The sequence below is a fragment of the Eubacterium sp. genome (genome assembly GCF_057858645.1).
The window spans coordinates 1-44,742 of the sequence record NZ_DBLZZO010000025.1 but is presented as its reverse complement, the minus strand read 5'-3'; the positions used below and the strand labels follow the sequence as shown (position 1 = coordinate 44,742).

Below are 44,742 nucleotides of genomic sequence, written 5' to 3'. Positions count from 1 at the left end.
CTCTTGCCATAATTAAGGCCTCCTATAATAATAAATTTTATCATAGAAGGCCTATTAATTATATTTAAATATTTAATTTACAGAAAAACTTTCACACTCTCAAGAAAAGGAACTTAAGAAAATCTCCTAAGTCCCTTTATTTATAGGCTATTCGCCATTATATCGTATTATTCGATAATTGTAGCAACCTTACCTGAACCTACTATTCTACCACCTTCACGGCTCCATGGTTCGGTTAATTTTATTGCTTTTCGTTATAAACACTAAGGAATTTTTGCTTAAAATAATCATATTCTCTCTAGTATTTATATTTCTAGAAATTTTTGTAGCCAATTTTGTAGCCATTTAAACCATTAATCGACATTTACTATTTTAGGAGGAACTTCTAAATCCTTATATGAAAACACTGCTTGATCATCTATAAAATAATACTTTTCCGCATTAACATAACACTTCCCATTTTTAATGTAATATTTCATAACAACTTTCTTATCGTTATAATCTGACACTACTATATAGCATTGATTATCCTTTTCAGCAAATTCATATTTAGTAATATCTTTAGCTTCTGTTCCTAACTTATACATTGTTCCATATGCCATTAGCATTGCACTAATAAATCCAGATATTGAAAATATAACTATAATTATCACCTTTACAATTTTATATTTCATATCTTTTATTTCCTTCATTAAAACTATACATAATAATGATATAATAAATATGATCATAATACATAGAATTATTGGCATTGCATGTGCATTTATAAAACTGTTAATCACATTATTATTAGTTCGTCTCATTATCAATTCCAAATTATATGCATTAACAACTCCTACTACATATCCTAAATAAATCGTCAAACAAATATTGTAAACTAATGTAGCCTTTGTTTCAATTCCCTTTTTTATTCCATACTTTCTCATTATTGCCGGTGCAATTGCGAAAAACATTAATACAACTAGCAATACTATAAACACTATATTCTTTCCAATACTATCATTGAAATATTTACCAGGTACATTATAAAACTGTTCACAATCGCTTTGGTAAGATAAATTATGAACATAATTTATAATTGAATATGCTGCTACCACAATTGCTATTATTGAACCTATAATTGCAATTGTTTTTTCATGTTGAATTATTCTTTTGATAAAACTTGATATTTTACTTTCCCCTTCTTGAATTGTCGTATTATTCATATGTATTTCCTTTCATTGTCATTTGTCTTTTTTTACAATATTGCTTAAAAAAGAACTCACCGTAAGGTGAGCCCTGATACTAATTCACTTCTAATGTTTAGCTTTTTTATGCTGATTCAATACTTTTGCAGCATTGCTCTTTGCACTTTTTGAAGAATTCGGATTTTGCAAAGTCCTTCCAGCTTTTCCACCATGATGTACTGGCATAAGTTTCACCTCCAATCATTTAATTATAATTAGAGGCAAAAATGAACCGTTCACACATTTTCGCCCATACTTACCAATATTTACTCTATTGGTATTTTAAACGCCTTTTTTCCATACTGCTTGGCATAAATTCTTACACCTTTTACAGTAATATAAGGCCTAAAAATGTATCTTTGTTCTTTCTTTTTTTCAGCCATACGAATCAGCTCCTTTCTATTAAATTTCGTAAAATATACGATTTGGGTTGAAAACAGCGACTCGTATGTGTTATACTCGTTATGCGTGTAAACGAGCCGAACGGTTTACGTTCGCTGTTTATCTAAAACAATCAAGACGGCAATCTTGATTGTTTTTTTATTTGAAAATAGCATTTCTGCTACGTCCATGCGCAATTATATCATTATTCGAACATATGTACAACTTTTTTTACAATATATAGTGTTATATCTTTTTGTATGATGCCATATGATGTATCTAATTAGTTTTTTCAGTAACTTCACTATGTATTGCATCTACAATTTTTATGATATCTGCAATAAATGCTTCAATCTCCCCTCTAGTTATATTATTTTTCTCTGCTGTCGCATGTGCTCTGTCTGACTGATGTGCTATTACATTTCTCCTATGATATAAACCATTAACAACTCTTTTCAATTTATCAACAGTTTTCTCATCTGAATTCAAATCATAAAATGCACAATCTGCAACTTTTTGGATTTCCACGCCTATCAACTTCATTTGGTCTTTTACACTTTCAAATGAAACCATTGTTATTTTTGCATACATATCATTCACAAAAATTGCAAACCATTCATCTTCTACATTTCCATGTAGTACCTGTTCAATCAGTTCCATGTTAATTTTAATATTTTGGTACTTTGGAGTTTTATCCCACTGTCCTTCAAAAATGTTTGCCAAACCATATTTCGTAATTTCATGTAAATAAAAATCAAATGCACTTTCTAAAAATACGATTTGATACCTCCAAATATTTTCTGCATCTTCTTTTCGATTTTCAATTATCAATGATTCTGCCACATCAAATTGAGCCTTTATTCCCAAAATATTGCTATCAAAATGTTGTTTTATTTGATCCAACTGAAATTTTACAATGGCCGGTTGTTGAGAATCTCTAATATTTTCCTCACTAGGATTTAATTCTAAGTTTCTTTCCATTCTTATCACCTCATTTATCCTAGCTGTTACTATTGAAGATATCATATATATTATGACTTAACATAGGTATCGCTCCGTATTTGCCTAACATATATCCCTTCTCCAAATTTTCAGTTTTTCTAACATTCTTTACTTCTACCAAAGAATACAAATCTGTTGCTCTTTCTTCATCTAATTGTGTAAACCAAACTTGGTCACGCCTAAACAAATTAGTATTCAATAAACTAGTGTCATGTGTTGAAAAAATTAACTGTGCAAATTGATCTTTTCTTGCATACTTAAACAATTTAATTATTTCATATACAACAGCTTCATGTAAACCATTTTCAATTTCATCAAATACAAGAATTTTACCTGTATTGATTATTTCTATTATAGGACATATGATTTCAAATAATTTCTTTATTCCTGTTGATTCTTCTGTTAATAAATCTGTTTCAAATTTATCGTAAACTAACTTCGCCACAATTTCATTAGCTTCTTTAGATGATTTAATCATCGTCTTTAGCACTTCTGGCATATCTAGAGGTAACTTCATATTTTCTGTAGGAATTTTTTTTAATCTAACATTTATGTCCTTTATTCCAGTTTTAAACGCAGCAAGAATTCTAAGAAATATATCCTTAATTTCTTCATTTTTTTGCATTAATTCAATTGAATATTCTGTCCAATTGTTCACATCTGGATCATAAAAAACTATATCTTTTTCAAAAAACAAAAAAGCATCTTCAATTTCTTCTTTGTCAGTATAATTTGCGGTACAAGATAAAAATAACCTATTATTTTTTAATGCTTGTAAGCTTAATTCAAAAGCATTTTTATACTTATCACCCGGAGAAATGTCCATTCCTTTTCTTTCAAAAATCTTCACCTGTCTTCCATTTGGAAAATAATATAAATACTCTTCATCTATTAAATTTTCCTGAACAGAAAAACCATACGCATATCTTATGTCATTTTTTACAAATTGTATATCATAAGTACTAGGATTCTTTTCACTATTTAATTTATGCGGAGCTTGATAAACTCCTTGTCCCGGTTGGTGTCTGATACTATTTGTAACTAATGCTTTCATAAAAGCCAACCCACTAAGAAAATTACTTTTACCCGATCCATTAGCACCATAAATTACCGCACTTCTCAGCACTCTGTATTTTCCATATTCTTTCAACTCTTCTTCAAAAGTGTTATCTTTTCCAGCAATAGCTGTATAAGTAACCTCTTTATTAATTGATTTATGATTGGAGCAAGAAAACTTTAATATCATTTGTGCCACCACCTTCCTACTATTTATGCACATAATACCTCCATATAAATGTTTTGTCAAGCTGATTTGCATTTTTTTTGTAAATTTAGCTCTCTAATCATTCATTTATTCGTATATATTATATGCTATTATAATAGCATTTATTCTTTTTAATAATTTATTATACTTTCTATCTTTCTTTGATTCTATTTTTCTCCCATTCTTCCACCATCCCCTTCACCTGTACTTCCACAGCCTCGATATTCTGCTCTATCTGACCTAACGTTCCAACTCGATTCTCCGCCTTTATCTCGTCCTGTAAATCTTCCACCCGGTAAACAGCCTTACTTTCCACATTCGCATACCCTTTTATTTCATAATAATCCCCATTATTCAACACATCCCGATACACCGGGGCAACATCCCCTTTACTTGTTTTCCATCTCATCAATCTTGGAAACCAATAGAAGTGTTCCTGAAACTTTTCTTTAAATGACTCCATTAACTCCCCAAGCAGAGACTTATACCCTGTAATAGTACATCCTTCCTGCACTTCCTTCTCTCCACTCTCAACTTTATTTGCAAACTCTTCCAACAATGGTGCAAATGGTAAATATGACTTGATGAAATTTTTTACCTTTTCCAATCCTTCCAGCACCTTATCTAATTTGCCCAATTTCTCCTTTGATTCTTTGCATTTTTCTTCCAAATATTTTTGCTCCAACTGATTGCGAAAAATGTCAATTTCCAAATCAGATTTTTTCTCTTCCAAATTTTTCTATTCTCGGTACAACTCTTCATTCCACTGCTCAATTGCAATCTGCTTTTCACATAACTCTTCATTTTGTTTGCATTGTACTTTCAAAACTTCATCCAATTCCTCTACTTTTTCTGTTTCCTTCTTTACTTTGTATCCCATCACAGATAAATCATGATTTCTACCCTTTTGCTTTTCCTTAAATTCCATATTCAGGTACTTCATTGCACATGATTCTGCGATTTCCCGCAATTCTCCTTGTAATACTTTAGATAAGCTTTCCTGTGTAAACACCGACCGTTTTGATACTTTTGTAGTTAGTCCTCGCTTGAATCCTCTTCCAACCGGGACACCTACCACTTGCATATGCGGAACTTGCCTCATCATAATGTACCACTGCATTTGCCACAACAAAGTCCGGCATATATTGTGTTAAATACCATAAAATCAAATCATAAACACTATCTATGTTCTCTCTTTCAAATTGGTGTGTTTCCCAAAATTCTTTATCTCCAACTTGAAATATAATCTCCACTGCCATGTCCTGCTGTTTTCCTGCGACATGACTGAAATAATCTTCAATCTTTCTATCCTCTCTCGTCTGCTTTGCATTATATTCTTTCAATGCCTCGTTAAACTCTTCCCGGTAAACTCTCTTTACATCTTTCATCAGATTATCTGTCCCATACAATAAAACAACTTCTTTCTGACTGTAATCTGACGAATGATATTTCCTTAAATTATGTTTTGCCACACCAGCAAGTTTCACTTTGCTGTTAATGGCACTTTTCTTGTTACTAATATGTGCACTATATGAAATTTTCTCCATAAATCTTCATCCTCCTTCATTTTTTTCTGTATAATCCCTTTCTTAACAACTTCATTTTCAAAAATCTCCTTTCGCAATTTTCTTCCAATCTTTCACACTCAAAAAAGCTCCCCCTTGGATAATTCTTCTTTATCCACCTCCCTACTGTTTACATTTCCACGCTCATTTTTTCTTATCCGTCACATCCCCCTTCCTGCACCACGCTCTCCCTCATCGCACCCAATTCTGTTGCCCACACATTTCTTATCATTAAAGCTCTGCTATTAATGATAACCCCCTAACACTTTTGTAATCCGGTCTTCAACTCAGTTGAAGACGGTCGCGGCATTCGTCAAATGAGAATACAAGTATCCTCACTTTCCTCGTTGCTAGCGCCAAAAGTGTGGGGGCTCTGCCGAGGGCTAATACGGCGCATTAAAGCACCGAAAGTATTACCATACGCATATTCTCATTTCTTTTACTGATAGCCTTTATTTCCACCCCAACATTCCACCTAAAAATAGATTTTCCACTACTGCATTTCTGTACAATTACCATATGGTTTTACAGTTTCCACTACTACCTATACCTCTGTAACCATACAGTCATTCCATGTAAATGATACTATTTAAATGTACATTTTGTGGAAAATAAAAATGTACATTTCCATTGCTTATGCTAATGTATTCATGGGAGGTAACAACCATGAATCAAGCATTAATTACTCAGCTTAAAATCTTACGATTGAGCAATATAAAACCAAATTTTTCCGAGCTTGCCAGGCTATATGACATGGATTGCAGAACTGTTAAAAAGTATTATGACGGATACAAAGGCAAACCTACACACCATAATAAGCCAAGCAGGCTTGACAAGCATAAAGACATAATAGTTCAAAAACTAGCCATAAAAGGAGCTAATGTCAGAGCTGTTTATGAATATATTATTTCAGAAGTTGATTCTGAAATTGGAACTTATTCCAACTTTAATAAATACATCAAAACCAGAAACCTAAAGCCAATAAAAACTACCAAAGGGCATCCAAGATATGAAACTGCTCCCGGAATTCAGGCTCAGGTTGATTGGAAGGAAGATGTATCAATAGCCAATAAACATGGCGAAATCTTCACCTTTCTGGTGTTTGATTATAAATTGGGGCATTCTAGATACTGCCACTTTACTTACCAACTTTACAAAACAAGACAGGATGTCTTTGACTGTCTGATAGCTTCATTTAAGGCAACAGGCGGAGTGCCAAGGGAACTCCTTTTTGACAACATGGCATCTGTTGTGGATTTAAAGGACAATCGCCGACATGTAAATGAAAAAATGAAGGCATTTGCAAATGATTTTGGTTTCAAAATGAAACGCTACAAACCAAGACATGCTTTTACAAAAGGCAAAGTTGAGGTTATAAACAAGTTCATCTCATGGATGAAACCCTATGAGGGAGAGTTTGAAACTGAGGAAGATTTAATGGATATTCTTAAAAAGGTAAATGACAAAGTCAATACTTACATTTGTCAGGAAACCGGTGTACCGCCACTTCTCTTATTTCAGAAAGAAAAAGAATACCTGCAGCCACTTCCGAATTTAAAAATCATAGAGTCTTATATGAGCCACAATCGCCAAACCACAGTTCGTAAGGATTCCATGATATCGTACATGAACAACAGATATTCCGTTCCTTTTGAGTATATAGGAAAACCTGTAAATTTGCGAGTGAAATCTGATATTTTGGAAATTTATTATAAAACTGAACTTGTTGCCAGACATGAATTAAGTACAAAAAAACTTAATTATAATAAAGAGCACTATTCACAGTTGTTGTCGCATTACATTAAGGACAATGACATTGTTGCACAAATGGCAGAAGCTAATCTGGCACAAATGGATGACTTCCTGTGAAAGGAGATAAAATGGCAACCTATGCAAAGATTATAAATGGGCTGACTGACTTAGGCATACATAAGATGCAGGAATATTTAGATACATACATTGAGTTAGTCAATAAAGGCGAAAAATCATTTAGTGTAGTCCTGGAAGAACTGATTGAAATTGAACAAAAGAACAACCAAATCAGGGCTGAAAATGCCTGTGTGAAAACTGCAGCTTTTCCTTTCCTTAAAACAATGGATGATTTTGATTTTGACTTTCAACCGGGAATTAACAAAAAAGAACTGCTTGAACTTAACAGGATGGGATTTCTGGATAAAAAAGAAAACATCCTGTTTGTAGGCTCCAGTGGAGTTGGTAAAACACATCTTGCCACAGCCATAGGCATTACCTGCGCAAGGTAACGAATTTCAACTTATTTTGTGTCTTTTGAGTCATTAATAACACGGCTCAAAAAAGCACTGATGGAAAACAGACTGGAGTCACGTTTAAAGTTCTTTGCCAAATATAAACTGTTAATCATTGACGAAATAGGATATATGCCAATTGATCAGGATTCAGCAAATCTGTTCTTTCAGCTTATAGCCAAGCGTTATGAGAGAAACAGTACAATAATAACGACCAACACCCCTTTCTCTAAATGGGGAGAAATATTTGGTTCGCCTACTTTGGCAAATGCAATTTTAGACAGGCTACTCCATCACTCGCAGATTGTTTCAATAAAGGGACCGTCATACCGACTTCGAGAAAAGCGGGCTTTTTTTGAATCACAGGCTGAGGAATAGCATAGGAATTTGTACATTTTTATTTTCCACTTTTTGTACAATTATATATTGACATTTACAATTTCCTTATAATTATAATTTTAATGAACTTTCACCTTTCTTTCCAATGATGTAACATTTCCACTACTGTCTTTCGCCTCATACACTATTTTATAAGTACCTGCTTTCGATGTATTAACATTACTTTCAACTACCCTCGGTTGAATATCCTCACCTGAGTTATCACTACACTTTACATTAGAATACTCATCAAATTCCTCACCAATTCGAATTGATACATTATCAGCACTAAGTTTTGGCACTTCATCATCATATACTTCAATCACTACTTTTTTTTCTGCTATCAACTCATCTTTTTTAGCCTCTACTATCAAAGTGTACTTTCCTGCTTTATCCGTTTTCAGAACCGAGTAATTTTTTACATCATAATAACATACGCCATTTTTACCTTCAAAAAGATCTTTAAAACTTACTATTTGTGTTCCAATCTTTATTCTATTATTTTTTAAAACAAGACTCTCTGCTATTTCATCTAATTTTCTATTGAGCGCTATTTTTTGATATGCTCTTACAGATATTGTAGTACTTAAAGCGATACCTATAACTATTCCTATCGATATACACCAGCGTTTTTTTCGCTTCTTCGCCTTTATCTCATACTCTTCCCTCTCAGCTTTGAACTCAGCCATTTTTTGTAAACATAATTCTAGTCGTTTTCCTGAATCTTTCCACTCTTTAATCTGTTTATATGCATCAATTGCCTCCTGGAGTTTTTTTTCGGTTTGGCATTCTTCAGCTGACTTTGCCATAATATAAATCTTATCTTTTCGTGCAATTTCTGCTTCCTCAACCTTCTTTTTGAGATATCCTTCCGAAAAGCATTTACTCAACACATGAATATCAGCACCACAATAATAACAAGTTTTTGATGTCAGATTATTAATATGTCCACAACTGCATCTCCAATACTTATCATACTTTTTATACATGCATTTTGTTTGGAATTTGTATATACCAGCACATTTTTCTAATTCCCTGTCCAATTGCTCTTGAAAATAAATATTTTGTTCTTCTGTTTCTGCTTTTACACCAAATATTTTCTCTGTGCCATACCACTCTTCCCCGTTTTTGAATGCTATACGGTTGATATATAATTGAGCATAAGACACTCTTGGGTCGTCCAGCTCTATCGGATTTTGCCCTCCAAATACCTCTCTAGGTTTTACATCTAAGGCTCCTAGCAAAACATCATCAATTGTAATCAGCTTTGTGTTTGTCACATCATAACCTTCAACTTTCAATGCGACATTATCAATAATTCCATCAGAAATATTGGTGAGTTTAAACTGCACTAAATTCTTTTTTATTTTACTGTCTGCTAAAATTCTAATTGTTTCAATTCTTATAGGACAATTTTCAAATATATAATTTGTATAATCTTTCTCACTAATTATTTTATATCTGGAAGTCATATAGCCATTTCTCCTTGTGTTTGATTAAATAGATGGTAATTCCTCATGTGATTCTTCATTTACAATATTTTGTGTATGATGTGAGTCTTCTTGGGTAATATTAAATAGTTCTTTTATATTTTTTATTACAGTTATTGCTCCTATTGATATAATGATTATTCCACCTATTGTTTTTATTAATTGATAAATTTCACATAAGCCGTCAGTAATATCATGCATATCCGCTGACAATTCTGTATAAAAATCACCTCCATATCTTTTTTCTATGCTACGACTCGGACTTCTCAATGAACTTATTTCACCTGTAAATATCGAGATTCCTACAATTACAATTATTATACCCACTATAATACCTATCGTCGACACTATTTTCTGCTTTTCTATTTGTGCATTCACCATATATTTTTCTCCTTTACATTTTTGTATTTTCGAACTCTATACATCTTTATTCATTCAATTTATAGAATTCTCCTTTAATTCTCTTTTAGGGATATTATATATCTCTAAAAGCTAATTTTCAAGTCTAAATTATTTCTGTATGCTAACTATAAAGGAGCTAAAAGATATGACTATGCAAAATATAGAATTAGGAAATGCAATTAAAGAAGCCAGAGTCAATAAGAATCTTTCTCAAGAAATGTTTTCTGAAATGATTGGTATTAGTCCAACTCATTTAAAACATATTGAAAGCGAGCATAGAAAACCTTCAATAGAAGTGTTATTTCGCATTGCTCAAACACTTAATATGTCATTAGATAACATACTATTTTTACAAAATGATAAAAATAAACAACTAGTAAAAGAGATTGACAATATATTGCCTACTTGCACAGAAAACGAATTACAAATTATTTTAGATTTAATTTATTCCATCAAGAAACACTCTGTCTAAAACCTTTATATTAATGCATATACATTATAAAAAGTGTGAAAAGTTACTAATAACTTTTTCTACACTTTTTTATATTATAATTTGAAAATAGGATGACAAATATAGCCATTTTATAGCCACTCGACCATTTTCCCTCATTTCATAACGTACAAAAGGCATTCCCGAAATCTTTGGGAATGCCCATCATTCACACAAGCATATCTTATTGATTACTCCGTAATCAATAAGCTCGCGTCATTCATAGAATGCCTGCGAGCCCTATAAACAAAGGAAAACCACGGTTTCGTGTAAACACGACCGTGGTTTTCTTTATTTATAGTGAGCTTGCGCTCTATTCATTGATAACGTTAATTATTCAATAATTGTAGCAACCTTACCTGAACCTACTGTTCTACCACCTTCACGGATAGCGAATCCAAGACCCTGTTCCATAGCGATTGGGTGAATAAGTTCAACTGTGATTTCTACGTTGTCACCAGGCATGCACATTTCTGTACCTTCTGGTAAGTTACAAACACCAGTTACGTCAGTTGTTCTGAAGTAGAACTGTGGTCTGTAGTTGTTGAAGAAAGGAGTATGACGTCCACCTTCATCCTTTGTTAAAACGTAAACCTGAGCAGTAAACTTCTTATGGCATGTTACTGTACCTGGCTTAGCAAGAACCTGACCTCTTTCGATCTGGTCTCTGTTGATACCTCTTAAAAGAGCACCAATGTTATCACCAGCCTGAGCTTCATCAAGAAGCTTTCTGAACATTTCGATACCTGTGATAACTGTCTTCTGTGTTTCTTCCTTAACACCGATGATTTCAACTTCATCGTTTAAGTGAAGTGTTCCTCTTTCTACTCTACCTGTAGCAACTGTACCACGACCTGTGATTGTGAATACGTCTTCTACTGGCATTAAGAAAGGCTTATCTGTATCTCTTTCTGGATCTGGGAAGTATTCATCTACTGCATCCATTAATTCCATGATCTTGTCTCCCCATTCTGATGATGGATCTTCAAGAGCCTTAAGAGCTGAACCCTTAATGATTGGTGAACCTTCAAAACCATATTCTTCAAGAATTTCTGTAACGTCCATTTCAACTAATTCAAGAAGTTCTTCATCGTCTACCATATCACACTTGTTTAAGAATACAACGATTTTTGGAACACCTACCTGACGTGAAAGTAAGATGTGCTCTTTTGTCTGAGCCATAACACCGTCAGTAGCAGCAACAACAAGGATAGCACCGTCCATCTGAGCAGCACCTGTGATCATGTTCTTTACATAGTCAGCATGGCCTGGACAGTCAACGTGAGCGTAATGTCTCTTCTTTGTTTCGTATTCAACGTGAGCTGTAGAGATTGTGATACCTCTTTCTCTTTCTTCTGGAGCCTTATCGATGTTAGCAAAATCAACAGCGTCATTTCCTTCAACTCTTTCTGAGAGTACTTTTGTGATAGCTGCTGTTAATGTTGTTTTACCATGATCGACATGTCCGATTGTACCAATATTACAATGTGGTTTTGTTCTTTCAAACTTAGCTTTTGCCATTTTTGTAATCCTCCTAATTTGATTAAATATTATAATTTTACTATACGACCGCAATGGTCTTATTCAAAAGGCTATCCCCATTATATTTTATAATGGGAATATTTTCAAGCCTTATTTTGTTTTTACTAGTTAGCCTTTGAAGCGACAATCTTGTCCTGAACTGACTTTGGAGCCTGTTCATATTTTTCAAAGAACATTGAGTAGTTACCACGACCCTGAGTCTTTGAACGAAGGTCTGTTGAGTAACCAAACATTTCTGAAAGTGGAACGAATGCTCTTACGATCTTTCCTCCACCAAGGTCATCCATGCTTTCGATTCTACCACGACGTGAGTTAATGTCACCAATAACGTCACCCATGTATTCTTCAGGCATTGTTACTTCAACCTTCATGATAGGTTCAAGCAATACTGCATCACCCTTGTTCATAGCATCCTTGAATGCCATTGATCCGGCAATGTGGAATGCCATTTCTGATGAATCGACTTCATGATATGATCCATCGTATACAGTAGCATGTACACCAAGAACTGGGAATCCAGCGATAATACCTGTCTGTGCAGCTTCTTCGATACCTGCTCCTACAGCTGGGATGTATTCCTTAGGAATGTTACCACCAACTACAGTAGATTCAAACTTGAATGTTTCTTCACTGTTTGGATCCATTGGCTCGAATTTAACCTTACAATGACCGTACTGTCCACGACCACCAGACTGCTTAGCATATTTGCTATCTACGTCTACAGCCTTAGTAAATGTTTCTTTGTATGCAACCTGAGGTGCACCAACATTTGCTTCAACTTTGTATTCACGAAGAAGTCTGTCAACGATAACTTCCAAATGAAGTTCACCCATACCAGCGATGATTGTCTGACCAGTTTCCTGATCTGTATGAGCTCTAAATGTAGGATCTTCTTCAGCAAGTTTTGCTAAAGCTTCACCCATCTTACCCTGATCGTTCTTTGTCTTAGGTTCGATAGCAAGCTCGATAACTGGTTCTGGGAATTCCATTGATTCTAAGATAACCGGATGCTGTTCATCACAGATTGTATCACCAGTAGTTGTAATCTTGAAACCTACAGCTGCTGCGATATCACCTGAGTAAACTTTATCAAGTTCTGTTCTTGTGTTAGCGTGCATCTGTAAGATACGACCAACACGTTCCTTTTTATTCTTTGTAGCATTTAATACATATGAACCTGAGTTTAATGTACCAGAGTAAACTCTGAAGAATGCTAATTTTCCTACGAATGGGTCTGACATAATCTTGAATGCTAATGCAGCAAATGGTTCGTCATCTGATGACTTACGTGTTACTTCATTACCATCTTCGTCAGTACCTGTGATGTCAGGGATGTCTGTTGGAGCTGGCATAAATTCGATTACACCATCTAACATCTTCTGAACACCTTTGTTCTTGTAAGCTGAACCACAGTATACAGGAACTGCTTCACAAGCGATTGTAGCTCTTCTTAAAACTTTCTTAAGATCGTCTACTGAAGGTTCTTCACCTTCTAAATACTGCATCATAAGGTCGTCATCTAATTCACAAATCTTTTCGATTAAGTTATCATGCCATTCATTAGCAAGATCCTTTAAATCATCAGGGATTGTTGTGATTTCGATATCTTCACCCTTATCATCTTTATAGTAATATGCATCCATTTCAAATAAGTCGATTAATCCAATGAAATCGTCTTCTTTTCCAATAGGAATCTGAACTGGGATAGCATTTTTGCCCAAACGATCAATGATTGTCTGAACTGAATAAAAGAAATCTGCACCCATCTTGTCCATCTTATTGATGAAAGCCATACGAGGTACATTGTATGTGTCAGCCTGACGCCATACGTTTTCTGACTGAGGTTCTACACCAGCCTTAGCATCGAATACACCTACAGCACCGTCTAATACACGAAGTGAACGTTCTACTTCAACAGTGAAGTCAACGTGTCCCGGTGTATCAATGATGTTGATACGATGTTCTTTTGCTCCAGCCTTTGGTTTATGATGATCTTCTAATGTCCAATGGCATGTTGTAGCAGCAGAAGTAATTGTGATACCTCTTTCTTTTTCCTGTTCCATCCAGTCCATTGTAGCATTACCATCATGAGTATCACCAATTTTATAGTTAACACCAGTATAGTATAAAATACGCTCTGTTAATGTTGTTTTACCAGCATCGATATGAGCCATAATACCAATGTTTCTTGTTCTCTCTAATGGATATTCTCTTCCAGCCAAGATTTTTTCCTCCTCTTTTTAGTCTAAAGCTTACGCTTTTAGTATGTCATACATTTCTGTATACTAATCAATTTTGTTATTGTCGCCCGAATCGCTAGCTCGATTTTGCTTCGTTTCGTCTCTCGCTGCTCTTCTAAAAAAGAATAGCTAGCTCGATTCCGATTCGCTACATCGCTAGCTTCTTCCTAAAAAGGAATCGCTAGCTCGACTTCACTGCGTTTCGTCTCGCTAGAGTCTGGCGACTCATAACCTCTGCAAAACAATTATGTATTTGTGCAAGCACAATACATACTGTTTTTTGAGGTTGCGATTCTTGTAGATAACTAGAATCTATAATGTGCGAAAGCCTTGTTAGCTTCTGCCATCTTATGCATGTCTTCACGCTTCTTAACTGATGAACCAGTGTTGTTAGCGGCGTCCATGATTTCATTTGCTAATCTTTCTATCATTGTCTTCTCGCTTCTCTGGCGTGAGTACAATGTAATCCAACGAAGTCCTAAAGCCTGTCTTCTTTCAGGTCTAACCTCAATAGGTACCTGATAAGTAGCACCACCAATACGTCTAGCCTTAACTTCTAAAGCTGGCATAACATTATTCATAGCTTCTTCGAATACTTCGATAGCATCTTTTCCTGTTTCTTCAGCAATCTTATCGAATGCTCCGTAAACGATCTTCTGAGCTACACCTTTCTTACCATCTAACATGATGTTATTGACAAGCTTTGTAACTACGATGCTACCATACATAGGATCTGCTAAAATTTCTCTCTTCTGAGTATGTCCTTTACGTGGCATGTTACTTCCCTCCTTAATCAATTTTAAATTAAATCTTCGGTACTCACAAAAGTTGTGTCTTGCTCACGGCTTTAGACTGTATATCTACATAATTCTAATAACCGTTACAAATCATTCAACCTGTGACTGACTATTAAAAGTCATCCTACTTATTGAGCCTATTTTTTAGGTCTCTTAGCGCCGTACTTAGAACGTGCCTGGCGTCTGTTAGCAACACCTGCAGTATCTAATGTACCTCTAATGATATGATATCTTGTACCTGGTAAATCCTTTACTCTACCACCACGGATAAGAACAACACTATGTTCCTGAAGGTTGTGACCTTCACCTGGGATATAACTTGTTACTTCGATACCATTAGATAAACGAACTCTGGCGATTTTTCTAAGAGCTGAGTTAGGCTTCTTAGGTGTAGCAGTCTTAACAGCTGTACATACACCACGCTTCTGTGGAGAAGCTGTGTCGTTCATCTTCTTATTTAAAGAGTTGTATGTCTTTAATAAAGCTGGTGCTGTTGACTTCTTAACCGCTGACTTACGTCCTTTTCTTACTAACTGGTTAAATGTTGGCATTCCTTTTTCACCTCCTGTTATTAGAATTACGTGTTTCTTCTTTACACTAACATGTCGCAAAGGGGCATAATTACACCTCCACGCATGCTTTTCCATTATAGAAAAAGGGGCTGAACTTGTCAACCCCTTAATTTTTATTTAATTTTGCATTTAATTGTATGCCCATATTTTTATTTAATTTATCATTTGATTTTTATTTAATTCAACATTTAATTATATGCCCGGATTTCTATTTAATTGCTATTACAACTTTAAATAAATCTCCATCAAGAATTATTTCCATTGTTCCATCGTGTCTTTCTATAATAGTCTTTGCAATTGATAGTCCAAGACCACTTCCCTCTGTACTTCTTGACTGATCGCCTCTTACGAATCTATCCATTAATTCGTCCGGGCTTATGTTTAATGCTTTCTCGGAAATATTCTTTATTCCAATAACAATTTCTCCATTATGTTCTTCAACGTCCACGTAAACTCTTGTGCCTTCCATTGCGTATTTAAAAATATTTCCATAAAGATTTTCAAACACTCGCCACATTCTTCTGCCGTCGGCATTTATATAAATAGCTTTATCCGGGATAGTTTTTACTACTGTTAAATTTCTTTGGTTAAACTTCTCGTTATACTCTCCCAGACTTTGGTTAATTAATTCCACAATGTTTATTTTTTCTTTGTGAAGTTCAATTGCACCTGATGTTAGCTTTGAAGCTTCCACCAAATCTTCTGTCAGATTCTTCAGTCTTTGAGATTTTTTATCTAAAATATCAAGATACTTATTAGCATTTTTGCTGTCAACGCCTTCTGTTTTTAACAAATCTACATAATTTATTATAGATGTTAATGGTGTTTTCAAATCATGAGAAACATTCGTTATTAAATCTGTTTTCATTCGCTCACTTTTCATATTTTCTGTAACGGCATTCTCAATTCCATCACCGATATTGTTAATTGTATCTTTTAATTTTCTATTTGAAGGATATTTAAAAGTCCCAGTTATTTTGTGATCAACTTCTCCTTCTGTAATTTTTTCTGCCTCGTTTATTATTTGTTCTTTTTCTTCGAAATATTTAATTAAATATTTGCAAACCAATAGAATTGGTATTATCCAGAAAAATAACATTCCCCAATATCCATAGGATTGAACAAACAGGAAAGCAATTATGTTCCAAACCAAACATACAATTCCCGCTGCTGTTACCTTCGCCCACATTTTTCCATTATTTATAAAGCCTAAAATTATTATTTTGATTTTGCTGTAAATCCAGTATAGTAAAGTGCTTTTAATTAACATTCTGGATTTTATTCTTCTGGCAAAGCTTTCAGCACACTGTATAAATACTTCAATATAAATCAGACAGAAGAAGCCGCATAGCACTACATAGCCGATAACGCCTTTTAAACCTGATATTGGATTTTGGAATGCACCTTCACAAATAGACATTGCCATGCTTATACCAACCATTATCATTATAACTGTCAAAACATCTGCCCAGATTTTATCAAATTTGTTTGTATAAGGTATGTCTCCTTTTCTCTTATGACCTGCAATAATTAATAGCATAATAAACGGAATTAATGATAAAAGCATACATGCCACACATATAACAAGCCCTGTTATGCACAATCTTTTTTGCGCTGAAATTTCTTTAGCACTCAATGCTTTCTCAGCCTTTATAAGTTCATGCTCCAACGAAAAGCCATCTTTGTCATTTCTCTTAAAGCCTATTTTCACTGTGAACTTGCTGTCATTTAAGCTGTTTGTATGTAAGTCATCATCATACGTAGGAAAATATTCTTTAAAAAGAGATTTATAGCTTTCTTCCTGCAAATAATTATTTGCAACAATTGTTGCTCCTTTTGAATTTGCAGTTACAATATCCATATACTTATTTTCTTCTGATATTGTCTGGTCTTTTTCCTGATTTGTAAACTTATAAGTTTTTCCATTTAACACATATGTAGCCTGAAATTCAACATTCTCACTTAATATGTATTCATCATCAATTCGTGTTAAAGCTTTATCCTGTTCTTTTTTTGACTTATTACCTAATTCATTTAAAGCATCACATCCATCTACAATACTAAAATATAGATTTGCGGTATCTGCAATTTTCTTATAATATTCATACTCTTCTTTCTTTCTGGCGCTGGAATTATATTTTAATTCTTCCTTTGTATTTTCTGCCATTATAGCATAGAAAGAAAGTTTTTCCTCTGACTTTGCAATTTTTACAATATCTGAAACTTTAATTGTTTTAAGCTTGTAAGCTTTGGCAACCACTTTGTTAGGATCCATGAAATTTTCTCTATAAATCCTATTGTCCACAATTTCTTCAATTACCCCTGAAGTAACGCTTGCGTAGCTTTCTGTATACCTATGTAAACAATTCTCTTTGCTGTCATAGTACCTTAAATGATAAATCCCATAGCTACCACTTGCTATACTGACAATCGCTAATGCAAGTATAGCTAAATGTAATAAAATTCTTTTTGTTTTCATAATTTCCACATATCCTTTACATTTTCTCGATTTTATATCCAACGCCCCAAACTACTTTCAGATATCTTGGTTCCTTTGGATTAATTTCGATTTTTTCGCGGATATGCCTAATATGTACTGCTACTGTATTATCTGCTGCAATGGCTTCTTCTTCCCAAACATTTTCATAAATTTGTTCGATTGTAAAAACACGTCCCTGATTTTTCACAAGAAGCAATAAAATCTTATACTCATAAGGTGTTAGTTTCACACTTTCCCCGTCAACGGTAACTTCCTTGCTGTCATCGTTTACCTCAAGTCCACCTACTGTATACACATTACTTTTTTGCCCTGCCATTGTGCCAAGTTTTGTGTAACGTCTAAGTTGTGATTTTACTCTTGCTATTAACTCTAAAGGGTTAAAAGGTTTTGTAATGTAATCGTCAGCTCCAACATCAAGTCCTATAACTTTATCTGAGTCTTCTGACTTTGCAGATAAAATAATGATTGGTATACCACTTTTCTCTCTTATTTTTAATGTTGCCCTTAAGCCGTCAAGCCTTGGCATCATTACGTCAATTAACAATAATTGAATATCTTCTTTTTTGAGAATTTCAATTGCTTCCAAACCATCATAGGCTTTGATTACATTGTAGCCTTCTTTGGAAAGATAAATTTCAATAGCCTCAACTATTTCTCTGTCATCATCGCAAACTAGTATGTTGTACATTTTCAAGCCCTCCGCCTTTACACTATTTCTTTGTGTGTATAAAGGATATAATTTATTTTTTAATATATTTTGTGGAAATTTCTTAAGATTCTCTTAAGATTATAATTCGCAGTTATTAACTGTACGTGGGAATGGAATTACGTCCCTGATATTTGACATACCTGTTAGGTACATAATCATTCTCTCAAATCCAAGTCCAAATCCTGCATGTCTTGCTGTGCCGTACTTTCTTAAATCTAAATAGAATCCATAGTCTTCTTCCTTAAGACCTAATTCTTTCATTCTGTTTTTAAGAACTTCCAAATCTTCTTCTCTCTGGCTACCACCAATAATCTCGCCAATGTCTGGAACTAAACAATCCATTGCTGCCACTGTTTTTCCATCTTCATTTAACTTCATATAGAAAGCCTTAATTTCCTTTGGATAATCAGTTACAAAAACAGGTCGTTTAAATACTTCCTCTGTTAAATATCTTTCATGTTCTGTCTGTAAATCTGTTCCCCAGCTTACTTTATATTCAAACTTATCATTATGTTCTTCTAAAATTTTAATTGCTTCTGTGTAAGTTACGCGACCAAAATCAGAATTCATTACATGATTTAATCTGTCAAGCAGTCCCTTATCCACAAATGAATTAAAGAAATTCATTTCCTCAGGTGCATTTTCAAGTACATATTTAATAATGTATTTTATCATTGCCTCTGCAAGCTCCATATCGTCTGCTAAATCTGCAAAGGCTATCTCCGGCTCTATCATCCAGAATTCTGCTGCATGTCTTGTTGTATTTGAATTTTCTGCTCTAAAAGTTGGTCCAAATGTATATATCTTCTTAAATGCCATAGCATATGTTTCGCCATTTAACTGACCTGAAACTGTAAGGTTTGTTGGCTTGCCAAAAAAGTCTTCTGAGAAGTCCACATCACCCTGTTCTGTTTTTGGAACATTATTTAAGTCCATTGTTGTAACCTGAAACATTTCTCCTGCCCCTTCACAGTCACTACCTGTAATTAACGGTGTGTGCACGTAAACAAAGCCCTGCTCCTGAAAAAACTTGTGAATTGCATAAGCGCATAAAGAGCGCACTCTAAACACTGCCTGAAAAGTATTTGTTCTAGGTCTTAAATGTGAAATTATTCTAAGGTACTCGAAAGTATGTCTCTTTTTTTGTAATGGATAATCAGATGTGCTTTCTCCTTCAATAAAAACTTCATCTGCCTGAATTTCAAAAGGCTGTTTTGCATTTGGTGTTTCAACTAATATACCTTTAACAATTAAAGCTGCACCAATATTTACTTTTGAAACTTCCTGAAAGTTATCCATTTTGTCATTGTAAACCACCTGTACAGGCTGGAAAAATGTACCATCGTTTAAAACTATAAAGCCAAAAGTTTTTGAATCTCTGATACTTCTAACCCAACCACCAACTGTAACTTCCTTATTAATGTACTCTTCTGTGTTCTTAAATAACTCTTTTACTTCTACCATTTTATTTGCCCTTTCTCTTCTATATAAATTGTATATTACTCTTTTTTTGCTAATGTATTCTCTGTTTACATTAAACATATGGTTATATATATTATTTTGCAAATAACCTATGACTTTTTCCACGCATTTTATAGGTTCTTATTTGCAATAATTTTCACACATATACCAGCACACATTTTACATTATTTTTAATGTATAGTAAACATATATTATTTATTGTTGTGTCATTTCTTCTTTTGTTGTATAATTCTAACATTGTTTTTAAGTTTTTGTAAATTAAAGTGGAGGGTTTATATTATGGAAAAAAGAGGAAACTTTTCAAACAAAATAGGATTCGTACTGGCTGCTGCCGGTTCCGCTGTAGGTCTTGGAAATATTTGGAGATTTCCATACCTTGCAGCTAAATACGGTGGTGGAACATTTTTGCTAGTATATCTTATTTTAGCAGTAACTTTTGGTTTTTCTTTGATGATTGCTGAAATTGCAATCGGTCGAAAAACCGGTTTAAGTGCAATTGGTGCTTTTAAGGCATTGGACAAGCGTTTTGGGGCAGTGGGATATCTGGCAGCTATTATCCCAATTATTATTTTCCCATACTACTCAGTAATCGGTGGTTGGGTAATTAAGTATCTTGTAACATTTTGTAGCGGTGGTGGAATGGCTGCTGCAAATGATAATTACTTTGGTACGTTTGCTGCAGGAACCGCCGAACCACTTATATACTTTTTCATATTCATTGCTTTTACAGCTTTAGTTGTTTGGTTTGGTGTTGAAAAAGGTATTGAAAAAGTAAGCAAAGTTATGATGCCAATTTTGGTTGTTCTCACAATATTTATTGCAATTTATGGTCTAACAATCGACGGAGCAAAAGATGGTCTTATTTATTACATAAAACCACGTTTAAGTGATTTTACTTTTAAAACTGTTATTGCCGCCATGGGGCAGTTGTTCTACTCCATGTCACTTGCAATGGGTATTATGATTACTTATGGTTCTTATATGAAAAAAGAAAACAATCTTGAAAGTTCAGTAAGACAAATTGAGATTTTTGATACAGCAATTGCATTTCTTGCCGGATTAACGATTATCCCTGCTGTATTTGCTTTTTCAGGTGGCGACAAGGCTGCTCTTGGAAAAGGTCCATCACTTATGTTTGTCACATTACCTAAAGTTTTTGACAGCATGCCTTTTGGTAGCGTTATTGGAACAGTATTTTTCGTATTAGTTTTATTTGCAGCATTAACATCTGCTATTTCGCTTATGGAAACTATCGTTTCTATTTTCAGTGATAAACTTGGCTGGTCAAGACATAAAGCTACATTGATTGTTTTCATTTGTGCAGTTGCAATTGGCGTTTTACCTTGTCTTGGTTTTGGAGTTTTAGATTTCATTCACATTGGTGCAATGACAATACTTGATATTATGGACTTTGTAAGTAATAGTATTTTAATGCCTATCTGTGCATTGTTTACATGTATACTTATTGGCTTCGTTGTTAAACCTAAAGCAGTTATTGACGAGGCTACAAGAAACGGCGAGAAATTCAAATCAAGAAACCTTTTTGTAGTTGTGATTAAATGGGTATCACCTATATGCCTTGTTTTAATTTTAATCAGCTCAATTCTTGATGCACTTGGAATTTTTACAATCTAATGATTGCCAGAGTTTAATATATGAAACATTTTAGGTAATCATTTTGTCAAAAAGTTAACCCGCTGTTGTGCCTGCACAATAGCGGGTTAATAGCTTTGGAATATAAAAAGCAGTTAAATCAAATAAGTTATGTTTAACAAACATTTCTTAAATTGATTCAACTGCTTTTTATTTTTTACTTTATTTTTTGTTGCCTGTTTTTTCTTTTCTACTTTATTTTTTGTAACCTGCTTTTTTGCTAACTGCTTTTTTCTTACTTTTTATTTTCATTCCTTGATTTAGGATTTTATTTTTTCTTTTTTGCCGCCTTCTTTTCTTTGTCTAAAATAGGTTGGAATCGTTCAACTTCTTTTGCAATAACGTTGCTCATTACAAGAAGACAAATCAGGTTAGGTATTGCCATTAAGGCATTTGCTATATCCGAGAAATTCCATACAACCTGTAATGTTGTAGTTGCCCCCACAAATACAACTAACGAGAAAATAATTCTGTACGCCATATTATATTTGTGTGTTCCAAATATGTACTCAAAAGCCTTTTCTCCATGATACTCCCAACCTAAAATTGTTGAAAATGCAAAAAGGGCGATTCCTATGGTTACAAGTATGGCTCCAACTTCACCTAAAGCCGATTTGAAAGCCAAAATTGTAAGAGCTGCACCCTGTACTAATTTCCCGTCATCTCCAACAGTTCCAAGAACTCCTGATGACGCAATACAAAGACCTGTAATTGTACAAACTACAATTGTGTCCCAAAATGTACCTGTCATGTTAATGTAACCCTGACGAACAGGATCATCTGTTGTTGCTGCGGAAGCTGTTATGGCTGCTGAACCCATTCCTGCTTCATTTGAAAATACACCTCTTGCAACACCATATCTCATTGCATTCATTACGCCCGCAGTAATCACGCCGGCTCCACCACCTGCTACAGCCTGTGAGCTAAATGCCATTTTAAATATCATTACAATACCTGATGGCAGGTTCTGTATATTCATAACAACAACAATTAAACCTGCAATTATGTAAAAAATAGCCATCAAAGGCACTACAACTGAAGATACCTTTGAGATAGTCTTAATACCACCTACAATAATTACTAATGCTAAAACTGTTAAAACCACACCTACTATTTTCTCATCAAAATTAAATGTACTCTTTAATGATTCTGAAATTGAATTTGCCTGTGTCATGTTTCCAATACCGAAAGATGCTACAACCGCAAACACTGCAAATAACATTCCTAGAAAAGCCCCTATTTTTTTGTTTTTGAAGCCTTTCTTCATGGTGTACATTGGACCACCTGACATTTCTCCCTTTTCATTAACCTCTCGATACTTTATGGCTAACATACATTCACTGAATTTTGATGTTAAGCCAAAGCATGCTGAAATCCACATCCACACTAAAGCTCCCGGACCACCTGATACCATGGCTGTGGCAACACCTACAATGTTACCTGTTCCTATTGTTGCCGCAAGAGCCGTTGTTAGCGCTGAAAAAGGGGATACATCGCCTTCACCTCTCTTGGTTGTTCTTGCCTCTTTACTTAATGTGCTTTTGATGGCAAAGCCAAGATTTTTCCATGGTCTGAATTTTAATCTTATTGTAAGAAAAATTCCTGTTCCAACAAGTAGCACCAACATCACCGGCCCCCAAACAAAATCATCCACTTTCACAAGTGTGTCTGAAATCCAGTTACCAACACTTTTCCAATCCATAATTTTTTCCTCCTACTTTTTATTTTTACAAATTCCAACTCCATATTTTATTAATACAAATTTGAAATTTACAGTTACCATTTTAATCACTATAAAAAAAGAAAAGAGTTACTTAAAAAAGTAACTCTAAAGATTCGTAATCATAATCAATTTGAAACTCTCCCCATATCTAATGTATGCCTTGCCTCCATTAGATATAACCTTGGGTTCTCTAGAGATTCCTCCACCTTTAGTTTCGCCATTGATTAAAAGATTTCATAGGATATTTATTTTTTATTTAAGTTATTTAAAAACTCTGTAATATGTTCCCTGTCGGGTTTTGATTTTACCAATACTACAGCTATTAAAATAATAAGTAATACTGTAACGATACCGCATAGAACCATATTATCTTTTTGCATATTATATAACGAAAATCCAAATCTTACAACTATAAGTATTGCCGCCACTATTACTAAAGTATACAAATAAAAGCCATAAGTAAACTTTCCTGTTAGCGTGCTACCTTTATCGTTATCGGAAATTTTTCCCTTGAAGATAACAGGAACAAGCCCTTCGCCCTGCTTTTTCCCGTCATCTCCTAAAGATATTTCTAACTTTATAGCCGAATGTTTTTTATCCTGCTGCACTACTTTTATATTGTTCTTTTTTCCTTTGGACTTCATTACTTTAACAGTGCTTTCACTGTTTCGGTTATAGTTAAAATCCACAATCTGTCTCCTATTATTGCCTGTTAGTTTTAAATTTTAAAGAATATTATTAAAAATATTTCCATTTAAAGCTTTAAAAATACATCTCTAAGTAAATTCATTATCTGCTACATTTAAATAATAAGTCTTCCCATCTTCTATCAACTTCCTTCTGGAATTTCTCAATAAGATGTTCATTTTCAGGCTTAAATAAATGTTTGAATCTGCCCTGTGGTCTCAAGAAGTCTTCAATTGGAAGTCTGTTCTTTGGTTCATAGTTAAGAATCCACTTGCCGTCTACAACTTCATATAAAGGCCAATAATTTGTTTCTACAGCTAATCTGCAGATTTCCATAATATCATCTTTCTGATATTTCCAACCTGTTGGACATGGTGCACATACATTTAAGAATGCAGGACCCTCTGTATAAATAGCTCTTTCAGCTTTTGTATGAAGATCCTTAAAGCCTTTGAAATATGTAGTCTGTGCAGCATATGGAACATCATGTGCTGCGATAATTGCTGCTAAATCTTTTCTGTACTGTTCCTTACCATTACACTGACTACCAACAGGTGTAGTTGTTGTATCAGCGTACATTGGTGTAGCTGATGAACGCTGTGTACCTGTATTCATATAAGCACCGTTGTCATAACAAACGTATGTATAATTTGTACCACGTTCCATTGCTCCTGATAATGACTGAATACCTATATCATAAGTACCACCATCGCCACCAAAGCAGATAAACTTATAATCATCTTTTAACTTGCCTTTTCTTTTCATCGCCTTGTATGCACCTTCAACACCACTCATTGTTGAACTTGCATTTTCAAAAGCACTATGAATGTAACTGTCTTCCCATGCTACATATGGATACTGGAATGATGATACATTTAAGCATCCTGTTGCACATCCTATAACTGCCTTGTCGCCTTCATGAAGCCCACGAAGTACATTTCTTGCACAAATTGTTGCTCCACAACCGGCACACATTCTGTGACCTGGAGCAAAACGTTCAGGCTTATTCATTGTTTCTTTAAAATTGTAACCCATTATTTTGCCTCCTTATCTCTAAGTCCCATATATCTGTATGTAGGACCGGTCTCACCTGTTTTTGCAATTTCTTCAAGAGTATCATAAACACCTCTCATATCGCCTACAGTAACATCTCTACCACCAATACCATACATAATATTGATAGCTTTTGCAGTACAGCCATTTGTGTACATAGCCTGCATTGTTTCAGCACCTACAGGACCACCGTTTGTTGAAAATGATTCACATCTGTCCATAACTGCAACTGCTTTACACTTCTTAAGTGATGTTGCAATTTCTTCTCCTGGGAATGGTCTAAATGATCTTATTTTTATAATTCCAACCTTTTTGCCAGCCTCTCTCATTTCATCTACAGCTTCCTTTGCTGTACCTGCTGCTGAACCAATAATAACCATTGCATATTCAGCATCATCCATTTTATATTCTTCAATCAAGCCATACTTACGACCTGAAATTTTTTCAAAATCTTTTGCTACATCTAAAATAACCTGTTTTGCATTTTCCATTGCGTGAGCCTGTGCTTTTCTTGATTCCATATAGTAATCAGACACAGCATAAGGTCCAACTGCAAATTTTTCTTCAGGATTTAAAAGATAATCAACAGGTTCTCTTTCGCCAACAAATTCTTTTACAGTCATGTCGTCTAAAATTTCCATGTTCATAACTGCGTGGCTTGTAATAAATCCATCCTGACAAATCATAATTGGAAGCATAACATCTTTATTTTCAGCGATGTTAAATGCCATAACCATGTTGTCGTAAGCTTCCTGATTATCTTCTGCATATAACTGAATCCAGCCTGAATCTCTTGCACCCATTGTATCCGAATGGTCGCAGTTAATGTTCAACGGTCCTGTTAAGGCTCTACAAACTGCTGCTAAAGCAACAGGTAATCTACTTGATGCTGCAACTCCTAAAACTTCCCACATAAATGCAAGACCAGCTGATGATGTAGCAGTTAAAGCTCTTGCTCCTGCTGCTGAGGCTCCCATTGCCGCACTCATTGAACTATGTTCAGATTCTACAGTAATAAACTCTGTGTCAACTAAACCATTTGATACATAGTTTGAAAAATACTGAGGAATTTCAGTTGATGGTGTAATAGGGAATGCCGGAAAAACATCAGGATTAATCTGTCTAAGTGCTGTTGCTACAGCTTCATTTCCTGATAAAAATACTTTCTTATGCATACTATTTCACCTCCATCTTAATTGCATTAAATGGACATGCCTTCACGCATATTCCACAACCCTTGCAATGATCTAAATCTATTGCCTGTCTCTTATAATCCTTTACAGGAATACAGCTGTCCGGACAAACCGGTACACATAAAAGACATTGTTTACATTTTTCTTCGTCAATTACAGGTGCTACACTTGTCCAATCTCCTGTAATAAACTCTCTTGTTGTGCCTGAACCGACAATTGTGTTACCTCTTGTAACATCCTGCCAGGCAACGTCCTGACCTAATTTTGTTATATCTGTCTTTGCCATTATTTAACCTCCCTTAAAGCTGTTCTAAGTGCTTCCATGTTTCCTTTGATTACTTCAGGCTTCTTGGCAAATTTGTGCTTAAATGAGCCTTCCATTTCGTTAAGGAATGTTTCATCTTCAATAACTCCTGTAACTTTTACAATTGCAGCAAGCATTGGTGTGTTAGGGAAGTTCTTTCCTAAAGTATCCATAGCGATTTTCTTTGCATCTACTGTGTATACTTTTCCTTTGTAACCTTTTAAGTGTGGAATAATCTCGTCTTTACTTCTTGATGTATTAATAAGTATTGCTCCATCTTCTCTTAATCCGGCAGTAACATCAACGATTTCTAATAAAGTTTCGTCAACAACTACTACATACTGTGGATCATAAATGTTTGAATGTACGCGAATTGGGTGGTCACTGATTCTGTCGTAAGCAGTGATTGGAGCTCCCATTCTTTCAGGTCCATATTCTGGAAATCCCTGTGCATTTTTTCCTGTTTTGAAAGCCACTTCTGCTAAAAGAAGGGCTGCTGTTTTGGCACCCTGACCGCCTCGGCCATGCCATCTGATTTCAAGAGTATCTTTCATATTTGTTATTCCTTCTTTACTATTTTTTCGTGTTAATGCATTAAAGTGCATTAATATTAATTATAAGTCAAAGATTTTGTAGTTTCAATAAGAGATTTAGGGAAATATAGAATATTTTGTTTATTTTCTCTGATGATTGTTGGTTAATTAAATGTGAAAATAAAAATACCTTAAAAACAGAGCTATATCTGCTTTAAAGGTATTTTTGTTTTATGTAGTCATGTTATTAAATTTCCTGCATGTCATCGCGAAACAATGCCATTATGTTAGACATTCTGGCATCCATAAATTCTTCATCATCTAAATCTACAGGTCTTACAACCAATTTTTCATAAAGATATTCAATTCCGCCTCTTGCATACGAATTAAACAAATCCATATTTTTTGTATACTGATATTCAGTTTTCGGACTTGTGTCAAAAGCTTCTCTTACTTTTTCTTCTGCCAATGAATCTGCCTTAATTATTGCATAGTCAGCCTTTAACCACTCGTTATGTATGTTAGTCAGGCTTACATTATCTCTAAACAAATTTTCAAAATAGTCATATACCATATCAACTGCAATTAAATCTTCACGTCCTTCTTCAATGGCAGTGATAACTGTTCCTTTTTCCTCGTTTGCAATAAACGTAAAAATACTTCTCTCGTTCTGTGCAACTTTTTCGCTTATGTTAAGGAGACTGTAGGCTGTTAAAGGAAGCATCGGAAAACAACCCTCTGCTACAATTTCCTTATAGTCTTTTTCGGTAAACATACCTTCAAAACATGGTATTTTGTATGACTTTTCTATAATTTCATTATTTACATCATTGTTGTAAATAAAATCTTTAAAACTTTCATCAGTCTTGTTAATTGCGTGCTTTATTATTTCAAATTATTCTGTGCCGATACAAGGAATCTGAGTTCCTTTAAACGCCCCTCAACACCTGTAAAGGCGTTAATCATTTCACTTGGCAAGGCACTTCCGTATTCTTTTATGCTTTTGTTAGCAGAAACAAATTTGTCCATGTATTGATTAAAACTGTCATAAGAAATTGCATCAGCAAACTTTTCATATTGTTCTCTGACCTTATCTGCATTTTTTTCTTTTAAATCTTTTACGGAAAATTTAATTCGTTCCCCATCTATTAAATATTTATTACCTGCACAATTCCACACTGATGAATTGTCGTATGTTCCTATTTCTTTATCCAATAATATTTCCAGTAAAAGTCTTTCTTCAGGAAATACTGGTCTTATATCTGTTGTAATTCTTCTTCCTTTGTCACCACAACACTCGCATATTTTGTCATACAATGGAACTTTGCAGTTTTCACACCAGTATATATCTGATTTTTCAAGTTCTGTTCTATCCCCACAAACCGGACAAACACTACTCTTTGTTCTAATGTTGTCTTTCGTGCATATATATTTAAGCAATATTTCTTCCCCTGTTTTTATAATGTTATTTAAACGATTCCGGTGACACATTCAAATAAGAACATAATTCCAAAAATTCCGATGCTGTAAAAACCACATCGGTCTTAGATAATTTAAAGCCACTAACTCCCGTGTCTTTTGAAATCTGTTCTATTGAAATATTATTCTGTTTTATGTATTCAACTAATTTTTCCGAAACATTATCTTTCTTTTTCATTTATGCCACCATCTGTGTTCTATTAAAAAATAAATGCTCCTATCGTCGCGCTTATTTTTCTGCTCTTTTTATAGATTTTATTTTTCTTTTTGCTTCGCAAAAAAAGCACTTCATTCTTCCAAAAATAAAATTAAGGTATGAGGTAAAAATAAATGCTCCTATCGTCGCGCTTATTTTTCTGCTCATACCTTATTATATTCTCTGTAGTCGAGAATTTCAATCTTTTGTTTCTCGTTTCAAAAAAATAGTTTGACGTAGTTATACGCATCATTTATTATAAGGAAAGAGGTGTTTTTTATAATGAAAAATGAAAATATTGCAAAGGTGCTTAAAGCGTACCGAAGAAGAAACAACTTAACAGTTCACCAGGTTTCTATTTTACTTGAAAACCAAAATATTAAGGCTGCCGACAAAACTATATATGGCTGGGAAAGTGGTCAGACGCAGCCTAATGCTGATACTTTGCTTACGTTGTGCGACATATATAATATTCACAACATTTTAGGAACTTTTGGTTATAATCGTGATTTAAATTTTAATATAACAAAGCATGAGGAAGAACTGGTTAAGCAATACAGACGCAATCCTAAATTGCAAAAAGCTGTAGACAAATTGTTAGATATTGAGTAATTGTTTTTCTTTTAATCCGAGAATTTCAATGGGAAGATTTTAATCTGAATATACATCTTAATGCAAGATTTTCAATATTAAGATTTTAATGTGAATATAAAAATCTCAATATAGGTATTTTAGCAACAGAATATAAACATTTAAAAGAATTAAAACAACGTTTTAGTTCTTTTTTTTCGGCATATTGTGTAAATGGTGTTATAATATTTCTACAACGATTTTTCATATACACTATTCTTATAGTATTTATTTTCAAAATTTTTTATTATACTTGGAAAGGAAATTTTTATCATGAAACGAATAGATTTTGAGAATGGTTCTGTTACAGGAAATATTTTAGGTGCTGCATTACCTATGCTTGTGGCTCAGGTTTTAAGCCTCCTTTACAACATTGTTGACAGAATATATATTGCAAGAATTCCACATGTGGGAACTACAGCTCTTGGTGCTGTTGGACTTTGTTTTCCAATTGTTGTAATTATAACTGCATTTAGCAATCTTTTTGGAAGTGGCGGTGCACCTCTTTTTTCTATTAAACGTGGCATGGGTGACGCAGAGAGAGCTAGAACTATTATGAATACCTCTTTTTCAATGCTATGTGTTAGTGCCTTTTTTATTATGACTCTTGGCATGGTTTTCGCAAAACCTCTATTAGTTATTTTTGGTGCTTCAGAAATCGCCCTAAAATATGCTTATCCATATATGATGATTTATCTTATTGGTACTTTACCATCAATGATTTCAACAGGTATGAATCCTTTTATTAATGCCCAAGGTTATGCCACTACCGGTATGTTGTCAGTTGCCGTTGGTGCTATATCCAACTTAATATTAGATCCTATTTTTATATTCGTTTTTGACATGGGTATTAAAGGTGCTGCCATTGCAACTGTGATTTCACAGATTTTCTCTGCTTTATTTGTATTTTATTTTCTTGAGAAAAAAGCTGAACTTAAAGTTAGATTTTTAAAAAGAAATGAATTTAGAAACTCCATTGACTACGCAAAAAACATCATCAGTCTTGGTACAGCAGGTTTTATTATGCAATTAACCAACAGTCTTGTTTCTATTTGTTGCAATCATGTGTTGTCAATTGTTGGTGGAGACGTTTACATTTCCGTTATGACAATTGTGTCAAGTCTCCGTCAGATGATTGAAACACCTATTTATGCAATTAATGAGGGAACTTCTCCTATTATTAGTTATAATTATGGTGCAAAAAGACCAAAGCGTGTCAAAAAAGCCGGTGCTGTTTTAATGACTCTTGTAATTGCATACACAATTGTTTTATGGAGTGTTATTATCATTGCACCCAAATATCTGATACTTTTATTTACATCAGACACTAATTTAATGGCAGATGCAATACCTGCTTTAAAAATGTATTTTGCTGCATTTATTTTTATGGATTTACAATATATAGGTCAGACAATATTTAAGTCTCTTAACAAAAAGAAACAGGCGATCTTCTTTTCTTTATTAAGGAAAGTCATTATCGTAGTTCCTTTAACTTACATACTTCCTTTTATGATGAAGCTTGGTCCACAGGGTGTTTTCATTGCGGAGCCAATCTCCAACGTAATCGGCGGTAGCATCTGTTTCACAACAATGCTACTTACAGTATTACCTGAACTGAAAAAAATGGAAGCCAATTAATTTTGACTTCCATTTTTAAATTTATATTTAATGCTATATTATTTATATATATCTCTCTAATTCTATATGCATATCTATTTTATTTGTTTTTATAAATTCTTATACTATTTTTACTCTTGTTTAGCCTTTACCTTTTTCATTTCTGACTTATGCATTCTTCTTGCCAAATAAACAAAAGGTGTATCAAGTAAACTTGTCGCAATAAAAATAACATAACTTGATATTACAATATTAATAATAGTTTTAACGCTATGTATTCCCCAGAAGGCAGCCAAATTAAATAATAAGTTATTTAAAAACTGAGAAATTAATGTTGAACCATTGTTTCTTAACCAAAGAAATTTGTACCTTGAGCCAAATTTCTTTTCAGTCCAATCCCACCATTTGTGATATGCCCACACATCAAATTCCTGTACAATTGCGTATACAAGCATGCTGGCAATCATTAATCTTGGTGTATTTGAGAATATTGTTTTCATTGCAGGCATTGCAAAATCTGATTTTGCAGGTGTGTAAAGTAACCACCACTGTGACAAAACTACAAAAAGTATTGATGTAGCTATACCTATATGTACTGCTGTTTTTGCTTCTTTCTTTCCATATATTTCACTGATAATATCAGTTACAAGGAAAGTTGATGCAAATAGTACATTTCCCAAAGTCATTTCCATTCCAAATGCAATAATTACAATTAAAACTTAAAGATTTGCTGCAATTGTTGCTATTGATGTAAAACAATATAAGCCCTGTTTCCCAAACACCTTTAAAAAAATTAGTGTGCTTCCATAAATAATTAAAACTGAAAGTAATAATAAAACTTCATTAGACATAATACTTATCCTCCTCTTTTTTGTAATTTACAGCTATAGCATTAATTTCTCTGCTAGCCGGTATAATGTCTTTATTTTTTCTGCGATTTCATCTTTTACGTATTTGCAATTGATTTTTCACAGTAAAAAACTAATTTGTTTTTTTCTTTCTCAACTATATCTACTCTTTGTTCTCTCCCACTCCGAAATCAGTGTTATTTAACAAAATATCCACTCTTTTATTATCCTTATACTTAGGACCTTTCTCCTCAATTCCTTTAACCAATACATTTTCCCTTAAATTATAGTCAAAGGTTTCAAGACCTAATTTAATAATGCTTTCTACACCAAGGTCCTCGAAACTTTTCTTAAAATCCTTAACATCATCTTTATGCATGTAATGACATTCAAAATGAATTGTTTTAATATTTTTCTCTAAACAAATCTTCTTTATTAAAGAAATTGTCTTTTCATCTAAATCAACAAAACTACCTGAATTAATAACTTCTAATTCATTATAAAGTCCTGTAACCTGCTCTAAAGCTTCTTTGTTAATCTTGTAGTTTGCTTCAATATCCAAACTGCTGTCTAAATGATAATCGCAAAATCTGCACTTACGCCATTTGCAGCCATCACCTACCAACATAACAATCTCTCTTGGGATATTCTACGCACCGAGCGCGTGTCCGTTCGCAACATTTTTCCTATTGCGCGAGTGTACATCTATAGTGGAACTTTTTCCTTTCCCACGAGTGCGCATCTATAGTGGAACTTTTTTTGTTTAATAATAAATTCTGAGAGAATTTCTTATTACAGAAAAAAAGAGCGCCACTAGGGCACTCTTTTTAAACCACATATGTGATTGTTTCCCTAGTTTTTTTTATAGACAGGATGGTTTCGAACTGTCTTATTTAATTAGTGTGAGATTATAATTTTCTACTATTCTTCTGTAACTTCAATTGTTTCAGAAACTTCTAATGTTTCATTTCCTTCTGCATCTTCAGAAACAGCTAAAACTTCTTCATCTTCTGAAACTGATAACACTTCTTCATCTTCAGGAACCTGATTCTTATCAGTGCTTAATTTTACTGAACGATATCTTTCAATACCTGTACCGGCTGGAATTAACTTACCAATAAGTACGTTTTCCTTAATACCAACAAGTGGATCAACCTTACCACTAATAGCAGCTTCTGTAAGAACTCTTGTTGTTTCCTGGAATGAAGCAGCTGACAAGAATGAATTTGTAGCAAGTGAAGCCTTTGTGATACCAAGCATAATCTGTGTACCTGTTGCTGGTTCCTTGCCCTGTGCTTCAAGTTCTTCGTTTACTTCATTGAAGTTAAGAACTTCAACAGTTGTTCCAGGTAAGAATTCTGAATCTCCTGCTGTATCAACCTTAATCTTCTTAAGCATCTGACGTACAATAACTTCAACGTGCTTATCGTTGATTTCTACACCTTGTAAACGGTAAACTCTCTGTACTTCACGAATCATGTAATCCTGTACTGCACGAAGTCCCTTAATCTTTAAGAGATCGTGTGGGTTGATACTACCTTCTGTAAGTTCATCACCTGCTTCAAGCATTGTACCATCAAGGATCTTAATTCTTGAACCATAAGGAATAAGATATGCCTTTGATTCTCCTGTTTCTTCGTTTGTTACAACAACTTCACGTTTCTTTCTTGTTTCTTTAATTTCAGCTCTACCACCGAACTCAGCAATAATTGCAAGTCCCTTTGGTTTTCTAGCTTCAAATAATTCTTCTACTCTAGGAAGACCCTGTGTAATATCATCACCGGCAACACCACCAGAGTGGAATGTTCTCATAGTAAGCTGTGTACCAGGTTCACCGATTGACTGAGCAGCAATAATACCAACTGCTTCACCAACCTGTACTCTCTGGCCTGTAGCCATGTTTGCACCATAACATTTAGCACAAACACCTACATGTGACTTACATGTAAGAATTGTTCTAATCTTAACTTTATCAACACCTGTAGCAATAATAGCTGCTGCTCTCTTAGGTGTAATCATATGATTTGCTTTAACAATTACATTTCCATCTGCATCATACATTGTTTCTGCTGCAGTTCTGCCTGTAATTCTTTCTTCAAGGCTTTCGATAACTTCGCTACCGTCCATTAATGACTCAATTTCCATATATGGAATTGCCTTGCCTTCACAACAATCAACATCACGAATAATTAAATCCTGTGATACGTCTACAAGTCTTCTTGTAAGGTATCCTGAATCGGCTGTTCTTAAGGCTGTATCTGACATACCCTTTCTAGCACCATGGGCTGAAATAAAGTATTCCAATACGTCAAGTCCTTCACGGAAGTTTGACTTAATAGGAAGTTCGATAGTCTTACCTGTTGTATCAGCCATCAAACCACGCATACCGGCAAGCTGTTTAATCTGCTTGTCAGAACCACGGGCTCCTGAGTCGGCCATCATAAAGATGTTGTTGTATTTATCAAGCCCACCAAGAAGGGCTGTTGTAATCTGGTTATCGGCTTCCTGCCATGTTTCGATTACTTCTTTGTATCTTTCCTCATCTGTTAAGAAACCTCTGCGGAAATGCTTTGTAATCTTATCTACTGTCTTTTCAGCTTCTGCTAAGATAGTCTTCTTAGCTTCAGGTACTGTCATATCTGAAATAGATACTGTCATGGCTGCTCTTGTTGAGAACTTGTAACCCATAGCCTTGATGTTATCAAGAACTTCTGCAGTCTTTGTAGCACCATGATTGTTGATTACTTTTTCAAGAATCTGCTTTAAGCCTTTCTTTCCTACGTGGAAATCAACTTCGAACTTAAGGTAATCTTCATCAGTTTCTCTCTTAACAAAGCCTAAATCCTGTGGAAGAATTTCATTGAATAAGCAACGTCCAAGTGTTGTTGAAATAACGCCTTCAACTTCTTCTCCCTTACCGTTAAATACTTTTCTCTTAACTCTAATCTTCTGGTGAAGAGAAATATCACCATTTTCATAAGCCAAAATAGCCTGGTTTTCATCACTAAAGTAATGTCCTAAAACGTCAATAGGTTCACATACTACAATTCTGTCTCCAGCGTCATATCTGATATAATCATGTGTACCTAACTTACCTGCATCTAATGCTTCCTTAATTTCTTCTTCTGAACCGTAAAGCTTATCACCTGCCTGGGCAACGATTTCTTCATCCCTAGAATGATCAACCATCTTATCCATTGTTAAATAGTAAATTCCAAGTACCATATCCTGTGAAGGAACTGCTACAGGAGCACCATCTGATGGTTTCAACAAGTTGTTAGGTGAAAGAAGTAAGAATCTACATTCTGCCTGTGCTTCTACTGAAAGTGGAAGATGGACAGCCATCTGGTCACCATCAAAGTCGGCATTGAAGGCTGTACATACTAATGGATGTAACTTAATAGCTCTACCTTCTACTAATACAGGTTCGAACGCCTGAATACCTAATCTATGAAGTGTAGGAGCTCTGTTTAACATAACAGGATGTTCTTTAATTACTTCTTCAAGTACATCCCAAACTTCTGTCTGAAGTCTTTCTACCATCTTCTTAGCAGCCTTAATGTTATGTGCTGTACCCTGTTCTACTAATTCTTTCATAACGAATGGCTTGAATAATTCGATAGCCATTTCTTTTGGAAGACCACACTGGTAAATCTTAAGTTCAGGTCCTACTACGATAACCGAACGTCCTGAATAGTCAACACGCTTACCAAGTAAGTTCTGACGGAAACGTCCCTGCTTACCTTTAAGCATATCTGAAAGTGACTTAAGAGGTCTGTTACCAGGTCCTGTAACCGCTCTACCACGTCTACCATTATCAATTAAAGCATCAACAGCTTCCTGAAGCATTCTCTTTTCATTTCTGATAATAATTTCAGGTGCGCCTAACTCAAGAATTCTCTTAAGACGGTTGTTTCTGTTGATAATTCTTCTGTATAAGTCATTTAAGTCAGATGTAGCAAATCTACCACCCTCTAACTGAACCATAGGTCTGATATCTGGAGGAATTACAGGAATTACATCCATAATCATCCATTCAGGCTTGTTTCCTGAGCTTCTAAATGCCTCAAACACTTCAAGTCTCTTAACAATCTTAGCCTTCTTCTGACCTGTAGCTTCAAATAATTCAGCTTTTAATTCTTCAGCTTCTTTTTCAACATCGATGCTCTGAAGCAATTCTTTAACTGCTTCAGCACCCATGCCTACTCTAAACTTTCCACCAAATTCTTCATAAGCTTCTCTATATTCTTTTTCTGATAAAACCTGCTTATATTCTAATGTTGTATCCATTGGATCAAGCACTATATATGAAGCAAAGTATAATACCTTCTCTAAAATTCTTGGTGAAATGTCAAGGATAAGTCCCATTCTTGAAGGGATTCCTTTAAAGTACCAAATATGTGATACAGGAGTTGCCAAAACAACACAACCCATACGTTCACGACGAACGCTTGATTTTGTCACTTCAACACCACATCTATCGCAGACTACACCTTTATATCTGATTTTCTTATATTTACCACAATGACATTCCCAGTCCTTATTAGGTCCGAAAATCTTTTCACAGAATAAACCGTCCTTTTCAGGCTTTAATGTTCTGTAGTTAATTGTTTCCGGTTTTGTTACTTCGCCTAAAACTTCTTTGTCGCCTACTTTTCTAGTAGCCCACTTTCTGATTGTTTCCGGTGAAGCAAGACCGATTTTAATTTTATCGAATGCAAGCTGTTCACTTACGTTTACATCTGCCATGATCAAATCTCCCTTCTATTAATTTTCCTGACCATCTTCAAATACTGTTCCATCAGCATTAACTGTCTGAAGTTCTTCTCCAACAAATTCCTGTGTATGATATCCAGCCTTAGCAAAATCCTGGCTGTCTTCTTTATTCTGACTATAATTCTTGCTGTCGTTATTTAAGATAGCATTAAAGCTTGTTTCACCATAATCAATGCTTTCTTTTAATTCAACAACATTATTATCTTTGTCTAATACGTTAATATCAAGTGCTAATGCCTGAAGTTCTTTTACAAGTACCTTGAATGATTCAGGAACACCCGGCTGAGGGATGTTTTCACCCTTAATAATTGCTTCGTAAGTCTTAACACGTCCTACAACGTCATCTGACTTAAATGTTAAGATTTCCTGTAATGTATATGATGCACCGTAAGCTTCAAGTGCCCAAACTTCCATTTCACCGAATCTCTGTCCACCGAACTGAGCTTTACCACCAAGTGGCTGCTGAGTTACTAATGAGTAAGGACCAGTTGAACGAGCATGAATCTTATCATCTACTAAGTGGTGAAGTTTCAAGTAATGCATGAAACCGATTGTTACAGGGTTATCGAAATATTCACCTGTTCTACCGTCTCTAAGTCTAACTTTACCATCTCTAGCAATTGGAACGCCCTTCCATTCTTCTCTATGATCAAGGTGTTCTTCTAAATACTGCATAACTTCCGGTTTTAATACGTCTTTGTACTTAGCAACAAAGTCTTCCCATTCTGTATTTGCATAATCGTTTGCAAGTTCAAGAGTATCCATAATGTCATACTCGTCTGCACCGTCAAATACAGGAGTTGCAATGTTAAATCCTAATACTTTAGCTGCAAGGCTTAAGTGGATTTCCAATACCTGTCCAATGTTCATACGTGAAGGTACACCTAATGGGTTAAGTACAATATCAAGTGGTCTACCATTTGGTAAGAATGGCATATCTTCAACTGGTAATACTCTTGAAACTACACCCTTGTTACCATGACGACCAGCCATCTTATCACCTACAGAGATTTTTCTCTTCTGTGCAATATAAATACGAACTGATTCGTTTACGCCTGGAGCTAATTCGTCTCCGTTTTCTCTCTTGAATACCTTAGCATCAACAACGATACCTGTTTCACCATGAGGAACCTTAAGTGATGTATCTCTTACTTCTCTTGCTTTTTCTCCGAAAATAGCTCTAAGTAATCTTTCTTCTGGTGTAAGTTCTGTTTCACCCTTTGGTGTAACCTTACCAACAAGAATATCACCTGCTCTTACTTCAGCACCAATTCTAATGATACCTCTTTCATCAAGGTCTTTTCTTGCTTCATCACCAACACCTGGTACATCATTTGTGATTTCTTCAGGTCCAAGTTTTGTATCTCTTGCTTCTGTTTCGTATTCTTCTATATGAATTGATGTATAAACATCATCCTGAACTAATCTTTCACTAAGAAGTACAGCATCTTCGTAGTTATAACCTTCCCATGTCATGAAACCAATAAGTGGGTTCTTACCAAGAGCGATTTCACCGTTTGATGTTGAAGCACCGTCAGCGATAACTTCGCCTGCTTCTACATGGTCACCCTTGAAAACAATGTTTCTGTGGTTATAGCAGTTACTCTGGTTACTTCTTGCAAATTTTGTTAAGTGGTATGATTCTTTTTCTCCATTATCATCATACTTAATAACAATTTCTCTTGCTGTTGACTTTTCAATTACACCTGCACGTTTTGCAACAATACAAACACCTGAGTCAACGGCTGCCTTTCCTTCCATACCTGTACCAACTACAGGAGCTTCTGTAGTGATAAGTGGAACTGCCTGACGCTGCATGTTTGATCCCATGAGGGCACGGTTAGCATCATCGTTCTGTAAGAAAGGAATCATTGATGTAGCTACAGAGAATACCATTCTAGGAGAAACGTCCATAAGGTCAATTCTCTTCTTGTCAAACTGTGATGTTTCTTCTCTGAAACGACCTGATACGTTCTTATTAATGAAGTAGCCGTTTTCATCTAATGGTTCGTTAGCCTGTGCTACTGTATATGCATCCTCTTCATCTGCTGTAATATATACAACTTCATCTGTAACTCTTGGGTTTTCAGGATCTGACTTATCAACAACTCTGTAAGGAGCTTCAATAAATCCATACTCATTTAATCTTGCGAAAGATGCAAATGAGTTAATAAGACCGATGTTAGGTCCTTCAGGTGTCTCGATAGGACACATTCTTCCGTAGTGAGTATAGTGAACGTCTCGAACCTCGAATCCGGCACGATCTCTTGAAAGACCACCAGGTCCTAACGCTGATAAACGTCTCTTATGTGTCAACTCACCAAGTGGGTTATTCTGATCCATGAACTGTGACAACTGTGAACTTCCGAAGAATTCCTTAACAGCTGCAGTTACAGGTTTAATGTTAATTAATGTCTGTGGAGAAACTCCTTCAAGATCCTGTGTTGTCATTCTTTCACGAACAACTCTTTCCATTCTTGAAAGACCAATTCTGTACTGGTTCTGAAGTAATTCACCTACAGCACGAATACGTCTGTTTCCTAAGTGGTCAATGTCATCAACACTTCCGATACCGTATTCAATGTTTAATAAGTAGTTAATTGATGCAAGGATATCTTCCTTTGTTATATGCTTTGGAACTAATTCGTGAGCATTTCTCTTAATAGCATCCTTTAACTCTTCTTCTGTTTCATTTTCTGCTAAAATTTCAGCAAGTACAGGATAGTAAACATTTTCTAAAATTCCTAATTCCTTGCAATCAAAATCAACATAAGCGTTAATGTCAACAGCCATGTTTGATAATACTTTTTCATTCTTAACGTCTGTCTGAATCATTACTGATGGAACAGCTGCATTCTGAATGTCTGTAGCAAGTTCTTTTGTTACTTTAGTTCCAGCTTCTGCTAAAACTTCACCTGTTGTTGTATTAATAACATCTTCTGCTAAAAACTGACCAACAATTCTGCTCTGGAAAGCAAGTTTCTTGTTGTATTTATATCTACCTACTCTGGCAAGATCATATCTTCTTGCATCAAAGAACATACCTGAAATAATAGCTTCAGCACTATCAACACTAAGTGGTTCACCTGGACGAATCTTCTTATATAATTCTAAAAGACCACTTTCGTAATCATCACTTGAATCCTTTTCAAAAGTAGCAAGAAGTTTTTCTTCTTCACCAAATAAATCAATAATTTCTGCATTTGTTCCAATACCTAATGCTCTAATAAGAACTGTTACAGGAACTTTTCTTGTTCTATCTACACGTACATAGAAAACATCATTAGAATCTGTTTCGTATTCTAACCATGCACCACGGTTAGGAATTACCTGTGATGTATATAATTCCTTACCTACCTTATCGTGTCCAATAACATAGTATATACCCGGTGAACGAACTAACTGGCTGACAATTACACGTTCTGCACCATTGATTACAAATGTACCTGTTGCAGTCATAAGTGGTAAATCACCCATGAAAATATCATGTTCTGTAAATTCACCTGTTTCCTTGTTGTGGAGTCTTACTTTTACCTTTAAAGGTGCGGCATAAGTTGCGTCTCTTTCTTTACACTCTTCAATAGTGTACTTTTTATCTTCTTCACATAATTTGAAGTCAATAAATTCAAGACTTAAGTTTTGGGCATAATCCTCAATAGGGGATATATCATCCAATACTTCTTTTAGACCTGTAGTAAGAAACCATTCATATGAATCTCTTTGAACTTCAATAAGATTTGGCATTTCAAGAACTTCTTTTGATCTTGAATAGCTCATACGAATACCTTTTCCTGCCTTAACAGGAGTGATTCTGTTCTTCTCCATCGACGTTACTCTCCTTGTCTTAATATAATTAAAAATTTTGTTGCTATCACTTAATTTTATTAGTTCTTTGGTTTTTATGTAAACCAAAATGCTCTCATTTGGGCGCAATACGCCCTTTAATGCATAGCATATTTGAATTTACCATTTTTTTCTTAAAAAGTCAAGACTTTATTTTTTTGACTTCCCTAAAAATCGCAAATTAAAATTTGCAAAAATTATCATTTTACTCAAAGGTATCTATTTTATGTGAGGGATTACTCCCAAGCTTGACAAAGAGCCTCTTTTATACGTAAAAAGGGAACCGGATATTCTCCGATTCCCTTAAATTCTCTTTTTTATCAGATTAGTTTATAACTACTTAAGAGTTACAACTGCTCCAACTTCTTCTAACTGGCTCTTAAGTGCTTCAGCTTCTTCCTTAGAAACACCTTCCTTAACTACCTTAGGAGCTCCGTCAACTACTTCCTTAGCTTCCTTAAGTCCTAAACCAGTTGCATCCTTAACTGCCTTGATAACCTTAACCTTCTGATCACCAACTTCTGTTAATTCAACGTCGAATTCTGTCTTTTCTTCAGCTGCTCCGCCTTCTGCACCTGCTGCTGCAACTACAACACCTGCTGCTGCTGATACACCAAATTCTTCTTCACATGCCTTTACAAGGTCATTTAATTCTAATACTGTTAAACCTTTAATTACTTCAATGATTTCTTCTGTTGTCATTGTAAATTCCTCCTAATTATTCTAATTTTATTGAATGTTCATAAACTTATGTCCATTTTTTAATTGTTTCTTAATTTCTATGCTGCTTCTTCGTCTTTTTCAGCAATCTGCTTAATAACACGAGCGAAGTTTGTAATTGGTGACTGCATAGAACCAAGTAATTTTGAGAGAAGTACTTCTCTTGATGGGATAGATGCAATCTGAGCAATTCCTGCCTGATCATAGTAAACACCGTCTACTACACCACCCTTGATTTCTAAAGCTTCAGCTGTCTTAGCGAATTTTGCTAATACTCTAGCTACTGCTGTAGCATCATCTTTACATACTGCAATAGCAGTAGGTCCTTCAAGATGCTGAGCTAAATCTGCAAATTCAGTATCCTTAATTGCAAAATTAATCATTGTGTTCTTGTATACTTTGTATACAACACCAGCTTCTCTTAACTGCTTACGAAGTTCTGTATCTTCAGCAACAGTTAATCCACGATAATCAACTACAACTGCTGTAGCTGCGCCATTAAGTAATTCTGAGATTTCTTCAACGATAGGTTGCTTTAACTCTACTTTTGCCATGAATGTTTTCCTCCTTATTTATTTTAGGTCGTCAACTTCATTGCACGAATTTATATTTCTTATAATATAAGAAACCTCTCTGCCTAAAGACAGAGAGGTATAAAGTCTTGTTTGTTAACTTAATCCCTCGGTAGGCGACAATCATTCTCGCACTTACATTCGTAGCTGATAAATCAGCGACAAATACCTACTGTCTTCGGCAATTGGTTTTCAACCACTTGTGCATATTAGCACAATATTATTTTATTGTCAACTAAGTTTACAATATTTTGTCAGTGCGCATTAGAAACACTTTCTAATGCAATTAGGCAAAATCTAATTAAGCATTAGCACTTGTAAGCTTTGTTGGGTTAACCTTTACTCCAGGTCCCATTGTTGATGTAAGTGTAACAGTCTTAAGGTAAGCACCCTTAACTGCTGCAGGCTTAACTTTAATGATAGCATCCATTAATGCGTTGAAGTTTTCTGTAAGCTGTTCTTCTGTAAATGAAGCCTTACCAACTGGAACGTGAATAATGTTAGCCTTATCAAGTCTGTATTCAATCTTACCAGCTTTGATTTCTTCAATAGCCTTTGTTACATCCATTGTTACTGTACCTGCTTTTGGGTTAGGCATTAAGCCCTTAGGTCCAAGTACACGACCAAGTCTACCAACAACACCCATCATGTCAGGTGTAGCTACAACTACGTCAAAGTCGAACCAACCTTCGTTCTGGATCTTTGGAATTAATTCTTCGCCACCTACGAAATCAGCTCCTGCTGCTTCTGCTTCATCAGCCTTAGCACCTTTAGCGAAAACTAAAACCTTAACAGTTTTACCTGTTCCGTTAGGTAATACTACAGCACCACGAATCTGCTGATCTGCATGACGTCCGTCACAACCTGTTCTGATGTGGCATTCTATTGTTTCATCAAATTTTGCAACTGCACTTTTCTTTACTAAAGAAATTGCTTCTTCTGTATCATACTGAGCAGCTCTATCAATAGTCTTTGCTGCATCAATATACTTCTTACCTCTCTTCATTTAAACCTCCTCGTGGTAATAACGGATATACCTCCCACGTTTTTTCAATTCTTTTTTCGATTAAATTATTGCCTTTAGTCGATTAGTCTTCAACCTTAATTCCCATGCTTCTAGCAGTTCCTGCGATCATGCTCATAGCTGATTCAATGTTTGCAGCGTTAAGATCCTGCATCTTTGTTTCAGCAATCTGCTGTAAGTCTGCTTTAGAAATTGTAGCAACCTGTTCTTTTAATGAATTGCCTGCACCTTTTTGGATTTTGCAAGCCTTCTTTAATAAAACTGCTGCAGGTGGAGTCTTTGTTACAAAACTAAAACTCTTGTCCTGATATACAGTGATAACTACAGGAATAATCATTCCAGGCTGATCAGCTGTTCTTGCGTTGAAGTCCTTTGTGAACTGAACGATGTTTAATCCCCACTGTCCAAGTGCTGGACCAACTGGTGGAGCTGGTGTTGCTTTGCCAGCTTCGATTTGCAATTTAATGTATCCTTCTACTTTCTTTGCCATCTTTCGGCACCTCCTAAAAATTGTGGTATTATCGGGAACCCCTCCCACTGCTTCACGATGCACCGTGAAACATTCTTCTATAAGTGTAATTATACACTTTCATAAAACCTAAAAGGCTTTATTTCAACTTTTTAACTTCGTTAAAGTTTAACTCTACCGGAGTTTCTCTACCAAACATGTCCACATTAATTGTAACTGTCTGTCTTGTTTCATCAATACGTTTGATTTCTCCGGCTGTTCCGGCCCAAACGCCTGCGATAACATTAACCATTTCTCCCTCTTCAAAATCAACGTTGATTCTTTCGTTAGTTTTGACACCAAGAGTCATCATTTCATCTTCTGTAAGAGGAACTGGCTTTGACCCCGGACCTACGAATCCTGTAACACCTCTGGTATTTCTTACAACATACCATGTGTCATCATTCATAACCATGTTTATAAGCACGTATCCAGGGAAAAGTTTCTTTTCCGAAACTTTCTTTACTCCATTTTTCAATTCTACCACTTCCTGTGTTGGAACTGATACTTCTAATATCTGATCCTGCAATTTTCTATTTTCAATAGATTGCTCGATATTAGTCTTTGCTTTATTTTCATAACCTGAATAAGTATGAACAACATACCAATTTGCCTCTGCCATTTACTCACCTCTTATTTATTCTTATTAACCAATAATTCCATTAAGACCGAACTGTATTAACTGATCGATCAAACCAATAAGAACTCCCATAATAAGAGTGACTATTACAACAACAACAGTCTGTCTTACGATTGATGCTTTTGTTGGCCAGATAATTTTTGAAAATTCAGCTTTTAAACCAGTAAACCAATTTTTTAAGCCTGATTTTTTCTTTGCTTCTGCCATAATTCCACCTCCAATAGACTATTTTGTTTCTTTGTGTAATGTGTGCTTCTGACAGAATTTACAATACTTCTTTGTTTCAACTCTATCTGGATGTGTTTTCTTATCCTTAGTTGTATTATAATTTCTCTGCTTGCATTCTGTACATTCTAATGTAATCTTTGTTCTCATGAGTTTCACCTCCGCTTTATTCTATCCTAAGGGTACTTCTTTGTAATATTTAGCAATAAATTAT

41 protein-coding genes, 1 pseudogene and 1 other annotated feature are annotated in these 44,742 nt (G+C 34.8%); of the genes and pseudogenes, 6 read left to right on the top strand and 36 right to left on the bottom strand.

All coding sequences use genetic code 11. The features are described 5' to 3' along the window. Positions 1–353: 353 nt before the first annotated feature. From ACZM4J_RS09500 to ACZM4J_RS09475, 6 genes are all read right to left on the bottom strand, one after another. Complete coding sequence (locus ACZM4J_RS09500) at positions 354–1,205, bottom strand: hypothetical protein (protein WP_022164615.1); 852 nt, start codon at positions 1,203–1,205, stop codon at positions 354–356. Positions 1,206–1,886: 681 nt separating this feature from the next. Next, positions 1,887–2,588, bottom strand: a complete 702-nt coding sequence (locus ACZM4J_RS09495; RefSeq protein WP_412334184.1) for a hypothetical protein — start codon at positions 2,586–2,588, stop codon at positions 1,887–1,889. A 19-nt stretch (positions 2,589–2,607) separates the two neighbouring features. Then, positions 2,608–3,855 carry an AAA family ATPase gene (locus ACZM4J_RS09490; protein WP_412334182.1) on the bottom strand — a complete coding sequence of 416 codons (1,248 nt, stop codon included), beginning with the start codon at positions 3,853–3,855 and terminating at the stop codon, positions 2,608–2,610. Positions 3,856–4,024: 169 nt separating this feature from the next. Beyond that, entirely contained in the window at positions 4,025–4,606 is a 582-nt protein-coding gene (locus tag ACZM4J_RS09485; RefSeq protein WP_022164701.1) for a hypothetical protein, read from the bottom strand. Between the two features lie 6 nt (positions 4,607–4,612). After that, on the bottom strand, positions 4,613–4,843 hold the full coding sequence (locus ACZM4J_RS09480) for a hypothetical protein (RefSeq protein WP_489486028.1): 231 nt from the start codon (positions 4,841–4,843) through the stop codon (positions 4,613–4,615). A gap of 16 nt (positions 4,844–4,859) precedes the next feature. Then, positions 4,860–5,420, bottom strand: a complete 561-nt coding sequence (locus ACZM4J_RS09475) for a plasmid recombination protein (RefSeq protein ID WP_022164703.1) — start codon at positions 5,418–5,420, stop codon at positions 4,860–4,862. A 684-nt stretch (positions 5,421–6,104) separates the two neighbouring features. On the opposite strand from ACZM4J_RS09475, the gene istA reads away from it, so the two are divergent. Both istA and istB read left to right on the top strand, forming a co-directional pair. Next, positions 6,105–7,307 carry an IS21 family transposase gene (gene istA / locus ACZM4J_RS09470; protein ID WP_489486026.1) on the top strand — a complete coding sequence of 401 codons (1,203 nt, stop codon included), beginning with the start codon at positions 6,105–6,107 and terminating at the stop codon, positions 7,305–7,307. 11 nt (positions 7,308–7,318) lie between these two features. After that, positions 7,319–8,080 (top strand): annotated as a pseudogene (gene istB, locus ACZM4J_RS09465) (IS21-like element helper ATPase IstB). Positions 8,081–8,160: 80 nt separating this feature from the next. On the opposite strand, the gene ACZM4J_RS09460 reads toward istB, so the two are convergent. After that, on the bottom strand, positions 8,161–9,552 hold the full coding sequence (locus ACZM4J_RS09460) for an immunoglobulin-like domain-containing protein (protein WP_022164705.1): 1,392 nt from the start codon (positions 9,550–9,552) through the stop codon (positions 8,161–8,163). A 24-nt stretch (positions 9,553–9,576) separates the two neighbouring features. Then, the gene (locus ACZM4J_RS09455) at positions 9,577–9,951 is read right to left on the bottom strand and encodes a hypothetical protein (protein ID WP_022164706.1); all 375 of its coding nucleotides are present in this window, start codon (positions 9,949–9,951) and stop codon (positions 9,577–9,579) included. A gap of 166 nt (positions 9,952–10,117) precedes the next feature. Between ACZM4J_RS09455 and ACZM4J_RS09450 the strand changes: the two genes are divergently transcribed. Continuing rightward, complete coding sequence (locus tag ACZM4J_RS09450; RefSeq protein WP_022164707.1) at positions 10,118–10,444, top strand: helix-turn-helix domain-containing protein; 327 nt, start codon at positions 10,118–10,120, stop codon at positions 10,442–10,444. 351 nt (positions 10,445–10,795) lie between these two features. Here ACZM4J_RS09450 and tuf read toward each other — a convergent pair whose 3' ends face one another. The 7 genes from tuf to asnS form a co-directional block, all read right to left on the bottom strand. Beyond that, positions 10,796–11,983: an elongation factor Tu gene (gene tuf, locus ACZM4J_RS09445; protein WP_302689470.1), complete on the bottom strand. Its 1,188-nt coding sequence runs from the start codon at positions 11,981–11,983 to the stop codon at positions 10,796–10,798. 125 nt (positions 11,984–12,108) lie between these two features. After that, entirely contained in the window at positions 12,109–14,226 is a 2,118-nt protein-coding gene (gene fusA, locus ACZM4J_RS09440) for an elongation factor G (protein ID WP_302689469.1), read from the bottom strand. 323 nt (positions 14,227–14,549) lie between these two features. Further along, entirely contained in the window at positions 14,550–15,020 is a 471-nt protein-coding gene (gene rpsG, locus ACZM4J_RS09435; protein WP_022165470.1) for a 30S ribosomal protein S7, read from the bottom strand. Between the two features lie 158 nt (positions 15,021–15,178). Next, the gene (rpsL, locus tag ACZM4J_RS09430; protein WP_022165471.1) at positions 15,179–15,592 is read right to left on the bottom strand and encodes a 30S ribosomal protein S12; all 414 of its coding nucleotides are present in this window, start codon (positions 15,590–15,592) and stop codon (positions 15,179–15,181) included. 229 nt (positions 15,593–15,821) lie between these two features. Then, positions 15,822–18,092, bottom strand: coding sequence for a sensor histidine kinase (locus ACZM4J_RS09425; RefSeq protein ID WP_489486024.1), 2,271 nt, complete (start codon positions 18,090–18,092; stop codon positions 15,822–15,824). Positions 18,093–18,108: 16 nt separating this feature from the next. Further along, entirely contained in the window at positions 18,109–18,801 is a 693-nt protein-coding gene (locus tag ACZM4J_RS09420; RefSeq protein ID WP_302689467.1) for a response regulator transcription factor, read from the bottom strand. Between the two features lie 99 nt (positions 18,802–18,900). Further along, the gene (gene asnS, locus ACZM4J_RS09415; protein WP_489486022.1) at positions 18,901–20,286 is read right to left on the bottom strand and encodes an asparagine--tRNA ligase; all 1,386 of its coding nucleotides are present in this window, start codon (positions 20,284–20,286) and stop codon (positions 18,901–18,903) included. A gap of 297 nt (positions 20,287–20,583) precedes the next feature. On the opposite strand from asnS, the gene ACZM4J_RS09410 reads away from it, so the two are divergent. Then, entirely contained in the window at positions 20,584–21,939 is a 1,356-nt protein-coding gene (locus tag ACZM4J_RS09410; RefSeq protein WP_022165475.1) for a sodium-dependent transporter, read from the top strand. Between the two features lie 286 nt (positions 21,940–22,225). Here ACZM4J_RS09410 and ACZM4J_RS09405 read toward each other — a convergent pair whose 3' ends face one another. From ACZM4J_RS09405 to ACZM4J_RS09365, 9 genes are all read right to left on the bottom strand, one after another. Next, on the bottom strand, positions 22,226–23,659 hold the full coding sequence (locus tag ACZM4J_RS09405; RefSeq protein WP_302689465.1) for an alanine/glycine:cation symporter family protein: 1,434 nt from the start codon (positions 23,657–23,659) through the stop codon (positions 22,226–22,228). Between the two features lie 266 nt (positions 23,660–23,925). Then, on the bottom strand, positions 23,926–24,369 hold the full coding sequence (locus tag ACZM4J_RS09400) for a hypothetical protein (protein ID WP_302689464.1): 444 nt from the start codon (positions 24,367–24,369) through the stop codon (positions 23,926–23,928). Positions 24,370–24,469: 100 nt separating this feature from the next. After that, positions 24,470–25,402 (bottom strand): thiamine pyrophosphate-dependent enzyme, encoded by a 933-nt coding sequence (locus ACZM4J_RS09395; protein ID WP_117998490.1) that lies wholly within the window; start codon positions 25,400–25,402, stop codon positions 24,470–24,472. Next, positions 25,402–26,595: a pyruvate ferredoxin oxidoreductase gene (gene porA / locus ACZM4J_RS09390; protein ID WP_117998493.1), complete on the bottom strand. Its 1,194-nt coding sequence runs from the start codon at positions 26,593–26,595 to the stop codon at positions 25,402–25,404. The genes ACZM4J_RS09395 and porA overlap by 1 nt, the downstream gene beginning before the upstream one ends. Before the next feature lies 1 nt (position 26,596). Then, positions 26,597–26,899, bottom strand: coding sequence for a 4Fe-4S binding protein (locus ACZM4J_RS09385; RefSeq protein WP_022165480.1), 303 nt, complete (start codon positions 26,897–26,899; stop codon positions 26,597–26,599). Beyond that, positions 26,899–27,471, bottom strand: a complete 573-nt coding sequence (locus ACZM4J_RS09380; protein ID WP_022165481.1) for a 2-oxoacid:acceptor oxidoreductase subunit gamma family protein — start codon at positions 27,469–27,471, stop codon at positions 26,899–26,901. The genes ACZM4J_RS09385 and ACZM4J_RS09380 overlap by 1 nt, the downstream gene beginning before the upstream one ends. A gap of 226 nt (positions 27,472–27,697) precedes the next feature. Next, positions 27,698–28,225 carry a hypothetical protein gene (locus ACZM4J_RS09375; RefSeq protein WP_412622999.1) on the bottom strand — a complete coding sequence of 176 codons (528 nt, stop codon included), beginning with the start codon at positions 28,223–28,225 and terminating at the stop codon, positions 27,698–27,700. A gap of 110 nt (positions 28,226–28,335) precedes the next feature. Then, on the bottom strand, positions 28,336–28,890 hold the full coding sequence (locus tag ACZM4J_RS09370; RefSeq protein ID WP_489486019.1) for a hypothetical protein: 555 nt from the start codon (positions 28,888–28,890) through the stop codon (positions 28,336–28,338). Between the two features lie 25 nt (positions 28,891–28,915). Next, complete coding sequence (locus ACZM4J_RS09365; protein ID WP_022165483.1) at positions 28,916–29,107, bottom strand: helix-turn-helix transcriptional regulator; 192 nt, start codon at positions 29,105–29,107, stop codon at positions 28,916–28,918. A gap of 300 nt (positions 29,108–29,407) precedes the next feature. Here ACZM4J_RS09365 and ACZM4J_RS09360 point away from each other — a divergent pair, with 300 nt between their 5' ends. Both ACZM4J_RS09360 and ACZM4J_RS09355 read left to right on the top strand, forming a co-directional pair. After that, positions 29,408–29,737, top strand: a complete 330-nt coding sequence (locus tag ACZM4J_RS09360; protein ID WP_117998502.1) for a helix-turn-helix domain-containing protein — start codon at positions 29,408–29,410, stop codon at positions 29,735–29,737. Positions 29,738–30,028: 291 nt separating this feature from the next. Then, a complete protein-coding gene (locus tag ACZM4J_RS09355) occupies positions 30,029–31,393 on the top strand; it encodes an MATE family efflux transporter (protein WP_489486018.1) in 1,365 nt (454 codons plus the stop codon). A 110-nt stretch (positions 31,394–31,503) separates the two neighbouring features. Here the strand turns inward: ACZM4J_RS09355 and ACZM4J_RS09350 are convergent, their stop codons facing one another. The 12 genes from ACZM4J_RS09350 to rpmG all read right to left on the bottom strand — a co-directional run bounded on the left by ACZM4J_RS09350 (position 31,504) and on the right by rpmG (position 44,678). After that, entirely contained in the window at positions 31,504–32,079 is a 576-nt protein-coding gene (locus ACZM4J_RS09350; RefSeq protein WP_489486031.1) for a queuosine precursor transporter, read from the bottom strand. A gap of 12 nt (positions 32,080–32,091) precedes the next feature. Further along, positions 32,092–32,223 (bottom strand): hypothetical protein, encoded by a 132-nt coding sequence (locus ACZM4J_RS09345; RefSeq protein ID WP_489486016.1) that lies wholly within the window; start codon positions 32,221–32,223, stop codon positions 32,092–32,094. A gap of 160 nt (positions 32,224–32,383) precedes the next feature. Then, positions 32,384–32,848 carry a hypothetical protein gene (locus ACZM4J_RS09340; protein WP_489486015.1) on the bottom strand — a complete coding sequence of 155 codons (465 nt, stop codon included), beginning with the start codon at positions 32,846–32,848 and terminating at the stop codon, positions 32,384–32,386. Positions 32,849–33,141: 293 nt separating this feature from the next. Continuing rightward, positions 33,142–36,969, bottom strand: a complete 3,828-nt coding sequence (gene rpoC / locus ACZM4J_RS09335) for a DNA-directed RNA polymerase subunit beta' (RefSeq protein ID WP_489486013.1) — start codon at positions 36,967–36,969, stop codon at positions 33,142–33,144. Between the two features lie 18 nt (positions 36,970–36,987). Then, a complete protein-coding gene (rpoB, locus tag ACZM4J_RS09330) occupies positions 36,988–40,821 on the bottom strand; it encodes a DNA-directed RNA polymerase subunit beta (protein WP_022165488.1) in 3,834 nt (1,277 codons plus the stop codon). Between the two features lie 354 nt (positions 40,822–41,175). Next, complete coding sequence (gene rplL, locus ACZM4J_RS09325; protein ID WP_022165489.1) at positions 41,176–41,541, bottom strand: 50S ribosomal protein L7/L12; 366 nt, start codon at positions 41,539–41,541, stop codon at positions 41,176–41,178. A gap of 77 nt (positions 41,542–41,618) precedes the next feature. Next, complete coding sequence (gene rplJ / locus ACZM4J_RS09320; RefSeq protein WP_489486012.1) at positions 41,619–42,113, bottom strand: 50S ribosomal protein L10; 495 nt, start codon at positions 42,111–42,113, stop codon at positions 41,619–41,621. 59 nt (positions 42,114–42,172) lie between these two features. After that, positions 42,173–42,331, bottom strand: a sequence feature (ribosomal protein L10 leader region). Positions 42,332–42,432: 101 nt separating this feature from the next. Beyond that, positions 42,433–43,137 (bottom strand): 50S ribosomal protein L1, encoded by a 705-nt coding sequence (gene rplA / locus ACZM4J_RS09315; protein WP_022165491.1) that lies wholly within the window; start codon positions 43,135–43,137, stop codon positions 42,433–42,435. Positions 43,138–43,219: 82 nt separating this feature from the next. After that, positions 43,220–43,645: a 50S ribosomal protein L11 gene (gene rplK / locus ACZM4J_RS09310; protein ID WP_022165492.1), complete on the bottom strand. Its 426-nt coding sequence runs from the start codon at positions 43,643–43,645 to the stop codon at positions 43,220–43,222. Between the two features lie 118 nt (positions 43,646–43,763). After that, positions 43,764–44,285, bottom strand: coding sequence for a transcription termination/antitermination protein NusG (nusG, locus tag ACZM4J_RS09305; RefSeq protein WP_489486010.1), 522 nt, complete (start codon positions 44,283–44,285; stop codon positions 43,764–43,766). Positions 44,286–44,309: 24 nt separating this feature from the next. After that, positions 44,310–44,510 (bottom strand): preprotein translocase subunit SecE, encoded by a 201-nt coding sequence (gene secE / locus ACZM4J_RS09300; RefSeq protein ID WP_022165494.1) that lies wholly within the window; start codon positions 44,508–44,510, stop codon positions 44,310–44,312. 18 nt (positions 44,511–44,528) lie between these two features. After that, the gene (rpmG, locus tag ACZM4J_RS09295) at positions 44,529–44,678 is read right to left on the bottom strand and encodes a 50S ribosomal protein L33 (RefSeq protein WP_022165495.1); all 150 of its coding nucleotides are present in this window, start codon (positions 44,676–44,678) and stop codon (positions 44,529–44,531) included. Between the last annotated feature and the right edge of the window lie 64 nt (positions 44,679–44,742).

Excerpts from the sequence above, each read along its gene's own strand:
- ACZM4J_RS09500 (WP_022164615.1), bottom strand. The coding sequence starts at position 1,205 with ATGAATAATACGACAATTCAAGAAGGGGAAAGTAAAATATCAAGTTTT.
- ACZM4J_RS09495 (WP_412334184.1), bottom strand. The coding sequence starts at position 2,588 with ATGGAAAGAAACTTAGAATTAAATCCTAGTGAGGAAAATATTAGAGAT.
- ACZM4J_RS09490 (WP_412334182.1), bottom strand. The coding sequence starts at position 3,855 with ATGATATTAAAGTTTTCTTGCTCCAATCATAAATCAATTAATAAAGAG.
- ACZM4J_RS09475 (WP_022164703.1), bottom strand. The coding sequence starts at position 5,420 with ATGGAGAAAATTTCATATAGTGCACATATTAGTAACAAGAAAAGTGCC.
- istA (WP_489486026.1), top strand. The coding sequence starts at position 6,105 with ATGAATCAAGCATTAATTACTCAGCTTAAAATCTTACGATTGAGCAAT.
- ACZM4J_RS09460 (WP_022164705.1), bottom strand. The coding sequence starts at position 9,552 with ATGACTTCCAGATATAAAATAATTAGTGAGAAAGATTATACAAATTAT.
- ACZM4J_RS09455 (WP_022164706.1), bottom strand. The coding sequence starts at position 9,951 with ATGGTGAATGCACAAATAGAAAAGCAGAAAATAGTGTCGACGATAGGT.
- ACZM4J_RS09450 (WP_022164707.1), top strand. The coding sequence starts at position 10,118 with ATGACTATGCAAAATATAGAATTAGGAAATGCAATTAAAGAAGCCAGA.
- tuf (WP_302689470.1), bottom strand. The coding sequence starts at position 11,983 with ATGGCAAAAGCTAAGTTTGAAAGAACAAAACCACATTGTAATATTGGT.
- rpsG (WP_022165470.1), bottom strand. The coding sequence starts at position 15,020 with ATGCCACGTAAAGGACATACTCAGAAGAGAGAAATTTTAGCAGATCCT.
- rpsL (WP_022165471.1), bottom strand. The coding sequence starts at position 15,592 with ATGCCAACATTTAACCAGTTAGTAAGAAAAGGACGTAAGTCAGCGGTT.
- ACZM4J_RS09425 (WP_489486024.1), bottom strand. The coding sequence starts at position 18,092 with ATGAAAACAAAAAGAATTTTATTACATTTAGCTATACTTGCATTAGCG.
- ACZM4J_RS09420 (WP_302689467.1), bottom strand. The coding sequence starts at position 18,801 with ATGTACAACATACTAGTTTGCGATGATGACAGAGAAATAGTTGAGGCT.
- asnS (WP_489486022.1), bottom strand. The coding sequence starts at position 20,286 with ATGGTAGAAGTAAAAGAGTTATTTAAGAACACAGAAGAGTACATTAAT.
- ACZM4J_RS09410 (WP_022165475.1), top strand. The coding sequence starts at position 20,584 with ATGGAAAAAAGAGGAAACTTTTCAAACAAAATAGGATTCGTACTGGCT.
- ACZM4J_RS09405 (WP_302689465.1), bottom strand. The coding sequence starts at position 23,659 with ATGGATTGGAAAAGTGTTGGTAACTGGATTTCAGACACACTTGTGAAA.
- ACZM4J_RS09395 (WP_117998490.1), bottom strand. The coding sequence starts at position 25,402 with ATGGGTTACAATTTTAAAGAAACAATGAATAAGCCTGAACGTTTTGCT.
- porA (WP_117998493.1), bottom strand. The coding sequence starts at position 26,595 with ATGCATAAGAAAGTATTTTTATCAGGAAATGAAGCTGTAGCAACAGCA.
- ACZM4J_RS09385 (WP_022165480.1), bottom strand. The coding sequence starts at position 26,899 with ATGGCAAAGACAGATATAACAAAATTAGGTCAGGACGTTGCCTGGCAG.
- ACZM4J_RS09380 (WP_022165481.1), bottom strand. The coding sequence starts at position 27,471 with ATGAAAGATACTCTTGAAATCAGATGGCATGGCCGAGGCGGTCAGGGT.
- ACZM4J_RS09375 (WP_412622999.1), bottom strand. The coding sequence starts at position 28,225 with ATGTTTACCGAAAAAGACTATAAGGAAATTGTAGCAGAGGGTTGTTTT.
- ACZM4J_RS09365 (WP_022165483.1), bottom strand. The coding sequence starts at position 29,107 with ATGAAAAAGAAAGATAATGTTTCGGAAAAATTAGTTGAATACATAAAA.
- ACZM4J_RS09360 (WP_117998502.1), top strand. The coding sequence starts at position 29,408 with ATGAAAAATGAAAATATTGCAAAGGTGCTTAAAGCGTACCGAAGAAGA.
- ACZM4J_RS09355 (WP_489486018.1), top strand. The coding sequence starts at position 30,029 with ATGAAACGAATAGATTTTGAGAATGGTTCTGTTACAGGAAATATTTTA.
- ACZM4J_RS09345 (WP_489486016.1), bottom strand. The coding sequence starts at position 32,223 with ATGTCTAATGAAGTTTTATTATTACTTTCAGTTTTAATTATTTATGGA.
- ACZM4J_RS09340 (WP_489486015.1), bottom strand. The coding sequence starts at position 32,848 with ATGTTGGTAGGTGATGGCTGCAAATGGCGTAAGTGCAGATTTTGCGAT.
- rpoC (WP_489486013.1), bottom strand. The coding sequence starts at position 36,969 with ATGGCAGATGTAAACGTAAGTGAACAGCTTGCATTCGATAAAATTAAA.
- rpoB (WP_022165488.1), bottom strand. The coding sequence starts at position 40,821 with ATGGAGAAGAACAGAATCACTCCTGTTAAGGCAGGAAAAGGTATTCGT.
- rplL (WP_022165489.1), bottom strand. The coding sequence starts at position 41,541 with ATGACAACAGAAGAAATCATTGAAGTAATTAAAGGTTTAACAGTATTA.
- rplJ (WP_489486012.1), bottom strand. The coding sequence starts at position 42,113 with ATGGCAAAAGTAGAGTTAAAGCAACCTATCGTTGAAGAAATCTCAGAA.
- rplA (WP_022165491.1), bottom strand. The coding sequence starts at position 43,137 with ATGAAGAGAGGTAAGAAGTATATTGATGCAGCAAAGACTATTGATAGA.
- rplK (WP_022165492.1), bottom strand. The coding sequence starts at position 43,645 with ATGGCAAAGAAAGTAGAAGGATACATTAAATTGCAAATCGAAGCTGGC.
- nusG (WP_489486010.1), bottom strand. The coding sequence starts at position 44,285 with ATGGCAGAGGCAAATTGGTATGTTGTTCATACTTATTCAGGTTATGAA.
- secE (WP_022165494.1), bottom strand. The coding sequence starts at position 44,510 with ATGGCAGAAGCAAAGAAAAAATCAGGCTTAAAAAATTGGTTTACTGGT.
- rpmG (WP_022165495.1), bottom strand. The coding sequence starts at position 44,678 with ATGAGAACAAAGATTACATTAGAATGTACAGAATGCAAGCAGAGAAAT.